The sequence below is a fragment of the uncultured Lutibacter sp. genome, from assembly GCF_937891065.1.
Lineage (GTDB): Bacteria > Bacteroidota > Bacteroidia > Flavobacteriales > Flavobacteriaceae > Lutibacter.
Window position 1 is genome coordinate 1 of the sequence record NZ_CALAEQ010000099.1, and the last position, 57,671, is coordinate 57,671.

At 29.7% G+C, this 57,671-nt stretch carries 33 protein-coding genes and 1 tRNA gene (1 of these 34 running past the window's edge); 9 read left to right on the forward strand and 25 right to left on the reverse strand.

Features of this window, described 5'->3' with window-relative positions:
* From Q0352_RS05520 to Q0352_RS05535, 4 genes are all read right to left on the reverse strand, one after another.
* The coding region (locus tag Q0352_RS05520) for a LamG-like jellyroll fold domain-containing protein (RefSeq protein WP_299524845.1) at positions 1-4,570 on the reverse strand (4,570 nt) is incomplete at its 3' end.
* 266 nt (positions 4,571-4,836) lie between these two features.
* Complete coding sequence (locus tag Q0352_RS05525) at positions 4,837-7,290, reverse strand: TonB-dependent receptor (protein ID WP_299524847.1); 2,454 nt, start codon at positions 7,288-7,290, stop codon at positions 4,837-4,839.
* 2 nt (positions 7,291-7,292) lie between these two features.
* Positions 7,293-8,009, reverse strand: a complete 717-nt coding sequence (gene recO / locus Q0352_RS05530; protein WP_299524850.1) for a DNA repair protein RecO — start codon at positions 8,007-8,009, stop codon at positions 7,293-7,295.
* A gap of 2 nt (positions 8,010-8,011) precedes the next feature.
* Positions 8,012-10,315, reverse strand: a complete 2,304-nt coding sequence (locus Q0352_RS05535; protein ID WP_299524853.1) for a two-component regulator propeller domain-containing protein — start codon at positions 10,313-10,315, stop codon at positions 8,012-8,014.
* A gap of 717 nt (positions 10,316-11,032) precedes the next feature.
* Between Q0352_RS05535 and Q0352_RS05540 the strand changes: the two genes are divergently transcribed.
* Entirely contained in the window at positions 11,033-13,222 is a 2,190-nt protein-coding gene (locus tag Q0352_RS05540) for a S9 family peptidase (protein WP_299524856.1), read from the forward strand.
* A gap of 212 nt (positions 13,223-13,434) precedes the next feature.
* Here Q0352_RS05540 and Q0352_RS05545 read toward each other — a convergent pair whose 3' ends face one another.
* Both Q0352_RS05545 and Q0352_RS05550 read right to left on the reverse strand, forming a co-directional pair.
* Entirely contained in the window at positions 13,435-15,288 is a 1,854-nt protein-coding gene (locus Q0352_RS05545; protein ID WP_299524859.1) for a tetratricopeptide repeat protein, read from the reverse strand.
* Positions 15,289-15,291: 3 nt separating this feature from the next.
* Positions 15,292-16,803 carry a carboxypeptidase-like regulatory domain-containing protein gene (locus tag Q0352_RS05550; RefSeq protein ID WP_299524862.1) on the reverse strand — a complete coding sequence of 504 codons (1,512 nt, stop codon included), beginning with the start codon at positions 16,801-16,803 and terminating at the stop codon, positions 15,292-15,294.
* A gap of 1,266 nt (positions 16,804-18,069) precedes the next feature.
* Here Q0352_RS05550 and Q0352_RS05555 point away from each other — a divergent pair.
* Complete coding sequence (locus tag Q0352_RS05555; RefSeq protein WP_299524865.1) at positions 18,070-19,383, forward strand: carbohydrate-binding protein; 1,314 nt, start codon at positions 18,070-18,072, stop codon at positions 19,381-19,383.
* Between the two features lie 663 nt (positions 19,384-20,046).
* Here Q0352_RS05555 and Q0352_RS05560 read toward each other — a convergent pair.
* The 14 genes from Q0352_RS05560 to Q0352_RS05625 all read right to left on the reverse strand — a co-directional run bounded on the left by Q0352_RS05560 (position 20,047) and on the right by Q0352_RS05625 (position 40,525).
* Positions 20,047-20,172 (reverse strand): hypothetical protein, encoded by a 126-nt coding sequence (locus Q0352_RS05560; protein ID WP_299524868.1) that lies wholly within the window; start codon positions 20,170-20,172, stop codon positions 20,047-20,049.
* A 161-nt stretch (positions 20,173-20,333) separates the two neighbouring features.
* On the reverse strand, positions 20,334-20,783 hold the full coding sequence (locus tag Q0352_RS05565) for a hypothetical protein (RefSeq protein WP_299524871.1): 450 nt from the start codon (positions 20,781-20,783) through the stop codon (positions 20,334-20,336).
* A gap of 153 nt (positions 20,784-20,936) precedes the next feature.
* On the reverse strand, positions 20,937-21,218 hold the full coding sequence (locus Q0352_RS05570) for a hypothetical protein (RefSeq protein ID WP_299524874.1): 282 nt from the start codon (positions 21,216-21,218) through the stop codon (positions 20,937-20,939).
* Positions 21,219-21,280: 62 nt separating this feature from the next.
* Complete coding sequence (locus Q0352_RS05575; RefSeq protein WP_299524877.1) at positions 21,281-22,003, reverse strand: hypothetical protein; 723 nt, start codon at positions 22,001-22,003, stop codon at positions 21,281-21,283.
* Between the two features lie 430 nt (positions 22,004-22,433).
* Positions 22,434-23,885 (reverse strand): sugar porter family MFS transporter, encoded by a 1,452-nt coding sequence (locus Q0352_RS05580; protein WP_299524880.1) that lies wholly within the window; start codon positions 23,883-23,885, stop codon positions 22,434-22,436.
* A 5-nt stretch (positions 23,886-23,890) separates the two neighbouring features.
* Positions 23,891-26,545: a hypothetical protein gene (locus Q0352_RS05585; RefSeq protein ID WP_299524883.1), complete on the reverse strand. Its 2,655-nt coding sequence runs from the start codon at positions 26,543-26,545 to the stop codon at positions 23,891-23,893.
* Between the two features lie 2 nt (positions 26,546-26,547).
* A complete protein-coding gene (locus tag Q0352_RS05590; RefSeq protein WP_299524887.1) occupies positions 26,548-29,052 on the reverse strand; it encodes a glycoside hydrolase family 31 protein in 2,505 nt (834 codons plus the stop codon).
* Positions 29,053-29,107: 55 nt separating this feature from the next.
* Positions 29,108-30,874, reverse strand: coding sequence for a glycoside hydrolase family 66 protein (locus tag Q0352_RS05595; RefSeq protein ID WP_299524890.1), 1,767 nt, complete (start codon positions 30,872-30,874; stop codon positions 29,108-29,110).
* 121 nt (positions 30,875-30,995) lie between these two features.
* Entirely contained in the window at positions 30,996-32,477 is a 1,482-nt protein-coding gene (locus Q0352_RS05600; protein WP_299524893.1) for a SusF/SusE family outer membrane protein, read from the reverse strand.
* Positions 32,478-32,490: 13 nt separating this feature from the next.
* Positions 32,491-33,969 (reverse strand): RagB/SusD family nutrient uptake outer membrane protein, encoded by a 1,479-nt coding sequence (locus Q0352_RS05605; RefSeq protein ID WP_299524896.1) that lies wholly within the window; start codon positions 33,967-33,969, stop codon positions 32,491-32,493.
* Between the two features lie 11 nt (positions 33,970-33,980).
* Positions 33,981-36,950, reverse strand: a complete 2,970-nt coding sequence (locus Q0352_RS05610; RefSeq protein ID WP_299524899.1) for a TonB-dependent receptor — start codon at positions 36,948-36,950, stop codon at positions 33,981-33,983.
* A gap of 307 nt (positions 36,951-37,257) precedes the next feature.
* Positions 37,258-38,940 carry a DUF6377 domain-containing protein gene (locus Q0352_RS05615; protein ID WP_299524902.1) on the reverse strand — a complete coding sequence of 561 codons (1,683 nt, stop codon included), beginning with the start codon at positions 38,938-38,940 and terminating at the stop codon, positions 37,258-37,260.
* Positions 38,941-39,035: 95 nt separating this feature from the next.
* Entirely contained in the window at positions 39,036-40,232 is a 1,197-nt protein-coding gene (locus Q0352_RS05620) for a site-specific integrase (RefSeq protein WP_299524905.1), read from the reverse strand.
* Positions 40,233-40,451: 219 nt separating this feature from the next.
* Positions 40,452-40,525: transfer RNA gene (locus tag Q0352_RS05625), tRNA-Asn, on the reverse strand.
* A 332-nt stretch (positions 40,526-40,857) separates the two neighbouring features.
* On the opposite strand from Q0352_RS05625, the gene Q0352_RS05630 reads away from it, so the two are divergent.
* From Q0352_RS05630 to Q0352_RS05645, 4 genes are all read left to right on the forward strand, one after another.
* Positions 40,858-43,620, forward strand: a complete 2,763-nt coding sequence (locus tag Q0352_RS05630; protein ID WP_299524909.1) for a 2-oxoglutarate dehydrogenase E1 component — start codon at positions 40,858-40,860, stop codon at positions 43,618-43,620.
* A gap of 45 nt (positions 43,621-43,665) precedes the next feature.
* Positions 43,666-44,883: a 2-oxoglutarate dehydrogenase complex dihydrolipoyllysine-residue succinyltransferase gene (odhB, locus tag Q0352_RS05635; RefSeq protein WP_299524912.1), complete on the forward strand. Its 1,218-nt coding sequence runs from the start codon at positions 43,666-43,668 to the stop codon at positions 44,881-44,883.
* Between the two features lie 303 nt (positions 44,884-45,186).
* A complete protein-coding gene (locus tag Q0352_RS05640; RefSeq protein ID WP_299524915.1) occupies positions 45,187-45,492 on the forward strand; it encodes a hypothetical protein in 306 nt (101 codons plus the stop codon).
* Between the two features lie 37 nt (positions 45,493-45,529).
* Positions 45,530-47,905 (forward strand): TonB-dependent receptor, encoded by a 2,376-nt coding sequence (locus tag Q0352_RS05645; protein ID WP_299524918.1) that lies wholly within the window; start codon positions 45,530-45,532, stop codon positions 47,903-47,905.
* 445 nt (positions 47,906-48,350) lie between these two features.
* Here the strand turns inward: Q0352_RS05645 and Q0352_RS05650 are convergent, their stop codons facing one another.
* From Q0352_RS05650 to Q0352_RS05660, 3 genes are all read right to left on the reverse strand, one after another.
* Positions 48,351-51,026 (reverse strand): CHAT domain-containing protein, encoded by a 2,676-nt coding sequence (locus tag Q0352_RS05650; protein WP_299524921.1) that lies wholly within the window; start codon positions 51,024-51,026, stop codon positions 48,351-48,353.
* Positions 51,027-51,032: 6 nt separating this feature from the next.
* Complete coding sequence (locus Q0352_RS05655) at positions 51,033-53,027, reverse strand: PKD domain-containing protein (RefSeq protein WP_299524924.1); 1,995 nt, start codon at positions 53,025-53,027, stop codon at positions 51,033-51,035.
* A 170-nt stretch (positions 53,028-53,197) separates the two neighbouring features.
* On the reverse strand, positions 53,198-54,226 hold the full coding sequence (locus tag Q0352_RS05660) for a hypothetical protein (RefSeq protein WP_299524926.1): 1,029 nt from the start codon (positions 54,224-54,226) through the stop codon (positions 53,198-53,200).
* 118 nt (positions 54,227-54,344) lie between these two features.
* On the opposite strand from Q0352_RS05660, the gene Q0352_RS05665 reads away from it, so the two are divergent.
* The 3 genes from Q0352_RS05665 to Q0352_RS05675 all read left to right on the forward strand — a co-directional run bounded on the left by Q0352_RS05665 (position 54,345) and on the right by Q0352_RS05675 (position 56,981).
* Positions 54,345-54,926 (forward strand): sigma-70 family RNA polymerase sigma factor, encoded by a 582-nt coding sequence (locus tag Q0352_RS05665; RefSeq protein WP_299524928.1) that lies wholly within the window; start codon positions 54,345-54,347, stop codon positions 54,924-54,926.
* A 1-nt stretch (position 54,927) separates the two neighbouring features.
* On the forward strand, positions 54,928-55,668 hold the full coding sequence (locus Q0352_RS05670; RefSeq protein WP_299524930.1) for a hypothetical protein: 741 nt from the start codon (positions 54,928-54,930) through the stop codon (positions 55,666-55,668).
* A 425-nt stretch (positions 55,669-56,093) separates the two neighbouring features.
* Positions 56,094-56,981 carry an outer membrane beta-barrel protein gene (locus Q0352_RS05675; RefSeq protein ID WP_299524933.1) on the forward strand — a complete coding sequence of 296 codons (888 nt, stop codon included), beginning with the start codon at positions 56,094-56,096 and terminating at the stop codon, positions 56,979-56,981.
* Between the two features lie 78 nt (positions 56,982-57,059).
* Here the strand turns inward: Q0352_RS05675 and Q0352_RS05680 are convergent, their stop codons facing one another.
* Together Q0352_RS05680 and Q0352_RS05685 are read right to left on the reverse strand one after the other, a co-directional pair.
* Entirely contained in the window at positions 57,060-57,533 is a 474-nt protein-coding gene (locus tag Q0352_RS05680; protein ID WP_299524936.1) for a DUF4252 domain-containing protein, read from the reverse strand.
* A gap of 55 nt (positions 57,534-57,588) precedes the next feature.
* Positions 57,589-57,671, reverse strand: the 3' portion of a protein-coding gene (locus Q0352_RS05685; protein WP_299524939.1) for a DUF4254 domain-containing protein. Its footprint extends 520 nt past the window's final position; only the last 83 of its 603 coding nucleotides appear in the window; its start codon lies off the right edge, out of view — the gene reads right to left on this strand; it ends in the stop codon at positions 57,589-57,591.

Genomic DNA, 57,671 nt, shown 5'->3' on the forward strand with positions numbered 1-57,671 from the left:
CTGTCGTTATATGAAGAATATATACTCCTGCAGATTTCTTAATAGGAATAGAAAATTTTCTTTCATTAAAATTACCACCCCAACTTTCAACTTGTTGACCTAAAAAATTAAACAATTTTATGTTAATGATCTCTGTATCAACAATTCTGTTAATTTGTAATTCAGAAGTATGGTTATTCATAGTTATAAATATTCCATCAACTAAATATATTTCTTTTAATGTTTTTAAACGTGGTTGAAATGCTAATTCAAATCTATTTAAATATTCTCCTGGTTCCATGTTAATTTCGAAGTCCTTTTCACTTAGATTGTAGGTTTCACAAGTTAAATTGTCTTTAATATAAATAGGAGTGTTTTCATCCATATTTTGTAAGTTTTCAATTTTAATGGTTATCAAACCTTGTTCTTTAATTTTTAAACCTAATGGAAATTGTTGATCTACATTAAAATTAGGAACTCCTTGAATTACAAATTTTGAGTCGTCTACCATCCAAAATATATCTTCATTAGCAATATCAGCAATTGGAGCATCATACCCCATATCAAAATGATTGGATGTGTTTTTATCTGCACCAATTAACAATTGACGATGATAGCCATTTGCAGAATCAAAAACCAATCTGATTTTTGATCTTGAATCTTTTTCTTTTTCAGGTATATTCGCTTTACTTTTTGAATTTGTTTTAAAAAATACCGAACCATTTCCACTATTTAAAACTTCTCTTTGAAAAAACCGCTGACTATTTTTAAAAATAATAGTACCACCGTCAACCGTTGCTGTTGTACCTGCTAAACTTGAAGGTAGATACGCATGTACAAAAAATCCTTGATTTAAAGGGATGTATCTTTCTGGCACTTTTCCACCGATACTAAGGTTATTATTAATACGGCTGTCATTAGATATCGCTTCAGCACCTCCTATTAACGTGTATGTTGCATAACCTCCAACATATTCTTTTAAAATATGTGAATTTTCTTGACCAAAATGATGCCAAAAATACAAGGCTCCATTAAATACATTAGCTGTATTTCTTCCAACTTTACTGTTGATCGTTTCTTTTATATTATCCTTAATAAACTCATCTGCATCAATTGCTGAAGGGTAAGGATTTCCAATAAGTCGATCATTTCCAGCTAAAATTGATAAGGTAATATCTCCATTGTTTGGTTTTCCTTTAAATACATAATTCTGGTTGGTTGCTACAGCTATTGGGCCAGAAGTTCCTTTCATTGTATATCCTTCTCCAGGTTTTAAAGGTGTGTATTGATTGATGGTATTCCAAGCATCATAATCATCGCTTGTACCATTAAATGTATATAACCAGAAAGAACTAATTGTTCTTGGAGATGAAGGTCCTGAATCTGCTGATGCATAAGAGGCGTTAAAATTTATATTTTGTGGTGTTGCCGACACAGATCCATCTAATAATGCACCTGCAACAGTATTATTGCTATTTACACTAGCTATTCCAGTTCCTCTTGTACCCGCATTACCACTTATAGGCCCAACTGAAGACGACCAATAGTTATAATTAAAACTGTTGGCGGTTCCTTGCTGGTCTCGTTCAATATAACCACCACTATCTATATCTAAGATAGATCCATCAGTTTGTATTAATTGTGATTCACCTATCAAATCTATAACTCCATCAATTTCTAAATAGTGAGTTACTGTTAATCCTTGTCCGTTATTAGTTTCATCTAAAGCGCCTGTGCCAGCAATGGTAACTTTTCCTGCATTATTTTTTAACCCTAAAACAGTTATATCTTTATCTCCTGATGTAATATCATGCGTTGTTTGCACAATATTCCAATCTACTGTTGTGCCATTTAAAGTGGTGTTTGGTAAATATTGAACTGTGTTATTCAGCCATGTTGCCGGGGTATTCCAATTTCCATTTGTAGAAGATTCATATGGTAATGGTGCCGTTTGAACCTCCACTACTTGTTTGTCTTTAGCTAGATACTTTATTCGTGCCCAATTTTTGTTATTTGAATTATCTTCAACAGTTGTCCCATAAAATGAATTCATATCATAATAGGCTTGTAAAGTATTCCAAGATCTAGAACTTATATCATTTTTAGTAATGTTATGGGGTAGTATTTCTCCATCTACATTTGTGCCAAACTCTACTATTTCCTGATTCATTATATAACGAATCTCGGTTATAGTTAAAGGTGAATTCCAAAATCTAACTTCGTCTACGGCACCATCAAATGAATTAATTGTAGTTTTATTAGTATATAAAGCTCCAATAGCAAACTTCTGAGCGCTACTTATTGGGTTTGCTAACGAGTTTACTGTTGTATCTAAAATTCCGTCAATATATAAGGTTGCTGCTCCTCCACTAAATGTAATTGCTATATGATGCCAGTTTGAATCAACTGTATTTGTTGATGTTATTTTTGTACTTCCATTCCAATCTATTTCTATATTTTTACTTCCATTAATTTTAAAATTATAGCCTGTTCCTTTTGAAATAAAACTTCCGCCATTTGTGTTATTTTTTACCCAAGCTGAAACTGTGAAATTTGTAGTTAATTCCAAATTTGTATCTCCTAACAAAAACTCACCTGTTGTAAAATCTATTCTACGTTTTTCTTCAACTCGTGTTGCTTTAGCAATGGTAAAATATTTAGTCCCCTCAAAATCGTACCAAGCTTCTGAATTAGCTCCATTTGTAGTTAATGGTACAACATCAATTATATTTGTGCTTCCAAAACTAGCATCATCAGCTACAACTAGCATATATTCTTCATTTGCAACTAGCGGAATATTACTTGTTAAATCTGAAGTTACTATAGAAATTACTACTTCTGAAACATCGTTTTGAGTTTCTAAAATTTTCCATTTTCTAGAAACAGGTGTAAAAGTTGTTATTGAACTACTTAAATTTACATTTTTAGCTACTTCAGAAGTTGTATTAAAATTACCATTATTACTACCCCAAACTAAAAAATCTAAATTTGACGCAAAACTATTTGCATTAGCATTGTTCGTAGTAGCCACTTCACTTAATCCTATTGCTATTATACTTCCTGCATTTACACTTTTAGATTGTTTTTGAATTAATTCTGAATCATCGTCTTGACCAATCCCTGCTATATCATAATTATAACCAGTATTTGCTGATTGATCCCAAATAACATTACCTGCAGAATCTACATAATCTTGACTAATACCATTAATACCTAGTGTTATTCCATATTTTATAGCTAAATACGATTGAATTTTATTACGTTCAGTGGTTAAACTTGCATCATTTTTTCTAGCGGAATAAGTAATTATTTCAGCAACTCTACCATCTAAAGATGCTTTCCAACCTTCACTACGTCCAATCAAATAACTAGCATCATTAACATTTGCATGTTTTGGAGTATCATTTTGAGTTGTTTCAATATTAGTTGCATTATAGTACAATTCTTGTTGCGAATTTAAACTATTATTTCTAGTATTAATTATTCCAATATTAGCATACGTGTTGCCTGTACCAACTTCCGCAACGGCATATCCATCTCCTGCAATATTCTTATTATAAGTACTATAGGCATAGGTAATAATTTCATTATCAATTCTTCCTGTATATTTTCCAAATCCTATTCCTGTTGCATCTTCTGTTTGTGTTGAAGTGTCAGAATCTGCACAGAAAGTATCCATACTGGGTGAAGCAGAACTCACTGTAACGTCAGGTATTACCACCACAAAAATATCTTCAGAATAAAACCCATTTGCTCCTTCTAAAAATTGCCTAGATGTATCATTATAAGCATAATCAATAGGTACATTATTATAATCGTTATCAAAATCTACTACAGGGTTAAAATTTACGTTATATGCAGCAGCATCTCTATAGGTTGGTTCTTGACCAGTTGTGTGTACTGTTGCATCAGAGCCTCTACCTTGATCCGCCCAAAGGGATACACCTTGCCCATTAGTATAACCTAAACCACTTGTTGATTTTAACCATAGTTGCAAATCTGTAGTAATTCCTCCAGGTCCAATGATAGGGTTAGCTTTATCTATAAGTGTTATATTATCTATGGCCATATCACTTGCATAATAAGACCCCGTTAGACCCCTTATTCTTATTTTTACTGTTAAACCTATATATGCACTTAAATTAATACTAACCGGAATCCAAATAGAATTATTTGCTTTCTGTACTTCACCTGTATTACTCCATAAATTAGTAGAGTAAGTAGCACCTCCATCGGTACTTATATCAATATATAATGATCCCATGTCAGAGCCATACATATGATAATAAAAGATAAATTTTGGATTTACAGTACCTAATAAATTAAAACTTGGGCTATCAAAATTTGCAATCTTTCCATAATTAGAACTAGCTTCAGTATACATATAATAATTTCCACTTGCCCCTGTTGAAGGGCCTGTATTTCCTGATGGTGTACCTCCAGAATCTCTTGTCCAATCAAAATCATCGCCTGAAACTTGAGTCCAGCCATCTAACCCTCCTTCAAAATCAGCTGAATGTATAACTGTTTGAGAAAAAACACTAGTACAAACCGAAAAAAACAGTATGAATAAAGTAATTATTATTTTCATAAACATAAGGGGTTATATGTAATTTGAAAAACTTAAATAAAATGCTTTTTAAAGAAATTTTACTTTCAATATTTAATTTACTAATATATTATAGGTTCTTTTTTTAAAACCCATAAAATAGTTTAAGAGCATATTTTAGGCAGTAGTTTATATCTAACACAAATGTTGTTTGATATAAGAATTATTTTATCTTTTCATGAGCTTGGGGTTTTGGACTGACTAAAGTAATAAAATAAAATGTAACTTCCTAGTTTATAGGGAGGGAATTAGATATTCAACAAAAAAGAAAGTGATAAATTACGTCCTGGCGAGCTAATTGCAGATGCAAATTCCTTGTAATGAACATCAAAAATATTCTCAACATTCATAAATACAGTAATACTGTTATTAATTTTATAATTAGAATTAAAGCTAAAAGTATTCCAACTAGGGTTTCCGTAGTAAAAATCTGTTAAACTAATATATGGCGTTTGCTCTTCATTATCTATTCCTTCAACTAAATTATAATCATTTATGCTTTTTTTAGCATTGAATTTCCAGTTCAAACCAGCTTGTAAATTTTTGTAGTTGTAACTAATTTCTATATCTCCAAATATTGGAGGAATAGAGGATAATGGTAAATTTGTATCGTAAGCTTTACCTTTTGTATATGTTAATGAGCCTTTAGTACTCCAATTAGCATTTATATTTCCTTTAAAGCTAAAAGTACTTCCTATAATATAGGCATTATTTTTATTAACATTTGCCATTATTTTACCTTCCTCTCCATTGTAGAAAATTGTAGATGAGTTATTTAATTCGATATAATCACGTGTAATATAATTATCTAGAAGCGTGTAATATAAATTTAAACCAATATGAGATTTTCGATTATTAAAATACTTTAAAGCACTTGTTTCAAAACTATAGGCATATTCAGGTTTCAAGTAAATATTTGGCACCGTAACATCTCCGTTTTTCTCTCTAACTTTACCTACGTCATCAATATTTGGCGATCTAAATCCTGATGCTATTATACTGTTTAATTGCCAGTTTATTGTTGGTTTATATACATAACCAATTGTTGCCGTAATTGCTGAATTATTTAACGAAATATCAGCATCTGGTAAGGTTATAAATGTGTCATCATTCCATTTTGCTGTTAACAATGTATTAGTAAGACGAATTCCTGTATTTAATGTTGATTTCGCACTAATATCTTGTCTGTAATTTACATAAGAAGCTACACTTGTATAGGTGCTTCCTCCATCTGGATAACGTGATTGTTCAACAAATTTATCACCTAAACCAATAATTGTATTCTCAACTACTTCTAAAGCTCTTCCAAATGCTTCTGAATCAACTTCATTATGAGTTACTTCAAAACCATATGACAAAATTCTATCATTAGAGTTTGTTAGTGGAACAAAAAAATCTCCATTTAAACTTAAAACATCTAAATTTTCATAACCATAATACCGATTTAAACTTGAAAATTTTCTATCAACTCTAGATTCTTTAATATTCTGATAAGCAGCTGTTATAGTTCCGTTTTGAAGCCATTTTTTATTAGGTTCAATTTTTAATTGTGAGGATACTAACAATCTATTTTGAGGTCCATAATACCATTCTGCAAATTTCAATTCATCACCTGAATATGTTGCTAAATTATCAAACCTATTAATATTTGATGATGTTGAATATTGAAAATTCACCATTAAATCAGTTTTTTCTGAAAGCGGTATTGCAATTTTCTGAAGAATATCGGTTTGATTGTATCCTGTATTTTTTTGAATATTCTCATCAGGGTTAACAACCGAGTTTAAGCTATAAAATGTATTTGTATTTGTTGAATAATCAAAAACTTTTCCCCAATCATTGAAACCATGAGTGCGGTTTTTACCCATTTTTAAATCCCCAAATTCACTATGTGAAATACTTGTATATGAAGCCCACTTTTTATTTCTAAGTTCAATATTTCCTTCCGTTGTAAACTCATTATTAACCGAACTATAACGTGAATAAATTGAGGTGTTAATCTCATTTATATTGCTAATTTTTGGAGCTTTTGTATAATAATGAATTACTCCACCCAATGCGTCCGATCCGTAAATTACTGATGAAGGTCCAAAAATAACTTCGGTTCTATCAATAATATTTGGAGAAACTGTAATTGAGTTTTGTAAATGTCCTGTTCTGTAAATTGCATTGTTCATTCTAACTCCGTCAACCACTAATAAAACACGATTCGCTTCCATTCCTCTTAAAACGGGGCTTCCACCACCAGATTGCGTTTTTTGAACTTTAATACCTGGTAAATTTGCTAATAAATCTGCAGAGGTTTGCGGAGCGATTCTTTTAATTTCTTCTTTTGAAATAATGTCTATTTGTTCTGCAATTCTGCTTCTACTTTCTTTTCCTTTTGAAGCTGATAAAACTATTTCGTTTAACTGTTCAGCATTTTTACTTAAATACACCACAAACTCAATGATACCAAGTTCTTTTTTTAAAATTTCATATTCAATGTACCCTAAATGATTGAATGAAATTATATCTGAATTTAAAAATGCTGTTAAATCTGCAATTCCTTTTTTATTAGTGTAAACTATCTTATTATTTGCATCATTGTAGATGGTCACATTTTCAATTGGGAAATTAGAATCTCTATCTACTACTTTTACTTGCTGAGAGGTTACAGAAATTGTTATAAAAAAAAGAAAAATAATATATAATATTCTCATAATTAACTAAATACAGACTTTAATATTTCTAAAGATTTTGGTTTTTTAAAGCCGTCCAAATGTAATTCAAAATATTGAACTAAAATAGACAATACTGCTTGTCTGTTCTCAGCATTAAAATTAACCTGATGTATTACATCAAAATTTATGCCTAACAGCTTTTTAAACTGTACTAAATTATCTCCCGAAACGGTATTGTAATTATGATGTTTAATAAATTTTCCTTCTAACAAATCAAAATACGAATTTCCTATATTTCCAGTTTCGGGATAAAACCCCAAATACTTCGTTAAATTTAATAAAAACAATAAATGAAAATTAGAAATATTATCATGCGCATCTAGCCATAAAAATGAGCTTTCTAAGTATTGAAACAGATTACTGTTTTGTTCTTCTTCACGTATTGAATGATATAATATTTCAGCCAAAAATAAAGCGATAGTTTGTTTTTTTATATCAGTATATATAGCGTTGTAAAAATTTGAAACCTCTAAATCTCTAATGGAGTTTAAATTCCCCTTATTATTGTGATTTGCCGTTAAATTAAGTTGCATTAAAGGTTGAAAATAAGCAGGTTTAATTTTTGCTTTTTTTGCTTTTAAAACACCTCTAAGCATATATGTTTTCACTCCGCTTTTTTGAGTGTAACATGTAGTTATTAAACTCGTATCACCATATTTAATGGTGTTTAAAACAATTGCCTTAGTAGTTTCAATCATTATTAATTGATAATAGCAATTTTAGCTATTGTAGTTTCTAAATGGTCTTTGGTAATTAGTAACACTATATAAATACCTGAAGCTACTTTGTTACCTGATAAATTTGTTTTATTCCAAACTACTTTTCCTCCAAATATTTCTTGACCTTCTTTGGTGTTAGTTTCATAAACTAAATTTCCTGCAGCATCTAAAATTTTAACATTCGTACCATTTGGTATATGTGAACCATTTCTTCCATCAATAGTAATAAATTCGTTATTTTTTGTTGAAGGATTTGGATACGCATAAACTTCTGGTAAAGTATCACCATATAAAGACACATTGCTATTGAAAGCTACAATACCTTTATCTGTAGCAAAATATACTTTTCCTGAATTTGTATCAACCCCAATTTTTAAAATATTATTGGAAGGTAATGGTGAATTATCTGTATTAAAGTTTTTTAAAGTAGTTGTACCACTTGGATTTGTTTGTAATACACCGCCAGTTTCAGTTCCAAACCACTTATTATCAGCTCCATCAATAGCAATAGAATTAACAGGTTGTTCTCCTAATAATTTTTTTGCAATTCCATCGTCTAAAATTATAATTGGCTCAGCATCATTAATCGTTGAATTAAAAACATTCGCTGCATTATAAAAAACAACCAACCCTTTTTTTGTGCCAATCCATATTCTATTATTACTATCTGCTTTAACAGTTCTAACGTTTAAATCAGGTAATGAACCTCTCATTAATTCAGTTGTTAGAGATTTTTTATTCGCACCATTTTCATTAAAAACCAGAACGCCATTTCTTCTAGAACCAATCCAAATATTATTTGTTTTATCAATAATAAGTTCGTTTAAGCCAAAAGCTGGATTTGTAATTACTGAACTCATATCAAAACTAGACCAAGTTCCGTCAGCACTGTATTTTTTTATTCTATCATCAACCCAAGCATTAGAAATCCATAAATTACCTTGAGTGTCAAAAGCTGAACCGTTTATTCTTATACTAACATAATTTGGGTTTGGTTGGTAATCTAATTTTTCTAATCCGCTATTTAAATGATTCCAGTATGTTGTTAATACATCGTCTTCAACAATTAACATTCCACTGCCCCAAGAACTTAAATAAACTATATTATTATTGTTTGGGTCAAAAGTAATATTCACTAAATCTTTTACCCCAAACTCAGAATTATAAGGTGTATTTATCCAATTTGTTCCATTGAAATGGCTATACCCAAATCTTTTTCCTTGCGGAGTATAAGCTGAATCATACCCACCATATACTACCCATAAATTATTGTTATTTACTCCAATTGAAAAAGGTAAATTAGAAACAGGTCCTTCTGGATGAATCTCTTCAAAAGTAGAAATATTTTCAATATTACTTTTTAATATTCCAAATTCTTTAGTTCCTAAGTATAGCTTATTATCTTCATAATAAGCGGTATTCAAATCAAAATAATAAGTATCTGTTAAACTTGTTGTATAATTGAGAATTTCAAAATTAGCAGCATCATTCACGTAAACACTTCTTTGTGTACTTATAATTAAATTTTCTTCTGAAGATTTTAAATTTCTTATGGCTGTTGGATAATTTTTTTGCAGTAAAAGGGTATTGTTTTCAATGGTATAAAGAGCTCTATTATTTGAAGCAAACACGTTGTTATTAAATACTTCTAATGCTGAAAAATTCCCAGAAAAATGTTGTGTCCAATTGTTGAAATCTATTAAATTTCGATTAGTAACATCTGCTGTGAAAATTCCATCTTCAGTAGCTGCATATATAATATTCTGATTAATTTTAATTTGATTTATTACTATTTCTGAAGATTGATTCCCAATAAAATAAGTATCTCCAAATTGTAAATTATCAATATCATATACAATTACAGCAAAAGATGTTGAAAGGTAAAGTTTATTATTGTACTCAGTAATATTATTAATTTGTTTATTTCCTGAGTAATTAAAATTTACAATATCTTTTGCAATTGTAATATTATTATTACTATCAATTATTTCTAGCAATCCTGTTTCATACCCAATAATAACTTTATCAAACGTTTTACTATAAAATAAACTAGTAGTTGTTTCACCTGAAAGACCATTTACTGAAGATATTTTAGTTATTTCACTTGTATTAACATTAAAAGTAAAAATAGCATTATCTACTATGGCGTATATTTCATTATCTACTTTTATAAAGTTTTTTACATTATTATAGGAATAAAAATCTTCCCAATTATTAGAATAATCAACTTGTGAGAAAGTTATGTTTATAAAAAGGACAATAAATATTTGAGTAAATTTCTTCATAAATTATTCAAATATATTTATTAAAAATGAGTTAAAGAAAGGAATATTTATAATTAAACTTTATTACAAAAAAAAAACCTTGAACATTGTAATTCGAATATACAATGTTCAAGGAATAAATAAATCAACCCCAAAGACTTATTTAATGTTTTATGAAATATGTCAAAACCCCTTTTGACATAAACACAATTCAAATATACATAAGAAAAGGATTGCTTTTTTGGCAAATAAACAAATGATTTAGAAAAGTATATGAATGGTATGAAATGAAGTCTAAACCATTAAAAATTGATAATTTGAACAACCCATATTTAACGTAAATAAAACAAAAAAGCTAATACTGACAAAAGCAATAACTATTATTACATAATTAACTACTCAATTACAAGAAAATTAAGGCATTTTCTTTTAAATATTTGTTTTTATCTAGTAGATAAAAAAGAATTCTGTGAATCTATTTAAATTTAAACAATTAAAGAAATCCTGTTACCATTATTAAACAACTGCAAGAAGTTATCTAAATCATTTCACTTTTGATTAATATTTTCAAAGAACAATTTGTTAATTAAAACACCTAATTTGCATCTAATATTTAATTAACTATATTCGTAATAAAAATCGTTTAAGTTCAATCAAACATATATTTTTTAAAAAAGTATTGAAAAGAAAAACGTACAAAAAAACATATACTTCAAAAACAAATTAAAATCCTTAACCATGAATATAAATACCTTTAGAATTCTCCTATTTTTTTGTTTTTTATTTTTTAATTTTAATGTAGAAGCTCAAATAAATTGGACAAATGATGGCGATTCTTATTTTAAATTAGAAAAAAATCAATTAGTGACCTATACCCTACCTAACCATGGCGTAAAAACAGTCATTTCAAAAGAGCAACTTACCCCAGTAGGGAAATCGGAACCTATTAAGATCGCCCATTTTTCATTCTCTTCAGACCAACAAAAAGTGCTATTGTTTACAAATACTAAAAAAGTTTGGAGACTAAATACCAAAGGAGACTATTGGGTTTTTGACTTTAAAACAAATACGCTCACTCAAATAGGGAAGACCTTACCAACTTCATCTCTGATGTTTGCAAAATTTTCTCCAGATGGGAAAACTATAGCTTATGTTTCCGAAAACAATTTATATAGTGAAGATTATGCAAGTGGCAACATCCAACCATTAACTAAGGATGGAACGGTTACCTTAATAAATGGAACTTTTGATTGGGCTTATGAGGAAGAGTTTGCTTGTAGAGATGGATTTCGTTGGAGTCCAGACAGTAAATCTATTGCCTATTGGCAAATTGATGCAAGTGCTATCAAGAAATTTTATATGATAAACAATACAGATGCTATCTATTCACAATTAGTACCTTTAGAATATCCTAAAGTTGGCGAAAGCCCTTCTGCCTGTAAAGTTGGGGTTGTAAAACTTTCCGATTCTAAAACAACTTGGATTAATATTCCAGGAGATGCCTCACAGAACTATTTAGTAAGAATGGAATTTATTCCATCAACCAACAATTTATTAATCCAACAATTAAACAGAAAACAAAATAACAGCAAATTATATATTATAGATGCTTTAAATGGAAGTACAAAAGTTATTCAAGAAGAATCTGATGAAGCTTGGGTAGATCTATTTCAATTAGGAAATCCATATCAAATTGATTATACAAATAATTTTAGTTTTTTGAAAGATACCAATAGCATTCTTTGGGCATCAGAAAAAGATGGATGGAGGCATTTATATCAAGTTTCTTTAGAAGGAAAGCCTGAAGTTCTTATCACAAATGGAGAATACGATGTTATCGATTTAAAGCACGTCAATGTACAAGAAGGATATGTTTATTATTTAGCTTCACCAGATAATGCCACTCAAAAGTATTTATATAAATCTAAATTAAACGGAAAAGGAAAAAGCAAATTATTAAGCCCTGAAAGTTTAAAGGGAACTCACGATTATTCTTTTTCTACTAATGGTAAATATGCTGAACATAGTTTCTCAAACCACTACACCCCAAGTACTAAAGAATTTATTACTGTTGCCAATCAGAAAGCTTTAAGTGAAGAAAAAAGCATCATTAATAACGTAAAAAAAATAGAAGAAAAAGCAACCACAGAGTTTTTTACTATTACCACTGCAGATAACGTTGAAATGGACGGATGGATGGTGAAACCAACTAATTTCGATCCAAGTAAAAAATATCCTGTGGTGTTTTATGTTTATTCTGAGCCCGCTAGTACTACCGTAAACGACAACTATTATGCCGGAAGAAATTGGTTTTATAAAGGAAATATGGCCGATGATGGATATATATACATTTCTCTAGATAACAGAGGTACTCCAGCTCCAAAAGGACGCGAATGGAGAAAGTCTATTTACAAAAAAATTGGTGTAATTAATATAAACGATCAAGCTATGGCAGCCAAAGAGATTTTGAAATGGGACTTTGTTGATGCTGAACGCTTAGCAGTTTGGGGGCATAGTGGTGGCGGATCTGCCACATTAAATTTGATGTTTCGATATCCTGAGATTTACAAAACGGGAATTTCACTTGCTGCAGTTGCAAATCAATTAACTTATGATAACATTTATCAAGAACGTTATATGGGTTTACCTCAAGAAAACATGGATGATTTTATTGAAGGTTCACCTATTACATATGCCAAAAATTTAGAAGGAAATCTACTTTATATACATGGAACTGGAGATGACAATGTCCATTATCAAAATGCTGAACTTTTATTAAATGAATTGATAAAATACAACAAGCAATTTCAATTTATGCCATATCCAAACAGATCTCATGGATTTAGAGAAGGAGAAGGTACTTGGGAACATTTGTCAACTTTATATACAAATTACTTAAAACTACACTGTCCTCCAGGAGGAAGGTAAATTTTAGTAAAAATACATCCTCATTAATTAAGAAAAATAAAGAAAGAACAACATTGGTGATCGTTGGTAAGTCTTTAAAAATAGATGAAACACTTCAAAAACCCCTTTCTTATGGGGTTTTTGCTTTTAATAATATTATTGTTATTTCAAGCTTAAATAACACTTTTTAAAAAATGACAGGAATTTTAACCAAAACCTTAGTAAATACTATTTTACTTTTTTTCAGCCATAAATAAATTTTCTAAAGATTCAAATCCTTCCATATATTTCAATTTTGTTTGGTTTGAATTGTCGTAAATTTCCAATGCTTTTTTACCTTGATTTATTAATTCAATGCCTTCTTTTTTAACCGTAGGATCAAACTTCTTTTTGAGTTGCCATATTTTCAGGATTGAAAAATTATAACATACTTTTCCTATTAATATATTATAAAAAATAGGGTTATCTAAACTAAGTTTATTGTATATAATTAATGCTTCTTTATATTTTTCCGGGGCCAATTCAGAGTCTTTTTGCTCACCTTGATATATAAGTCCTAATTCAGTTGCTAAACTAGCAACTCCTGAAGAGAATAAAGGATTATCTAGTGCTTGTTCTCTTAATATTAATAATGCTTCTTCATATTTTTCAATCGCAAGTTTAATTTCATTATTACCTTGATATATTAATCCTAAATTCATTAAAGAAGTTGAGATAACCGCCAATTGTGTACGATCATTAATTACGAGTTCTTTTCTTATTTTTAAAGCCGTTTCAATATAATTTAATGCTAATGAATATTGCTGAATACTAATATATAAACTTCCTATATTATTTAATGTATTTGCTAAATCTGGCAAATACATTTTGGGATTTCCTTGTACCTTATATTTACATATTTGTAATGCTTCGGCATATAAATTTAATGCTTTATTAGATTCTCCTATTTTTGAATAAAGATCTCCCAAACCATTTAGTGAGTTTATCAAATCCAGTGAATATCTATTTGAATTTTCTTGCGTAAGTTTTCTTTGTATGATTATTGCTTCACTGTATTTGTCAATTGCTTTGGAAAATTGATTTTGTTCACTTAAGATTGTTCCTAAATTGTTTAATACTTGTGCCTTTAGCCCATTACTTTCTTTGTGATTATTTAATATACTCAATGCTTCTTTATAATTTAATATTGCCATTTCATTAAAATTTTGCATATGACGTAACAGGCCTACTTTATGCAAGTTTTTGACTAACAGTATCGGGTTATATATTTTTTTTCTTAACAATAAACTTAAAGTGTCATACTTTTGAATGGCTTCTTTAAATCTGTATAAATTTTCAAGGCTTTTAGCATCTCTTTCAATTTCCTCAAGACCTGCTTGCATTTTATGCTCACTTTCTACTATTTCTTTAAATGCTTTTTTAGTATTTAATACTTTTCTAGCCTCTTCAATTTGAATGCCTGCATCCAAAGCATCTAAAAAGTCAATAACTCGTTGGTTTGCATCATCTCTATTGATACTCGCTATTTCTAAAGCTTCTTTATAAATCTTTAAAGAATCATTGGTTTGTGTCTTTAAATGCGCGATTTCATCTTGTAAGTTTATTACTAAGTTATGTGAAGCTCCTAATTTTTCTTTTATAGCTATCAATTCTCTATTTTTTTTATCGATGATGCTTTTTTCTTCTGTTCGGATAATATTATAATATTTCTTTGCTGCTTCATCCCTGAATCCCTTAGGGCAGACTATAATTTTTAAGGGTGCTCTGCTGGCATCTGAAGGTATATTTACTGCTTCCAACTTATCAGCATTAACCAATTCAATTTTCTTAATTTTAGTACCATTTAAAACTATTTCATTACCTATTTCTGGATATACCGTAGTTCCTGCTTTATTGTGAGGGAAATTTAAAATATAATCGCCTTCAGACTTTGAATAATCTCCACTACTACCTTTTGCTTTAATCTCTACCCCAACAGCAGGGGTTTTTCCGCTATTCAAATAAACAACAGAACCTATTATTTTGCTTTGCGAAATAGCATTCCAACTTAAAACAAATAGCATCAAGATTGTAATATTTACTTTCATGTTTTAATTTTTTGAAATTAAGATTTCAATCGCATCACCAGCAACATATGATTTTTCTTTAGAGATATAACCTTCTTTTTCTACTCTAATTACATAATATATTCTTCTAAGATTTATAGGAACTTTTATATAGAATTCTCCTAACTCATTCGTATATGTTATTATATTATCAACTATTATTTTAGCATTATTAATCAGAGTTTGACCATCTCTAGAAATGACTTTCCCTTTTATTTCTGATAAAACTTCATTTGGTTTAATTAATAATAAAGCTGCTTTATTATCTAAAACCATGCTATCATTAACAAACTCCCAATAATTATCAACGAGTTCAATTTCACATGCCAATTTCTTTAAATTACTTGATAGTTCTGAAAGTATAATTTCATTAGAAAAAGTAATTTCTTTTTCTTTTGTTTCTGAAGGAAAATAAAAAAGAACGCGCGCTTCTTCTGATAGTTTAGGGTACTCAGAGTGAATTTCCAATGAGTTATCTAACATTATTCCAACATTCATTTGAAAAGGAGCTGTTTTAATTTTATAAACAAGACCAATTATACACAGTGAAATAATAGCGAAAAGAGCTATAATTATTACTTTGTTTTTTGCTATCCAATTTTGCTTTAATTCTTTGCTGAAACCTTTCGTAATTCCTTTTATTTTATCTATTTCATCTCTAATTTCACCTGTTATATCAACTAGTAATTGCGTATCTTTTTTAATACCATCTATTTGATTGTTGATACTTGCTTCAAATTCTGGAGTAATTTGATCAAAAGAAGTTTCAATTATTTTTTTACTTACTTGATTCCATTTACTATTGCTTTTTTGTATGGTTTCTTTTTCTTTATTATCATCTAACTTTTGAAGTATCAGTTCATTTTGAGCAATTACTTTATTAATTGTCTGGTCTAAATTCTGATAAACTTCTCTTTGATATGCAATGAGCGCTGGTCTATTTTTTTCATTTTTAAGTAATTCACCAAAACAAAGTTTAAGGTTAGGTTCAAATTGTTTTATGAAGAAATTTTTATACGAATTATTTTCATTAATTGTAGGAAATCCTTCAATATTTAAATCAAAAGTTTTTAAAAGGTTATTTTCATTTGTTGGGTTCTCAATTATTTTATAAACGCCATCTCCCTTTTCATTTAATGTATTTTTTAGGAGTTTAACTTCCTCCAATAGTGATTTGGTAAATAATTTTAACTCTTTTATTTGGGTTGGATCTGAAAGTTCTTTTTTGTAAAGAATCTGGATATTTAAAATAGCCCATTCAACTGCCTTAACCATAATTTTCTGCAAATCGTGGTTAAGGTCTGATGGATCTGTTTCTTGTAGAAGTTTACCAATTTTGTTAAATTCTATTTTATCAAAAAAATTATTTGAAATTCCACCTACTATTCCACTTAAAGCACCAATAATCAAATTTGAACTTCCTTGAGTAGTTATTGAAAGCCCTGTAGTAATTGCGAAGCCAGCAATATTCTTTATAATAGCTAATTTTTCATTCATAACTTTAGCTTTATTTATTTAATTCTTATTTTTATGTTTTTCCCAAAAAACACTACCACCTATACTTAAATAATTTTCTATAATAGCATAGGCTTTTAATCTTAAAAATCTATATGAATTCTTCTACTTTTCAACTCTGAACTACCAAGTTTTTTCTTTCTGTATTGAAAGCTTATTCTATTGTATTCCTTTTGAAAATAATTTACAATTAGTTAATAAATTCAAAAAAAATTATGTCTTTGCCATTTTTATTACCACTTTATTTTATTATTAATAACTTAATGATGTATCCTATAAACAAAGAAATTATTATGATTGAAAAGTATTTTTCATAAATTATTGTCCTACTAATAGAAACTGAAATGGTGCTTTTTGGGGAATTACAGAAGAAAATAACAAAGCGAAATGTAGTCGAAAAAGCGGCTATGTTAATTGATAAAGGTGTTAATATTTTAGATTGAACATTCTTCACACAATAAATTTACAAAAAAAACTTAATAATAACGAATCCAGCAACTTAGAATATTAATCATGTGAGTTTCTCTATAATTGAGCATTTAAAAAGATGCAAAAAAACATGATTTACGCCTTGAAGAATTCCTAATGACAACACTTATTTTAACCTGATAAACTAAAAAAGTAGTTCCCACTATTACTCGGAGTTGCAACCAACATCTCGTAAATTTACTCTTAAAGGAAGTTTCTAAACGACAGAACCATTTATTCTCCCTATTCTATTAAGAATAATAGCTAAAGATTATTATAATGATGAAAGCTTTTGCAGAGATAATAAAGGAAATCTTAATCTATGGAACAAGTAAAATCTATCCACTCAAGCAAACAAGAGTAGCTACATTAATACTTTCATAGAAAGGAAAGGAATGTAAATTAAGGTATAGCTAAAGCACTCAACGGAAATAATAAATACCATTGGTTTTTAAGTTGAGTGAGGCCTAATATCTTTTAATTAGAAGTTTATCTTAATTATTTCAAGTGATTATCCCAAAATATATTCACTATTTGTTTATCTTTATACTGAAACTTCATAGAATGAGTTTGTTTTTCTCCTCAAAACAAATAACATACGTACGATTGTTTGAAATATTTAAAAACTAAAAAGTATACAATAACATGGCTTGGTTTGTATGCGACTGAATATGGGTGAATATGGGTGAGCCTTTCAGGTTTCGCCATTGATCATGTATTACAAAAACAGGCAACCCAATTTAAGTAAAATAAATTATAAACACTATAAAACAGCGCATCATGAAAAAGTGGATAATACTATTTGTAGGAATTCTAGCATGTAAGTTTATGGCATTTGGCCAAATATCGAACGGTAAAGTACAAGCCAAAAGTTATACGCAATCTACAGGAAGAGTACATGCAACAGATGAACCTGCGGCCGAAGGAGGTACGTGTCTTGGATGGATTTCAAATGGTACTTACGCTGCTTACAGACACGATTTTGGATCGGGTGCAAATCTTTTCCGTATAAGTGCTTCTAGTGGAACTTCAGGCGGAAGCATACAAATACGAACCGGAAGTTCTTCGGGAACTTTGCTCGGTACCGTTCAGTTTTCAAATACTGGGTCGTTTACTAAATACCAGACAAAAGAAACTACCATTAATTCCATATCTGGGGTACAAGACCTATATCTCGTATTTATTGGAGGAGCAGGTTGGCTCTTTAACATTGCTTGGTTCGAAACACTGTCAACAAGTAATAGTAGTGGAATGGTCCTAACACCAGCACCTGTTTCTTCTGGGGGGCAAATATCCAATGGTAAGGTACAAGCCAAAAGTTATACGCAATCTACAGGAAGAGTACATGCAACAGATGAACCTGCGGCCGAAGGAGGTACGTGTCTTGGATGGATTTCAAATGGTACTTACGCTGCTTACAGACACGATTTTGGATCGGGTGCAAATCTTTTCCGTATAAGTGCTTCTAGTGGAACTTCAGGCGGAAGCATACAAATACGAACCGGAAGTTCTTCGGGAACTTTGCTCGGTACCGTTCAGTTTTCAAATACTGGGTCGTTTACTAAATACCAGACAAAAGAAACTACCATTAATTCCATATCTGGGGTACAAGACCTATATCTCGTATTTATTGGAGGAGCAGGTTGGCTCTTTAACATTGCATGGTTCGAAACACTGTCAACAAATAATAGTAGCGGAATGGTCCCAACACCTGTTTCTTCTCAACCAGTGTTGGGTAGTATAATATTCCAAAACGGGAACACGTCTGGGGTCTTTAACGGAGTCAAAAGCAACACGGATTTTTATGTTAGGCAAACCACTATTATTTCGAGTATTTTGAACTACCACTGGAACAATGGTAACGGGTCGCAGCCCGGTCAGATAGGATTACGTGATGCCCGCGGGACAATACTGGGAACATGGCAATCAGAAGGAAGTGATGGAATGAGGGGAGTCAAAAACGCAAATTGGACAGTTCACCCCAATATTACCTTACAACCAGGTATTTACATGATTACAGATAGCGAACCTTCTACTTGGTCACAAAACAGCGGTTCGTTTGGTGCGGGATTCTCCATTGTAAATGCGAAATAAACACATGTAAATAGACCCCGATAATTTCGAATCAAGATCAATGTTAGCGTTGCAGAGCAGTCATACAATTTAGCAAGAACCTAATGAAGACAGCTTGATTAAATTAATTGACGTGTAAATTGTCAATAATAGGCACCCTGCTTTTGGGAATTTTATATAGAGTGTTTCAAAATCTTTAAATTTGAATCATTGAACTAAAGCAGGAATTTATTAATTCAATACATAATTATTAGAATATTAAGGGATTTAACCTTAATATTTCTTGAAATACTTTAGTATTAATGCCACTAAAAGAGGGAGGAACTTTTTTATATCAAAAAAATTGGCGAGTCTCAGTTGAAGTAAGATGTAATTATTTTGGAAGTGGAAATGAGGCAATAAAAAAGGACCACTATAATTAGAAATCCTTTTTTAGAGTTTGATTTATTTCTTACTAAAAATTTAACTCTTGCCTAAAACCAAAATTAGTTAAAATATAACTTGTTAATTTTCAGACATTAAGATGTTGTTAACAACTTTATGCACAAAATTATTAAGAGTTTCCAATTAAAGCCTGCTCTTATGATTTAGAATTATTCTAATTAGATTTTGCATTTCATGAAGTAAAATAAGGCAGCAAATAATCAATTCGTACACCAAAACCTTACGTATAAAAAAAAGCCTCTACATTTCTGTAAAGGCTTTCAGCACTTGAGCTCCCCCAGCCAAATCTTGACTATCTTTTCCTGTATTAATTGCTATTGAACCAACAATCAACACGATAATTCCAATTATTACAAACCAAACCATAATTTTTATTTTAAATTAATCACTTCATTTTAATTCCTTTTTAAAGAAATCTAGAAAATGGTTATAAACAATCTGATAGCATTCCTTTATTATTTCATTAATTTGAATCATCAGACAACTTAAATCCATTGTTGTTTAAGTCTTAATTTATGTTACATTGGTCAATTAAGGTTATTCTCAGAACCTTTCATTGCATAAACAACACTATCAAATACTCCATGGACTGAACTAAAAATTTGATATTCTATATTGTTTCTGTTATATATAAAATATCCATCTCCAATTTTCAGAGAAACATTTTTATTTACAAATACACTATTACCCATTCCTCCATAATAAAAGTCAAAAAGAATTTTATCTGTTTTTATATCATTGTGCTTATATGTATTTTGGTGTTTAAACAATAGTCGCTCTGCACCTAAATATGTATTTTCATCCGAGAATAAACTTGTTTCATAACAAACTAGTTGTCCAGCTTTAATAAGGTAAATCGTAATTCCTCCTGAATTTCCCATAGCGCCACTTCCTGCAACTTCCGCATAAATAATTTCATCAGCTAAAACTGTATCAAGTACATCTATTGATAATTTTGTCATTATTGGTTCAATCATAGCTATTTCTTTTTAATATTATTAATTTGTACAGACAAACTCTTTTGTATATAGCTTAATCACACTGACATAGTAATAATTAAGTATGAGAAACTTACTGCATTGAAACCTTAATGAACCTTACTTAAGCTTAGTTTTTGTTTGATGAGATTTTTAAAAATAATAACGTTTATTATTTGGGTTTTTAACGTATTTCCTGCTATTATCCCATTTCACATAAGTTGTATACCAATATCCCTGATACTCTATTTCTATATCCGAAATATCCCCATAAGCATCTATAGTATACCTAATTGGAGAACTTGTTCCATCACTATGATAACCTGTTGTGTAATTCCAAGAAGTTGAATATTCAGTTTTAAAACTTTTTGATTCTACGTTTCCATATGAAATACTGCTGAATGCTAAAAACAATGTAAATAATAATATTCTCATAATTAATTAATTTTAAACACCTACTCTAATTAAAGGTTTTCAGTTTCCCCTTGTAAAAATCACTATTCATCAAAAAAGAAATCGTGAATTTTAATAATCTCACTTCTTCCTATTTGCACTAAATCTCTAGTTTCTTTAAGAAAAATTCCTAGTGATCGTTCATTATAAATAAATTTCATTTCATCTGAGTAATCTGTAACCACATACATATCACCTCCTAATTTATAAAATGGAATATCTAAATCTCCTTTTCCCTTTACTCCTTTATTTACAATTTTACCAGCAATCAAAGCTTCTTTTATATGACTTTCATTCACTTGACCTGAAGCAACTTTCACATATGAAGTCATCATTTTCAGCCATTCTGGGCTATCTATAAGCATCCAATTAACTTTAGAGAAATCTATACCTTGATCATTTATCCAACCACGACTAGTAAATCCAAATAACACTTGTTTTTTACCATCAAGTTCTGGTTTATCCATTGGTTTAAACTCCTGAATATTAAACAGTATAACAGATACTGAAGACATATCTTTTAACTTTTTTCCTTCAAAATCCAGTGTTTTTAATGAAAAGCTAGTCATTGCAGGTTGATTTGCTAATACCCACTGTGTTGCAGTAAGTTCAGCTTGTTCCTGCATTTGTTTAACAGCGGCTATCCCTGCACCTATAGCAAGTAATCCTCCTGCAACAGCTGCAATTGCGGCTCCATCTTTTTGGGCTGTAGCTTGTTTAGGAATTAAAATTGATACAATAACAAGTAATAAAATAATTCTTTTCATTTCTTTTTTTTAATTTTCTACTCTTATGGATTTTCAAATTCCTCCCCGTTTATTAAAGTGGTTTCTGGACTCCACTATTATATATAACCCAACAGAAATTATCAAAGAGATTTACTCTTTATGTTTTAACAAAAAAGAAAAGGAATTGTAGCAATTTTTTCATAGGGTTTCATAACAACTTTAAAACTAAGTAGTTTAAGTGTAAAATATGATGATAATTATCACACACTCAAATTTAGCCTGAATTAATAATTATACTTTACGGAAATCCGTAATGTTTTAATAAAATTTAGGAAGATTTTAATAAAAAACCCACTTCTTCGAGAGGTGGGTAAATTGCTATGAAAAAGATGTAGGAAAAATAACCTACGTTTTATAAATTTCAATTAGCTTAAAGTAATTATTAAATCTTAATTCGGTGTTTTTGATATTACTTTTTAGCAAAAACTGATTCCATTTCTTCCAAAGTTTTCCCTTTGGTTTCTGGAATGAATTTCCATACAAATACAATGATTAGAATGATAAATCCTGAAAATATAAAATATGGTAGTGCATTGTTCCAAACTCCACCTTTAATCTGTAATTTATTTACATCGCTTTCTACAATTATAGGGAAAGTTTGGGAAACAAAATAGTTAGCCATCCATTGTCCCGCAACAGCTATAGATAAAGCAACACTGCGTATTTTATTTGGGAAAATCTCTGATAAAATTACCCAAACCACAGGTCCCATTGACATAGCAAATGATGCAATAAAAATTAAAATACCAACTAAACTAATAATTCCTTCTGAAGAAGATATTGTAGGCATTCCTGCTGAATTTAATTGAGAATAATCACTAAAATATAAGGTGAATCCCATCATTAAAAAACCAATTAACATCCCAAAACCACCTATCATAAGTAATGGTTTTCTTCCAAATTTATCAACAGTAAACATTGCTATAAATGTAAATACTAAATTAACTGTTGCTAATAATATTTGCTGTAATAATATATCTTCCTTACCAAACCCTAATGCTTGTTCAAAAATATCGGCGCCATAATATAACACAGCGTTTATTCCTGTGAATTGTTGTAATACTGAAAGTATTGTACCAATAATTATAATTGGAAGAAAAGATTTAGAGAATATTGAAACTTTTACTGTTTTACCTTCACTTTGAATAGACTCTTTAATTTCAATAAATTCTTGATTTCCAATTTCTTCTCCATGAATTTTGGTTAACACATCTTTAGCTTCATTCTCTTTTCCTTTCATCATTAACCAACGTGGACTTTTAGGGACAAAAAATAACAGTGATAGAAATAAGAACGCTGGTATTAATTCAGACCAAAACATGTATCTCCAACCCATAGAAATATTTTCACTCTCAGTCATACCATTTCCAATAAAATAAGTAGCTAAAAACACCGCAAAAAATCCAATTACTATGGCTAACTGATAAAAAGTAACTAGGGTCCCTCTCTTGTTTGCAGGGGCAATTTCAGCAATATACATTGGTGCATTCATAGATGCCATACCAATAGCAATACCTCCCAATATTCTAAAAAACACCATTAGTGAAATTGATTCTGGTAATATACTTGGTAAACCCGATCCCCAAGCTGAAATAGCAAACAAAATCGCTGCTATAATTAATGATTTTTTACGACCAATAGATTTGCTCAATATACCAGAGCATGCTGCTCCAGCTAAAGCCCCAATCAAAGCACTACTAACAATAAATCCTTTTAATGCACCTGTTAACTCAAAATATTTTGAAAAATAAAACTGAGTTCCGTTTATTACTCCTGTGTCATAACCAAATAATAAACCTCCTAAGGTTATAACTATAGTAATAAAGTAAATGTTTATTCTTTTGTTTGATGAATTGTTCATTATACTTATATTTTTATCAATCTTAAATAATCAATCATTGCCTTGTTTATAGCTACATTCATATTGATATTCCAATCTTCAAATGTTATGTTTATTGTATTATCTCCCTTTTTAAAATTAATTTTATATGAATTAGAATACCCCCAATCTGACCATTCATCCAATCCTCTTTGAGGTAAAACTATAGCACCTAAATAATTATCATTAACATACAGTGATCTGCTGGTGCATTTATTGTCTGTATTCCATGGGCCACTCCCATTTGAATATTTAAAATCCAGATAATAATCTCCTGATTGTTCCATAGGGATATTTATTGTAAAGTTTTTATTTTTAGTATTTGAAAACTCAACAAATCCATTTCCACTAAAATTGATATAATTCAACGCTGATTTTTCAACAAAATCTTCAATTTCAAATAGTACAGGCTTATTTTTATTTATCAAAATAGGTTCGCTAACAAATGATTCTAAACCAAATTTATCGACTGAACTAACAGCGTATTCTGCTATATCTTGCAGATCAATACTATATGATTCTAAGTCTATATTATTTATTAATTTTCCGTTTTTATAAATATTGTACGATTTTGCTCCCTCAATTGAATTCCAAATCAAATTGTGGTTATTTAATGATACTTTGGGGGCTGCAGGTGAAAATTTATTATCTACTAAATTTATACCATCCTTTGAAAAATCATTATTCATCATTTCAATTTTCAATTCATGTGTACCTCTAGTTACCCCAAGAATTATTGCTTTCTCTACTTTTTCATTATCCAAATAAACCGAAGCTATTTTATTTCCAAACCCTTCTACAGTAATATTTAAAATAGCATCTCGGTACTTGAAATTATTCAATGTTCTTTTGCCTCCATAATTTCTAGGTATTACAGGATTAAACTCAAGATGATCTTCTTCAAATTGCATCCCTAAAAAGACTCTGTAAACCATGGCTAAATTTCCAGCCATACTCCATAACATTCTATGTGAATTTATCTCCGTCCCTTTAAAATCACCATTATCTGCTACCATATTTTCATAATTTGTCAAATACAACCCTGCTGCTCTATAAATAGAGGCCAGACCATGATTTAAAACCTTTTCATTTCCAGCTTTGGCAGCTGCTAAATTCCAATAAGACTGTACAAATGGCCATATACCATTGTTGTGATAAGGGGGAATTGATGGAATTTGAGGATAAATACAAGTCGCACCAAATTCAGTTAGTGGTGAGTTTTGAATAATTGATTTTGCTCTTTGATTGTCTGCAACGCCAAAGATTACTGCAAGTGACTCTCCTAAAGCCTCATATCTTTTTGAAGGTATTAAAAAATTTCTACCATAAAGATATTGTGCATAATAGCCTTCTTCTTTTATCCATAAATAGGTGTTTATTCCTTCTTTTATTTCTGAAGCAATTTTTTCATATTTAAATGAATCTTCACCAAGTATCTTAGCCATTTTTGATAAAATGATATGAGTTTGATAATGCACCACGTTTGTACCAAGATTTTGGGATACATATATATCTTTATTTGACATCCACTTTGGGTATGTTTGTTCTCTCCAATCTAAAAATGAAGATTCACCAGAATACATTCCAGTCTCTTTAGATCTAATTATTTTATAATCATCATCGACGGTGTTTTTGATAATCACATAGACTTTTCTTAACCAGTTTATATCTCCAGTAGTTTTATAGATTTCCCAGGCTGCTAATGCCCATGTTGTCCTATCAGATGAAATAGGCCATGCACCACCAGAACCTGTATCCTGAATTATCCTATCTCTTTTTACTTTTTTTAATAAACTAATTTTTGCTACCTCAGGTTCCAAATAAGCAAATGCTAAAAGTATGCTATAACTGATATCTCTAGTCCAAACACCACTCCATTTAGCTCCTGTTCTAAAAGTACTATCTGGTTCAATTGCCAACTTAGACTCTTCTAATGACATGTTGTACAATGCATCAACTATAGGCTGATCTGAAGAATATTTTGCTGAGTTAGATAAATTCTCAGTAAGTTTCCATTCCTTTTCTTCATTTTTTAGTAGAGGGTTTAATATCAACGTAATTTCATAAATATTATCCTTATCCAAATCACTCATTTTTAACTTTCTTTCATCGAGATTTACAAAGTCCCACGTAAGAGGTAAAGCTCCTCCAGCTATATAGACTCCTTTAAAATCAGATTTTGCAATTTTAGAACCATCTGCGCATTGATAATATCCTTTTTCTTTAAATTGGCTAAAAACAGGAGACATATCAAGTTTAAAAGTAAAATTATAATCAACAGGTAAAATACTTTCTTCATTATTCATTTCTTCAATAAGAGGCTCCCCAAAAGAATATATTGCTGATTCTTTTTGATTTTTAATTAAAATCTGTCTATCAACTCCTTGAGCTAAATCATTATCTTTTTCGTTAATACTAAATTTGAATGAAATAAGATTTGAATATGTTTGATTTTCTTGGCTTTTATAATTTGATTTTATATGATTTGATGAAATAACTTTCGCTATATTATCTCCCTGAACAATTGAACTTTCATTCAACGTAAATTTCTTGGACTGATATAGCTTGTTATCTTTATTTATACAACTAGCAAAAAAAATAACCCCTAATAAATAGGCAAAGCTTGATTTTGAATACTTCATTTCTAATTATTTATTATAATTACTTGCTTCATTTTGTTATCAGGTAATTTTATATATAGAATTCCTTTTTTGGAATCGAAATTATACCCTGATACTTTAAAATCAAAATTTCTATTTTCAAAAAGCTTATTCCATTTATTTTTTTTGATTTTTTTATCATTTAAAACTACAGATTTTGGCCTTTTACTTGTATGTATTTGTACCCAATAATTTCTATCTTCAGTATTAAAAAGCTCACTTATAGCTGGCTCATGAATGATTAATTTTTCAAAATCTTTACTATCTTGATATTCTATTTTTGTTTTTGAAAATACATTCTTTTTATAATTATTCGTTTCTCCATCATCTTCATAAATTATAAATGAAGTGTTATTGTTTTGTTTAGGATAAATATCCAAGATCAATGGATAATTTTTTTGAGCTCCTATAAATTGCATAACTGGCATCATAGGTATTATAGAACCTTCCTTAATGAACATTGGAATGATGTCGATAGGTGTTTTATAAGAAATATAGGAAGAGCCTTCATATACTTTACTTGGATTATTGAAATCAATCCAATTGCCTTTGGGTAGATATATATTTTTATTGATCTCACCTTCTTTAACAACCGGAGCAATGAGCAACTCTTTTCCTAATAAAAATTGATCATCAATTTCAAAAGTTCTAGTATCTGAAGGGTATTCTAAAAATAATGCTCTCATTATAGGCAAGCCTGTATCATATGCTTCACGAGCATATGTATAGATATAAGGGTGTAATTTATACTTTAATTCAATTGCTTTTTTAGCAATAATTGTTTCTTTATCACCAAATAACCATGGCTCAACTGCATTGTTTCCTTCATGATGAGCACGGCTTAATGGATTAAAAACACCAAATTGTAACCATCTAACATATAATTCAGAAAATTCTTCATAATCTGTTATATCTCCACAATACCCAGATATATCTGTTGTCCAAAAAGGAACTAAACCTAAACCTGCTGAAAGACCTAAAGGAATTTGATTTTCTAAATTAATCCAACCATTTAAAACATTACTTCCATTTCCGCTATCTCCTGACCATCCAAAAGTATATCGTTGCATCCCAGCATATGCTGCTCTAGTCATTTGAAAAACACGTTGATTAGGATTGCGTTTCTCAAATTGTTCTGTTACAACCTTGTCCCATGTCAACCCATAAACATTATGTATCTCATCATGATTTCCTAAATAATGCTTCATATTTAATCTATCTGTACTTTCTTCATTACTCCATGCAGGTTCACCCATATCTGTCCAAAAACCTTTTATTCCATCATCAATGGGTTTTTGTTGAAGTTCTCCCCACCAATCAGACACTTTTGGATTTGTAAAATCTACAACCCCAGCATTTCCTCCCCAAGGCCAAGGCATATCATAGCTTTTGTTTGTTCTTATATCAGCAACAAAATAATTATTTGCATTTGCATAATCCCATTGATCTGTATTTGATTGTGATACTATTGGATCTTGAGAAACAATTACTTTAAATCCTTCAGTCAATAAATCAGATAACATCTTTTTTGGGTTGCTATATTTATCTTTGTGCCAATCAAAATTTTGCAGAGCATCAACCCATCCAATATCCTGATAAATAATATCACAAGGAATATTTCTCTCCCTATATTCTTTTGCAATTTCTCTAGTAAGTTTTTCTGTAGTTAGTAATCCTCGGCTTTGAGAAAATCCAAAAGCCCATTTTGGAGGAAGAATTGGTTGACCTGTTAATTGAATATAAGATTTAAATATTTCCTTATAATTTTTACCATACATAAAATAATAAATAAAAGGTCCTCCTGGTGTTGAGAAAGAATAATATTCGTTTGATTCCTCTCCAAAATCAAATTTGGTTTTATACGTATTATCAAAAAATATTCCGTAGTTATAGTTGCTTACAAAAAATGGGATGCTTTTATAAAGAGGATCTTCTATTTCTGAATAACACGGTTTATCACTATTCCACATTACATAAGATTTCCCTCTTCTATCCAAAGATCCAGTTTTCTCTCCTAATCCAAAAAAGTGTTCGTCCTGTCTCAAAACTTTTTTAGTAATTATATTGGAATCTTCATAGGAAAAACCCCCTTTAACTAAATCTCCTAAAATCAACTTTTGATATTTATCAAATATTTGGATATTAAACGGATTTTTTGACACACGAACTCTCAAATCACCTGTAAATATCTCAAATGCAGAACTAGAATCTTGAACTGATATTGTAATTGAATTGTCAAAATCTTCATTAATAACAGCAAATGATTCATTATTTCTTTCAAAATCTCCGTTTGGTGAAAACCAACATTTAATATTTTTAGAATCCAAGAATTTAAGAGCTATTTTTGCTCCATCATTGCATTTAAAAATGACGTTGTTGTCTATTTTTTCATAACTTTTACAAGATAAAACCTGTTTGTTTTGAGAATAAATCTGTATTCCAATTAATAGAAATATGAAAATGCTATACGATTTTTTAAATTTAATCATTTGATTGTGTTTACTTTAATACTATTTGCGATACTCCTCAAGAATAATAAATTAGTTAATTGTATTCTACTACTATCATCCCCCAATATTGAAGTGAAGGAATTTTAAAAACTAAATTGTTTCCATTTTGAGTAAATTCCAATTCTCTTGAACTTCCTTTATTTAAATCTGGTGAAGCATACCAAACCTTGGTTACAATTTTATTGCTTGTGAGATTTAGCATGAAATCTTTTCTAATTTGAGGTGTATTTTGATCTCCATGTGTATCTCTCCATGTTAATATATTACTATCTGAAAAATTTATTAAATGAATGATTTGTTTATCTGAAAACTCCTTACCAATAACAGATACTTTTGAAAAAACAGGAGGCCAATTTCTTAAACTTATTTTGCCGTCTCCAGAAACCAATTCTGGATTATTAAAAGTACCTCCATCTCTCAATAAGTTTTGATAGGCAACTAAAAAATTATAGTATGATCTAAGGTTCTTTTTTAATTCCGAACTTATATTTAAATTATTGTTTGGAAAATATTCTTTACCTAACATATGTTCCCCTAATTCCAAATGAGAACCTCCAAAAGCGAATATTACAGCATCTGCCAATAAAACACTAGGAGTATTAAAAACCCCAGAGTTATTAGCCAAATCATAATTCAAATATGCAGCTAATACGGTATTTAGAGAATTATTTGATAATGTATTATTATTTTGAATAATGGAAGCTAAATCATCAAACCCTTCATTACCATCCCAAACTTCTGTATAAGCAAAATCTACAGATTCATTTAATATTTGTGATTGCCCATATTGATTTACAGCATTTAGAACCATTTTTTTGTTTGGAAATGTATTTTTTAAATTTGATAAGAAAGGACCAAAAGAATCTTCTATGTTTACAACATCTCCATTGTAATTATATACTTTACCCCGATTTCCAAGTTGATCTAAATGCCAACCATCAAAATCTAGATTATTGTAGATGTTTCGTGTTTTTTGAAAAATATAATCTTGCCATAAAGTATTAGCAGGGTTTAAAACTAGAATATCACTTAAAGCCCAATTATCATCCAAATCATGTTTGTTAATATTTTGATGATTTGAATCATTAAAAAGCATCCATTCAATTGAAACCTCATCAGTTGCAAAATCCTCCCAAGCTCCATATAATAGGTTATAACTCATAGATGCAATATTCATCTCTTTAGATTTTTGTATATAATTTTCTACAGTTCTAAAGTAAGTATCTCGTTTTGCTATATCTAGCCAATTTGATGCTGGAGAATCACCATCCATTTTTAGAGGTAAATGATGTTTATTATGCCAATCATAATATTGCAGTCCATTAATATGATAATCTTTTAAATTATCAATAACTTGATTCATTTGATTATCTGAAATATCTCCAAATTTTGAAAGAAAACCATATCTAGGAAATTTTGTCCAATCTGAAGATACATCTACAGCTACTGATCCAACTGCAATTTCATCTTCATCCACAGACCGATATAACTCTATCATATAGCCTTTAAAATCATCTGAAGGCGGATACCATTCCCAAGAGGTTCCTGATAAGGATTCCTGTGATAAAACCTTATTAAGGTATTTATATTTTATAGTAATATTACTATAAGCATTATCAGATGAAAAAACGATTTTTTCTCCTGGAGCATAAACTGCTTTATCTGTTTTTATATTGATTTCAACTATTTCTACTATTTCCTCTGGAATATAGTTTATATCTTCATTATTGTTTTTACTACAATTACTTAAGAATATTAGTACTAATAGACAACATAATATCTTAATAAGATATTTCTTCATGGCTTAGAATTTATAAAAAATTTAAACTTTGAGAAAAGACTCAATTAAAGGGGAATAATGAATTTAACACACCCCCCCTTTTTTCGCTGTTTTCACAACTTCATTCTTAACTCAATAATTATTATATTTTTGTAATAGTCATTATATTTTGTTCCAAATCAATCATAATTTCATAGCTTCCTGCTTCTCCATCCTTTAATTGCCATTTATTATCTGGTCCATCACATCCGTGAGTAAGAATAAAGTTAGAATCATAAATAGATTGTGATTCAGTAGCTGGATTTATCCAATCTCCATCACACCAATTTCCTTTAAATTTTGAAATTTTAAATTCACCAATTGGATTACTAGCTCCTAATTCACCATTAAAAATATATACTCCATTTTCATAAGTAAAAGGTGCAGGGTTAGCGATATCCCAACCTGCTGGACCTCCATCACCAACAACGTAAAGGTTTACTTTTTCAATTTTTATGGTATTACTGAAAGTGTCTAGTGTAATTTTATATCTTCCTTGATCTTCAGATGTGATAGTCCATTTATTATCTACTTCACACCCTGAATTTTGTTCAACTTCTGTCAAGCTCAGATCTTGACCATTGACTAAAGGTCTGTACCATTGTCCACACCAATCTCCAAGTGCCCCCGCGAAAATTTTAAAGTCTCCCGGAACAAGACTGGCTTCATATGTAAATACAAAAGGGTTACTTGTTCTAGTGAATTCTTGTGGAGAATCAACATTCCAACCACTTGGGCTAGCATCTCCTACAATCCAAATTTGTGAAAATAGGGGCTCCTCACTTTCTTCAATATTAAACGTAAGTTCTAATAAATCAATTTCTATTTTATATTTTCCACCTTCTAAAATTTCCCATTGAATATCATCTCCACTACCAGCAATATTATGAATAATACGTGTTGGATCTGTAGGATCTTGTGTGTAAAAATCTTGGCACCAGCATCCTTCTCTATTTACAGGAAACTTAAAATTCCCTGGAGATAATAAACCTTCATAAGTGAATAAACCAGATTTAGTCGTTGAAGGAACCAATTCTATTGCATTTGAAATATCCCAACCTATTGGTGTTGCATCCCCAACAATAAATAATTGACTTGTTACTGGCAAATATGGGGTAACCACAAAGCTGGTTGAAGCTGTTTGAGATGAAACACTACTATCTGCAAATATCGCAGTAACTCGAGCTTCAAGTTCTTGAGTTGTATTTGGTTCAACATTAAAAGTATTCAACAAAATTTGATTTAACGTTTTATAATTAATTGGGAATCCAAACTGATTTTTTCCCATGTCATATTCCAGAGGCATTGAAAAATCACTTCCTGCTTTATCAATTTCTAGAAAATAAGAAATTGACGAGTTAGTACCTTTATTGCTGCCCGTTGTCCAATTAATTGTTACTGTACTTTCAGTAAAACGCTCATCCAAAACAACTTCTGAGTCCGATACATTTACAGTAAGAACGTCATCAACATCAAATGAGTTATCTTCTAATTGTTCGTCACATGAAATTAATAATGAAGAAAATATTAAAAAGGTTAGAGTGAACAATAGTTTTGAGCAATATTTTATATTTATTTTTTTCATAATCTTAGTTTTATTAGTATCCTGGATTTTGAGTTAGATTAGGATTTCTATCTCTTTCTATTTGAGGTACAGGGAATAGTAAATGTTTTTCCGATGCATTTGTCTTACCAATTGAATGAAGAAAATCAAGACCATATTGCCCATTATTTATTCTAATAAGATCAAACCATCGCTGACCTTCAAAAGCAAGTTCCATTCTACGTTCATGTAATATCGCTTCCTTTAAAGAAATTTGATCCATTCCCGATGAAATATCTAGTAAACCTGCCCTATTTCTCACTATATTTAAAGACGTTTCAGCTTGTGAACTTTGCCCTAATTCATTCAATGCTTCTGCTTTCATTAATAATACATCTGCAAAACGTAAAACAGGGAAATTTAACGGACTATTATCATAGGATGATGATACATCCAGAGGAACTAAATATTTTCTAACATTATAACCTGTTAGTGAATATGCAGCATCATAAGACTTTTCATCAAAATCAGGACCACCTTCAAATAAAATAGTTGCTCCCTTCCTTAAATCATTAGGTTCATATTCATTAACAAATTCTTGTGTTGGTTGATTCCACCCCCATGCACCAGCAACAAAATCAGAACCTCTTGGGCCCATAAATGTACTTAACCATGATGATTGATTTTCATTACCCCAAAAACTAAACCCACCATTACTTGCGTATTGAACCTCAAAAATAGATTCAGCTGAATTTTCAGTATATGGATTAAAATTATCTGAGTAATTATCATTTAGACGATAACCTAACCCTTCAAGCTCAGTTGTTAGTGTAACAACTTTATCCCAATTTCCTAATGTGAGATAAACCTTTGCTAAGATACCTAGAGCAGCTCCTTTACTTGCCCTTCCTAAATCTGTTCCTGAATAACTATCTTTTGTTGGCAGCAATTCTATTGCATTTTCAAGATCACTTATAATTTGGTCATAAACATCATTTTTAGAAACCCTTTCAGGGTATAAACTATCATCTGAAGACTGAGGCTCGGTAATTAAGGGAACATCCCCAAAATATCTTGTTAAAATAAAATAATAATGAGCTCTAAGAAAATACGCTTCTCCAATGGATCTATTTTTTATGGCTTCGTCAATTTCTAGGCTTGGAGCAACATCTAATACAATATTTGACATTAAGATTCCTGGCCAAGGGCCTCTCCAAAGGTCTAAAACTCCAGCATTATCAGTATTTGTGACAAAATTAGTCATATCTTGAGTTTCTATACCATCAGATCCTCCACCAGCTCCAACAATACTATTCCCTGCCATGATATCAGATGTCCACATTCTTAAATTGTATAGCTTAGGCCATTGCAGAGGTTGATACACTCCATTTACAACAGTAATCAATTCTTCTGCAGTAGCTGGATAATTTTCCGTATTTATTGTATCTAAGGGTGTTTTATCTAAAAAATCCTCAGAACAATTAATCATTGAAATAACTACTATTAGTAGTAATATAATTTTAATTTTTTTCATTTTTATATAATTTAAAATCCAATGTTTAATCCAACAGAAATAGTTTTAGTTGTAGGATAAAGATTATTATCTATCCCTCCAATTGAAACTTCTGGATCTAGTCCATTATAACTTGTTAGTGTTAATAAGTTTTTACCAGAAATATATATTCTAGAATAATCAAATAATTTTGTCAAGAAAAACTCTTTTGGAATATTGTATGTTAGCGTTATATTTTTAACTCGTAAATAAGATCCATCTTCTATATATCTGCTTGAGGCTCGACTGTTATTATTTGGATCCCCAAATACCGCACGTGGAATAGAATTACTTGTACCAGGTCCTGTCCATCTGTCTAAAACTGAATTTAATTGATTAGTAGTTATAGACATTCCTTCGGTATATATTCTATTAGCATTAAATATTTCATTACCATAAACTCCTTGTAAAAAAATATTTAATTTAAAATCACCCAAAGTAAATGTATTGTTTAAAGAAAACGTCAAATCAGGATTAGGGTCACCTAAAAAAGTTCTGTCTTCATCAGTAATTAAACCATCATTATTGAGGTCTTTATAACGAATATCCCCAGGAGAAGTACTATTACTAATAGAAGTTCCGGGCACTTGTACTGCGTGATTATCAACTTCTGTTTGAGTTTGAAAAATACCGTCATGTACAAACCCATAAAAAACATCAACTGGATAACCACTTTGGATTCTAGAAAGGTTATAATTTAATCCTATACCTCCTCTAATTAATGGAGTATCACTGTTTATATCAATAACCTCGTTTTTATTAAACGAAAAAACAATATCTGAATCCCATGAGAAATTTTCTTTATCAATATTTCTAGAATTAACAATAACCTCAATCCCTTTGTTTTTAATCTCACCTGCATTAATATAGGGAACATAAATGTCAGAATAACCTGAAGTTACTGGTACAGATTGAGGAACAAGCATGTCTTTCGTATTTTTAATATAAGCATCAATTATTAACTTGATTCTATTATCAAACAAACTAGCATCTAATCCAATATTAAGTTGTTCTTGAGACTCCCACTTGACATTTGAATTTGGTAATACTGTTGGTACAGCTGCACTTACTAAATTACCATTAAAATTATATAAATTAGTGCTATAAGATGATGCGAAAGAATAATTACCTATTTCTTGATTTCCAGTAATTCCAAAACCTGCTCTCAGTTTTATATTATTAATAAATTTTGATTTAAAAAAATCCTCGCTTGAAACTCTCCAGGCTAACGATCCAGACGGAAAGGTACCATATTTATTATCCTTACCAAATCTAGAAGAACCATCACGTCTAATAGTAGCCGTCAAATAGTATTTGCTTTTATAATCAAAATTTGTTCTTGCAAAATAAGAGAATAAAGCCCACTCTGAACCTGTTCCATTTAAAGTTACTTGATCTACCCCATTGTTTAATGTTTGCGATAGTTCACTTGGGAAATTTTGAATAGATCCATTTATAAATTCAAAATTATTCTCTTGCGCACTTGTACCAAGAAGTGCTGTAAGGTTTAATCCATTTTCAAAATTCTTCTTGTATGTTAAGGTATTATCCCAAAGCCAGGTTATGCTCTGGTTAGAAGATTCACTTAAATATGCATTCTGTTGAACATCTGAATCCCATTCATATGAGGGAACCCACGTTCTATTTTTCCAGAAATTTGCTTCTATTCCTAAAACCGTTTTGAAGGTGAAATTATTTAATAAAGATAATTCTCCAAATACAGTTCCTTGAATATTATACCCTTTAGTTACATTGTCTACAATATTTGCTTTCCCTATTGGATTATCAACATCTCCTGAATAAATAGGTTGTCCTATAGGTCCTGAATAATTTCCATTCTCTCTATATATTGGTTGTGTTGGTAAAGATAGAATCGTATTTCTAATATTATAATCTCCCTGAGATTTAATATCATGATTTAATTTAAAATTATTACCAAACTTCAATTTATCTGAAATTTTTGTTTCAGTGTTGAATTGTAAAATATATCTATTATAATCAGTATTAAGAATAATCCCTTCCTGATTAAAAATATTCATAGAAGTATATACTGTAGTCTTTTCATTACCATTTGAATAGGATAATGTATAATTATTTGACATTGCATTATTAAAAAAAGGTGCCAACCAATCCGTCCCTTTTCCTAACTGTTCTGGATTTGCAAAATCTATATTTGGAGTCATTCCTCCATTAATCAACATTTCATTACTTAGTGTTGCAAATTCAGAGGCATTCAAAACAGATAACATATTTGTAGCTTCGCTAAATCCAGTAAACGTATCGAAAGATACAGTGGCTTCACCTTTTTTACCTTTCTTAGTTGTAATTATAACAACACCATTAGCCCCTCTAGACCCATAGATAGCCGTAGATGATGCATCTTTAAGGATATGTAAAGACGCAATATCATTCATGTTCACCTGATTCAAACCTCCATTTAATGGCATCCCATCAACTACAATTAAAGGTTCATTGTTTCCTATTGTACCTGTTCCTCTAATTCTGAAAGATGGATTATCACCTGGCTTACCTGAAGTTACTACTTGAACACCTGAAGCGCGCCCTTGGATTGCATCTCCAACATTTGCAACTGGCTGTCCAACTATCTCTTCTATATCAACTGATGATACTGCACCTGTTAAATCTTTGGATTTTACTGAACCATATCCGACTACTACAACTTCATCTAAAGAATTAAGATCTGGCAATAATTTTACAAAAATAGATGGAGTTTTGACAGCAATTCTTTGTGTCTTATATCCAACATAACTAATTACTAATATGGAATTAGCTTTCTTTACAAATATTTCAAAATTACCATCAAAATCAGTAGTTGCACCATTATCTGAACCTTCCTCAATAATAGAAGCTCCTGGTAAGGGTGTTTCGTTTTCATCTACAATTTTTCCTACAACTTTAAAATTTGTATTACTTTCTTGTGCTGACAATATCGTGGTCGACATTATTAGGATTAAAAGAGTAACAAGAAATTTTACCCTTTTATAAAAAGAACAATTTAGTTTAATATTCATAAATTTTGATTTGTTAATTACTTGTTCAGTTAAATATCAAAACATACAATAATGAAATACTGCACACTTATTTAACAAATTTCCAAAATTTAACAGCTTAAATTACTTGTAAAAATATTTGTATAGATAAATATTAATAAATACATAGTGTCATAAAACTTAAAAAACTATTAATCAGACATGTAAAAAACAAAAGAGTAAAATAAATATATAGAAAAAAAGATGTAAAAAAATTATTTTAGAGCTTTAAAGTAGTAATTTCTAGTAAATTTTGATCAAAATCATTCTTATCTACTATAGCTCTATTACGTATTTTAGTTTTATAAGCATAAATAGAATTTACAGAATACCCTAAAATTTGAGCGATAATCTCATTGTGTTTTACACCCAATCTTATCAAAGCAAAAATTCGTAATTCATTTGAAAGGTGTCGTTCATTTTTTAGTTTAACTTTATACTCATCCTTCATCAAAGAATTAAATTCATTTATAAAGTTAGGAAATAGCTTCATAAAGGCATCATCAAAATTTAGTAAGACTTTTTCTTTTTCTTTCTTTATATTATAATTTGCCACATGGCGCTTTGCCTTTTCAAAATTTTCTTCAAGAATACATTTCTCTATTCTATGTCTAAAATATTTCAGCTTTTCAAATATATCATCGTACTGCGTGAAAAAGAATCCTAGATATTCTTCCTTAATTTTATTAGATTCTAATAGATTCTCATTAATTACTTTTATCCTTAAGTTATGCTCCTTGATTTGTTTATTAACATTCGTTAATTCAATGTTGATTTTTTCAAGATTAGTATGCGCTTCTGATATTTCTTTTTTAGCCTTTTTTAGCTTTCTATATTGCATATAGATTATAAAGAAAAAACAAAGAACAAATAACAGAAATAAACTAATAATGATATTTTGCCAATACAATCTCTCTTTTTCTTTTTCTACATTTAGCACCATTTCTTGCTCTATTAATGGTAAAATCGCACCTACTTGAATTTTTCTCTGTTGAGCTCCATAAAACAAAGCATCTTCATTAGCTTTGTGAATTAAAACAGATGCATTTTTAATATCACCTTTTTTAAAAAGAATTTCAGACAATTTAATAATTGCTAAAGATTCCTTTGCTGAAGTCTTAATATCTGAAATAACTGCTTTTGCAAAATAGTTTATTGCCTGTTCACTTTTATCTAGTTGTAAATATAAATCTCCAACCATATAATTCACTAGTGCCTTATCTCTAATTCCAATACTATCTTGAAGTAAATATTTGAATTCATCAAGTGCCTCCTCAGTTTGATTGTTCTTTGATTTGTTAAATATCCTTAAAAAGGAATTGAAAAATGTATTTTCATCTGTATTTTCTAATGCTTTTTCTCTATAATAATTGGCTTGCTTTTTGTAATCTAAATAAAAATTTGGAATATTATTATATTCAGCCATATCTCCATAGCAACGTCCCATTAAACCATAATAAAGTGAACGATAGTTTTTTGGCATATCAACCGGATTTATTGATTCTAAAAAGCTAAAAGCTTCTTTGTACATTCCAGCTGAAACACTTATATCTGCTAAATTTATATTTGCAGTATTTACTATTAAATTATCATTAATCTTAAGTGCTATTTTTTTTGCTCGTAACGCATAGTGAAAGGCAGAATCCCTTTTAAAAACTTTATATTCTTGAAATAATTGCTCATTTAAATAATAGAGAGTTATTAAATCCTTTTTATTCGTACTTAGTAGTGTTTTTTTTATGCTGTTAATATTGAGTATCTTTTCCTTATCATACCCTAAAGAAGATTTGATAACTTTATTTAGATTTACTAGAGTATTATTTTCTTGACCATTAATATTTTGAGGTATAAAAAAATAAATACATACTGATAATAAAAAACCTCTCAATAGATATGTTTTCACAATTAATATTTAGAATTCTTAAAAATATAAAGGTAATTTATTTATACAAATATTAAAATAATGGTAAATAAGTATTTATAACTTACTTACCATACCTACCCCTTTAATTTCAACTTATTTATTTCTTCACTAACTTTCCTTTTTATTACTTTCCCATAACTATCTTCAGTTGTTATTATACTGCTATGTCCAAGAAGCTGTGATACAATCTCCATAGGCACATCATTATATAACAGTACAGTAGATGCAAATGTTTTCCTTGCAGTATGAGTTGTCAATCTTTTAGTTATTCCTAGGATATTTGCTATTTCCTTTAAGTAAGAATTATAACGTTGGTTACTACATATTTCAAAAACTACCTCAGAATTATCATCCTCATACTTTTTAATCAGCTGTTTAGCTTTAGGTAACAATGGAACACTAATATTCTTTTGTGTTTTCTCCCTTTTCATTTCAATCCACAATTCACCATCAAAACCTATAACAATATGTTGTTTTTTAAGATTTTTGATTTCATTATATGCCAATCCTGTATAACAACTAAATACAAACCAATCTTTAACTTGTTGTAATCTTGGTTGAACAAATTGATGGTTTTCTAAATTCTCTAATTCATCTACAGATAAAAACACAATTTCCTTCTTGATATGCTTAGCTCTGTACAATAAAAATGGGTCTTTATCTAAATACCCTTCAGCTACTGCAACCTTAACAGATTTTCTGAAACGTTGTATATTCTTATTCACAGTAATTTGTTTATGGTTCTTCTCTGTTTTCAGATAATAATCAAAGTCAAATAAAAACTGAAGTCTTAGCTTATTTAACGGTAGATCATTGGTTTTATATTTCCATTTAATAAAAGATTTTACATTGTTTTTTACATAGTAGGATTTGTTCCAAGTTATCTGCTTAATGTCTATTCCTATAAGCTTTTTTAGCTTATCTAAGAACGCTTCAAAGTATTCAATTACATTGTGTTCTTTAGCTATTTTCACGCCTTTATACAGCATGTAAATATCATCTACAGAAAAGTTTTCTTCCTGAATTTGAAGGAATAAAAAAGCCCTATTAATTTTACTTTTAATAAGGCTTAGTTGTGTGTTGATGTTGTCATTTTCATCATTAGGAGGTTTAGCATTTTGGTGCTTACTATCCCAGAATGATGGATTTATAAATAATCCTGTAGAGAATTCTTTTCTATTTTTATTGTAGGTGGTTCTGCATTTTATAACAGATTTATCTTTTTTATTCGTTTTTGATTTATCTATATAAAACCTTATTGTAATTTTCATAATTGTATGTTTTTGAAGATGATTAAAAATGGGGCACCTTTTAAAAATAGTGGGGCACCTAATAGGGCACCTTTTTTACTCAAAAAAGTTGACAAGTTGGCAAATTGTAGGTAAATGCAATGAATGCATATAATGCAATAATATTAGGAAGTATGTAGTGTTCAACCTGTATAAAATAAAAAAGCCTCTACATTTCTGTAAAGGCTTTCAGCACTTGAGCTCCCCCTCTTGGACTCGAACCAAGGACCCTCTGATTAACAGTCAGATGCTCTAACCAACTGAGCTAAGGAGGAATTTATTCTCTTTTGCGAGTGCAAATATACAAGGTTTTATACTTTTTGCAAGATTTTTTTAGAAAAAAAATAAGATTTTATCATTTTTTTTTTACTATTCAAGTAACTACCTGAAAATTAAACTTTAAAAGTGAAAATAAATTAATGATTATTTTATTAAGTTTTCATTATTTAGTGCTAATTAAACATAGAAAATATTGCATATTTACTATAACTCACCTATTTGTATTAAAAATATAATAATTACAATTAAGCTTTTAATAAATCGATGGTTTTGTTAAAAATTGTATTTTAGCCGTTACTAAACAAATCATTGACTATTAACAATAAATATGGATAAGTTTTCATTTTTAAATACCGTGCATACAGGATATATTTCCGATTTATACGACCAGTATTTAATAAATCCCGATACCTTAGAACCCAGTTGGAAAAGTTTTTTTCAAGGCTACGATTTTGCCAATGAAGAGTATTCATTAACTGATGAAAAATCTGATTTTGAAGTTCCTGAAAATGTTTTGAAGGAATTTAAAGTGCTCGACTTAATTAATGGGTACAGAACAAGAGGGCACTTATTTACCAAAACAAATCCAGTTCGTGAACGAAGAAAATATACACCTACACTTGCTATTGAAAACTTTGGATTGTCTGAAAAAGATTTAGACACCGTTTTTGATGCTGGTAATATTATTGGAACAGGTAAAGCCAATTTACGCACAATAATTAAACATTTAGAAACTGTTTATTGCGATTCAATTGGTGTTGAATATATGTATATTCGAAATCCTGAAGAAATAAAGTGGTTTCAAAAACAACTGAACAAAAACTCAAACCACCCCGATTATACGCCAGAAACAAAAAAATATGTACTGCAAAAGTTAAATCAGGCAGTCACTTTTGAAAACTTTCTGCAAACAAAATATGTAGGCCAAAAGCGTTTTTCATTAGAAGGAGGTGAAACTTTAATTCCAGCAATGGGCGCTGTTATCCGATTGGCTGCAGAAAATTACAATGTTAAAGAGTTTGTTTTTGGGATGGCTCATAGAGGTCGTTTAAATACATTGATAAATATTTTCAGAAAACCTATCCGAGATTTATTTAACGAATTTGAAGGGAAAGATTTTGAAGAAAAAGATTTTGATGGCGATGTAAAATATCATTTAGGATTAACCATTACAAAAACTTTAAAAAACAATACTGAACTGAAGATGAATTTAGTTCCAAATCCTTCTCACTTAGAAACTGTTGGACCTATTGTTGAAGGAATTGCACGTGCTAAAATAGATAAAACTTATAACGGAGATAATTCAAAAATACTTCCAATAATTGTTCATGGTGATGCTGCCATTGCAGGTCAAGGATTGGTGTATGAAGTTACTCAAATGAGTCAATTAAAAGGTTATTCAACGGGCGGAACCATTCATATTGTAGTAAATAATCAAATTGGCTTTACCACCAATTATTTAGATGCACGCTCAAGTACATACTGTACAGATGTTGCAAAAGTAACTTTATCGCCTGTTTTACACGTAAATGCTGACGATGTGGAAGCCGTTACACATGCTGTAGAAATTGCACTTAATTTTAGAATGCAATTCAAAAGAGATATTTTTATTGATTTATTGGGTTATAGAAAATACGGTCATAATGAAGGTGATGAACCTCGTTTTACACAACCTAAATTATACAAAGCAATTTCAAAGCATTCAAACCCAAGAGATATTTATGCTGAAAAATTAATAGCTGAAGGTGTAATTGACACTTCTTATTTAAATAAATCTATTGAAGAATTCAAAAATTTATTAGAAGAGGAATATAACGAATCAAAAAAAATTGATAGTTCTAAAGTACGTGAATTTATGCAAGATACTTGGGAAGGTTTTACTAGAAAAGACCTTGATTCTATGCTAATTTCAGAAAATACAACGTATCCAAAATCCAAATTAGAAACTATTGCGAAAATTGTTTCAACGGTACCCCAAGGTGTTAAGTTTTTACGTAAAGCAGAGAAAATTTTACGAGACAGAAACAACATGGTTTTTGAAACCAATAAAATTGATTGGGGAATGGGTGAAACCTTAGCCTACGGAAGTTTATTGCAAGAAGGTTTTGATGTTCGTATTTCTGGTCAGGATGTTGAACGTGGTACATTTAGCCATCGTCACGCAATTTTACGTGATGAAATTTCAGAAGAACGTATCAACTTATTAAATACAATTAGTGACAAACAAGGTAAAATGGAAATTTACAATTCCTTATTATCTGAATATGGTGTGCTTGGTTTTGACTACGGTTATGCAATGGCAAACCCAAATTCGTTAACCATTTGGGAAGCCCAATTTGGAGATTTTAGTAACGGTGCACAAATTATTTTCGACCAATATATGTCGGCTGCTGAAGATAAATGGAAACTACAAAATGGTATTGTAGTATTGCTTCCTCACGGTTATGAAGGTCAAGGATCTGAACATTCATCAGCTCGTATGGAACGTTTTTTACAATTATGCGCTATAGACAATATGAATATCGCAGATTGTTCAACTCCCGCAAATTTTTATCATTTGTTACGCCGACAAATGAAACGAGATTTCAGAAAACCATTAATTGTATTTACACCCAAAAGTTTATTGCGTCACCCTTTAGCAACTTCAACATTAGAAGAGTTTTCCGAAGGAAGTTTTCAAGAAGTAATTGATGATATCATAGAACCTGAAAATGTAATTAAATTAGTATTTTGCACTGGTAAATTCTATTACGATTTATTAGCCGAACGTACCAATTTAGATAGAAATGATATTGCTTTAGTGAGAATTGAACAATTATTCCCTTTACATTTAGAAAAATTAAAAGAAGTTATTAATAGATATCCAAACGTAAAAAATTATGTTTGGGCACAAGAAGAACCTGAAAATATGGGCGCATGGAGTTTTATGCTGCAACGTTTTAGATTGGTACATTTAGAGGTTGCATCACAACCTTTTTATGCAGTTCCAGCAGCAGGTTCAGCAGCAAGATTTAAAAGAAGACACCAACGTGTTATTGATAATGTATTTGAAACGAGCAAAACAAATTTTGACTCAAATGAAAATATTTAATACTAACTAATAAAAATTCGTCTATAAAGACAAAAAACTAATAAGATGATTTTAGAAATGAAAGTTCCCTCTCCGGGAGAATCTATTACAGAAGTAGAAATTGCAACTTGGCTGGTTCAAGATGGAGATTACGTTGAAAAAGATCAACCAATTGCTGAAGTTGATTCAGACAAAGCAACTTTAGAATTACCGGCTGAAGAAAGTGGAATTATAACTTTAAAAGCTGAAGAAGGTGATGCTGTAGCTGTTGGTGCTGTAGTTTGTTTAATTGATTTAGACGGGAAAAAACCTATAGGAACAGCTACTAAAGAAGTGAAAACAGAATCGCCGAAAGCAGTTGAAAAGAAAGATGAATTAGTCACTTCGAGCGCAGTCGAGAAAACGTATGCTACTGGAACTACTTCACCAGCTTCAAAGAAAATTTTAGATGAAAAAGGAATTACTCCTTCCGATGTAAAAGGAACAGGGCGAGATGGAAGAATTACTAAAGATGACGCTATAAATGCGACACCAAGTATGGGAACTCCTGTTGGTGGATCACGTAATTCTGAACGTTCAAAAATGTCTATGCTTCGTAGAAAAGTAGCACAACGATTGGTTGCTGTGAAAAATGAAACTGCTATGCTTACTACTTTTAATGAAGTAGATATGAAACCAATTTTTGATTTAAGAAAAGAATATAAAGACGATTTTAAAGCAAAACATGGTGTTAGCCTTGGGTTTATGAGTTTCTTCACATTAGCAGTTGTTAGAGCTTTAGAATTGTACCCAGATGTAAATTCAATGTTAGATGGCGATTATAAAATTTTACACGACTTTAAGGATATTTCAATTGCAGTTTCTGGACCAAAAGGTTTAATGGTTCCTGTAATTAGAAATGCTGAAAATTTAACATTTAGAGGTGTTGAAAGTGAAGTAAAACGCTTAGCTATAAGAGCTCGTGACGGTCAAATTACAGTTGATGAAATGACAGGTGGAACTTTTACAATTACTAACGGTGGTGTATTTGGCTCTATGCTATCTACACCAATTATAAACCCTCCACAAAGTGGAATTTTGGGAATGCATAATATTATTGAAAGACCAGTTGCTATTAATGGAGAGGTGGTTATTAGACCAATAATGTATGTTGCCTTATCTTACGACCATAGAGTTATTGACGGAAGAGAATCTGTTGGATTTTTAGTGGCTGTAAAAGAAGCTTTAGAAAATCCAGTTGAAATATTATTAAATAATGATATTAAAAAAGGGTTAGAATTATAGAAAATAATACTCTTTAAAAATATTTAAAAAGCCAGGCAAAATTGTCTGGCTTTTTTTTATACTTGTATGACAAAAACCCTAAAAAAACATTGGAATTATAATTCCAAATATATTTAAATCCGAACAGTCCGTTCGGGTTTTTTTATGATAAATGTCATCTTTATTTAAAATGATTCTAAATAATCTTGCGTGTTATTTAGAATCATTCTAAATTTGTATTTCGATTTAAGAAACAGAATGAAATTCTTTAGAAATAGCCTTGTCATAAAATTCTTAAGCTTATTAAGTTTAAGTATTCTACTATTGAGTATTATTAACCGAAGTGTTTATTTACATTCTCATCAACTTGGAAGTGGTGAAATAGTAATTCACGCACATCCATTTAATCAGCAAGAAGATAATGCCCCTTTAAAATCTCATAAGCATACCTCCCTAGAGTATTTAGTATTTAAAACTTTTAATATTTTTACAACCATTATCCTTTTATTTATATTAGCTACTTTTATAGCGGCAGCTTCTGTTAAAAGATTTGTTTTAAAAACTTTAATCAGGCAGTTTTATTTTCATTATAAACAAAACAAATCTCCACCTATTTTAAATAGTATTTAGTACATCAAAGAGTAATAACAACTATTTAAAATATATAATGAAAAGAATTACATTAATTCTAATAAACATAATGTTTATTAGTCAATCAATTATTGCACAAGACAGTAATAAAAATGCTAGCATTACAGGAAAAACAACAAGCAATGGTATTGGAATTCCGTATGTTTCAATCTTTTTAAAAGGGACAACAATTGGAACTTCAACAAATGAAAAAGCCGAATTCAATCTTTCAAATTTAATCCCTGGCTTGTATACCATTCAAATACAAGCTGTTGGATTTAAACCTTTTGAACAAAATATTGAGCTACAAAACAATGAAAATAAACATATAAACATTGAACTTGAAACAGACGTTTTAGGCTTAGAAGAAGTTGTGGTGACAGGTAATAGAGCTAGAATTATGCGTAAAAAAGCGTCTTCAATTGTAAACGTAATAAACAGTAACATTTTCAGTTCAACTCAATCAGTAACCTTAAGTGAAGGTTTGAATTTTTGCTCTGGATTAAGAATGGAAAACGATTGTCAGAACTGTGGGTTTAGTCAAGTTAGAATGAACGGATTAGAAGGCCCTTATTCTCAAATACTAATTAATAGTAGACCCATTTTTAGCGGTTTAGCAGGTGTGTATGGTTTAGAGCTAATTCCATCAAATATGATTGAAAAAGTTGAAATCATTCGCGGTGGTGGTTCTGCTTTGTATGGCGGAAATGCAATAGCTGGAACCATAAACATATTGCTAAAAGATCCTATTCAAAATTCTTTTGAAATTGGAGTAAACAACTCTTTTATTGGAGTTGGTCTAGATGATTCGAATGCTACAGCAACAGATTACTCATTAAACTTTAACGCAACTGTTGTTGGAAAAAATGAACAAAGTGGTGTTGCCATTTATGGTTTTAATAGAGAACGAAAACCTTTTGATGCTAATGGAGATTCCTATTCAGAAATTGCCCTGCTAAAAAATATTACGTTAGGTTCAAGAATGTTTCATAAGTTAGGCACAAAAGCAAAAGTTTCGTTAGATTTTTTCCATATAAATGAAGAAAGGAGAGGTGGAAATAAATTTAACCTGCCAAATCATGAAGCTGATATTTCTGAAGCTTTAGAACATAATTTAACAACTGCTGCATTTACATTTGAGCAATATTATAGAAACAATGATTTATTTTCAGTTTTTGGTGCTGTTCAAAAAATTAATCGTGATTCTTATTATGGTGCCGAAAAATCTTTAAGCGATTATGGAAACACAAAGGATGTAATGATTAACACAGGAATTCAATACAATGCAAAATTCAACTCTTCTGATTTAGTTGTAGGAATTGAAGATACACATTCAATATTAAAGGACATAAAACTTGGGTATTTAGATCTTAACAATGCACTAATTGTTGATAATAAAATTGTTTCAATTCCACATACTAACAGTACAACTATTTCAAATCAGAAAATGAATTCGCTTGGGTTGTTTTCTCAATACGATATAAGAATAAATAAACTAAAACTATCTTTAGGAGCTCGTATAGATAATTATACTATTGAAGATAAAGAAAGTAATGCTGCTAAAAAAACAGGCAATGTATTTAGTCCTCGTATTAATTTTTTATATGACATTCGCGCAGATTTCCAAGCAAGGTTCAGTTATTCAGGAGGATATAGAGCGCCTCAAATTTTTGATGAAGATTTACATATTGAATCATCAGGATCGAGAAAAGTTATACATGTAAACGATGCTGATTTAAAACAAGAAACTAGCGATAGCTTTATGGCTTCATTAGATTATAATACAACATTTGGATCAACAAGTTTTGGATTTTTAGTTGAAGGGTTTTATACAAAATTAAACAATCCGTTTACCAATGAATATTCAGCACCAAATGAAGATGGCATAGTAATTTACAATAGAATAAATGCTTCTGAAGGTGCATTTGTTCAGGGAATTAATTTGGAGTTGAACTACGTTCCGATTGCTGTATTAAAATTTAAAGGAGGGTTTACTTCCCAAAAAAGCAAGTACGTAAAAGCACAAGAATTTGATGAAAAAAACTTTTTTAGAACTCCTGAAAATTACGGGTTTTTCACCATAGACTGGGAGCCATCAGATAGCTGGTGTATTATTGGAACTGGAACATATACAGGAAAAATGTTAATCCCATATTTTGGGACTACAATTCCCAATCCTAAAGAAGGAATACTTAAAAACTCTGGAACTTTTTTTGATGCAGGTTTAAAAATAACCAAAATATTAAAGTTAGCACATAATAATCTAGAAATATCAAGCGGAATTAAAAATATATTCAATTCGTATCAAGAAGATTTTGATATAGGAATTGACAGAGATCCAGCCTATGTATACGGACCAATGACACCTAGAACTATATATTTTGGATTAAAATTTGGAAATATTTTAAACTAAACTCTTTATTTAGATAATAGCTAATTTATAATAAAGAAGTCGAACCTAGCGATTCGGCTTCTTTATTATGAATTTGTTTACTTATTTAATGGGTCTTCGTAAATCTTAAATTTAGGGCTTTCATAACAGCTGATTATCAGCGTTATGAGATTTACAAATAAATTCAAAGTGATCAACTTTACAATTTTTAAGATAGCCTCTTTTTTTTAACTTAAAAATTAGCTTTTTTAAGTACACACATTTATTTTTATAATCTATTTTTACTTTACCCTTTTCAAGAATATCAGCCCCAATAATTCCATCAACAGCTTTAGCTTTATACTCTATTAACGCAGTATTTATGTAGGTTAAATCCAACAATACTAAACTGAACTTTTCATAATTCCAATCTTTAAATTTAAAAAGAATGCTATTTAATCTGATGTAGTAGTTATTTCGATTAAATTCAACGTTTTTTAAAAAGAAAATAGCCAGCAATTAAAAACAAACCAACAATTAAAAACCACATAAAATTAAAGTTTTTATTTTGATGTGAACTAACTTCGCCAATGTATATAAAACTAGCCCAATAATATGGTGATTTTTTACTGACTGAAATAGATTCATTATTTAAATAAGATAATTTGGCCGTATGCAAAGCTTCAGATTTATTTCCTGTTTTCTTATAATTTTTATAAAATTCAGACATTAATTCCTCGGTAGATTTATCATTTACTTTCCATAAAGAAACTAGTAAATTTTTTACGCCGGCGTAAGAAAAACCACGAGCTAAACTCATTGCGCCTTCACCCTTTCTTAAAGTGCCTAAACCAGTTTCACAGGCACTTAAAACTAATAAATCTGTTTTGAAATTATACCCATAAATTTCAGGTAAATATAATGTTTCATTATAAAATTCAATAGCAGGTGGTGTATAATAATTTCCTGAAGTTGCATGAGTTGATAAATGAATAATAGAATAATTTTTAGCTAGTTGATTAAATGCTTTTTTTGTTGCTTTTTGCTTTAATAAAAATGCTCCATCAATACTATTTTCAATACTATTTGCTTCTTGCAATGTGTAATTAAGTTCTGATAAATCACGATAATTTTTTTCGAAAACAGGGAAAAAGCCTATAAAATTTTCTTTTCCCTTTCCTACAACTTTAGAATCCTGTATTAAAATTGATGCTGAATAAGCATAACTTATATTGCTTTTTTTGAGTAAATATGGTAAATTTTCAAAGTTAGTGATTGCCGTTTTTTCAGTAATTAAAGCATCAAAAGGAAGAAATGAAAATAAACCGTCAGGAACTATAATTGTGTTTTTACTTAGCTCTTTTGAGAATAAATTTTTATACAATTGAAATCCTAATGAAGTATATTTAGTAACATTATTTTGTAAATCACTTCCTCTACTATTAGCAAACAAATTTAAAAACTCTGAAATTTGAGTATTAAATTCATCTTCTTTTACAATCTTATCTAATTTAGGTGCTATTCCTTTTGAAATTGAAAAGACATAAACATTTTCTTTTCCATCAAAAAATTCAATTAATTGTTCGTTTTTTCTTAATAGTTTTTCTTCAATGGTTTTGAATGAAATTAAACTATCATTTTTCACAGTTAAGGTTGGATATTTTGCATTAATTTCCTGTTTTAACAATTGCAACTCATTAAAAACAATTGCACGTTTATTTGTTAAATCTGCTAATAAATGTATCGATGCTTTTTCTCCTTTTAATTCTTCAATAGTAATCCTTTTATTAAGTTGTGATTTATTAAACAGCAACTGATTTTCAATCACAAATAAACTATCATTTTTAATTTTAGACTTTTGAAAAGCAGTTTCTTTTGCTTCTAATAACACAACCGATTTGGATTGTTCAGCAAACTGAAATGCCTTTTCAATCCAATTTATATTATTAGTTTGTTGATATAATTCGTAACACAAATCAATACAATTTTCACTTCTATTTCTATTTTCTTGTTGTTGAATTAATTTCGAATTCTGACTTAAAAAAGAGGCTCTTAACTCATCTTCAACTTTAAAAGCTAATTCGAAATTTTTTAGTGCATTTTCAAAATCATTTTGTTGAATAAACAATAATGCTCTCCCGTCCAAAGCTTCTTTTAATGTGTTTTCAGGATAAAAATTAGTAGTCTCAGGATTTTCAAAAACTGATTTAGGATGGTACTTTGGAAGCAATACACTTAACGATTTCTGATAATAAATTAATCCATTTTCATATTGATTTATTTTACCATAAACTTCAGCAGTTTGATTGTAAATTTTAGCAACTTCTCTATCGTGTTCTCCAAATGCTTTTTGAGCATTTTTTAAAGCATTCTCAAATTGAACAATAGCGTTATCAAATTCTTGTATTTGAACAAGGCAATTTGCTAAAGTGACCTGGTTTTTAGTTAAAATTGAACTCTCATTATCAATATTAAATTTATTTGAAAGCTGTACGTTTTCTTTGGCTTTTTCAATATCATTTAAATACAAAAAATTGATAGCCAAATCTGAATGAATTCTAGATTTTATTTCTTTTTCCTCATTTAAATTTAATGCTAAATTCAAATAATGTATCGCCTTTAAATATTCGCCTTTGGTTCTAAAAACAACTGCTAAATTTGAATAACCTGCAATTATTTGAGTGGTATTATTTTCTTTTTGAGCTTTTTCAATCGTAATTTTTAAAATATCTTCAGCTCTATCTATATCGCCCAAACGTGTGTAATTATTAGCTAGTGGTTTTAAACAAAATTCAATAATATCAAATTGAATATCTCCTTTTTTATAAAATGAAAATGCGTTTTCATATTGAAATATAGACTGGTTTATAAACCCAAATTGCTTTAAATAAAAAGCGTAATTAATATGTAAATAAAGTTGTGCAGTTTTTTCTTTATTATTTGTTGGAGTTCGCCATAAATTAGTTGAAATCTCTTCAAATAATTTTAAATTTTTAATAGATGGATTTTTCGCATACTCATCAAGTTGGGCATAAATAAATTCAGAAAAATTATCTTGCTGTTTTAATGAATCTAACCTTACTTTAAGATGAGAGTCTGTTTTTTGTGCAACTGATATAACACTAAAAAATACTAAAAATAGAATGATAACATTTTTCAGCATTGCATCTTATATTTTCCAAATAGCATAAAAATGAAATTGAGAATGTGGTTCGTTAAAATTATAAAGATAACGCACACCAACACTCGGCCCAATTCTAGATGCTCCAATAGTAATATCTCCAAAAACACCATATTTTATATCACTTAACGATGAATTACTTTCAGTTGTTACTGTTTCATTAAGTGCCTCAATTGGGTCTCCTATAGTTTCCTTTGAGTATACAAAATAACTAGAACTTGTTGTATTATTCACTTTATTTGAGATATCAAAAGAAAGTTGTGGACCAACTCCCAAACCTATAACTCCATTTAAATTATATCGAAATGACACCGGAACTACATCAATATTTAACTTTGTAATTTCCGAATTTGTTTCATCAAATCGTATGGCGCTGTCAATTATAACACCTTGATCTAATTCAATTGGTCCAAGTTGTTGACTAGCACTTTTAAAATCACCAAATTCATGTGTAGAAATCATCAATTCAGCTTGCAAATATTTTTTATATGATTTGTAAGGTGAAATGGTTGCTCCAACAAAATAACTTTTAGAATCTTTTACATCTAGATAACTATTATACCCAGATTTTACTCCAATTGAAATACCTGGAGAAAATCGTGATGTAGAAGTATTTGTAATTATTGGTTCGTTTTTATCAAAAATAATAGCGGTTTTACTTTTAGACTTTACCTTGTGAAAATCTTTCCCAAATTTCATTGAATATTTTACAAACCCTTTAGTAGAATCTTTATCATGAACTCCTTTTTGAGCTGTTCCGGGTAAATAAATATTTTTAAACTGAAATGAAATTTGATCTTTTGTAATAATAGTATCTAAACAACTATAATTAATTTCTTCTTCCGGGCAAATTGGGCATTCAGGATACATGTCTAAAACTTCTAATGAAGATTTATCTAACATTTCAGGAATATCAACATTTAGTTTTATCAATCTAGCTGGTCCTTCTCCATCATTTTGAAAGCGAACTTTATATTTTAAACGTTTAAAACGAACTAATCTATAATTTAATCTTGTATCGTAAACAGCCATTTTATTTGGGTCATGCGAGGTTACAATTTCCATTTCTTTAGTTAGCACTTTATGAGAATCGTTACCACGTTCAGGCACGTAAATACTTCTAATTGAAATTACGGCGCTTGTATCTTTTAGCATTTCTGGGGTAGTTTTAAAGCTAAAAAACATATTTCGCTCTTCGTTGGCTTCTAAATTATCAATTGTATACATTTTCACATCATGATAATAGGCTTTCGCTTCCTCTAAGGTTAATGGTAAGTTTTGCTTTAATGTATCGGCTACAATTAACTGCTCGTCAATAAATGTAGAAACTCCTGTAGTTTTTATAAATTCATTTTTAGAAATATACCGGTTATTATCAGCTATAATTTCATTTGAAATTTCTTTTTCATTGTGATGTAATCTAACGTCAACAAGCTCGAAATTTTTAGCTTTGTATTTCTTTTCATTGAAAAAAACATAAATTTCCCCATTCGTTGGAAACTCTTTTGTATTTCCATAACTCAATACCAATTGCATTTCTTCATTTGGTACTGGATCTCTATTTGTTTGTATTCTAAAACCATTGTGAGCAGCCACTAAATAATGATTTTCGTTTTCAGAAACATCAAAGTTGGCTTCATGTATAGCAACTTCTTTAGGCCGTGTTGCTGGCGGTTTTCCATCATCATAATTATTAGTTACGGAAAGTTGAGTATTGTAATTTCCCTTCTTTTTATAAGTATGCTTTGGGTCTTTTTCAAAACTATAATTACCATCACCAAACTCCCAATAAAACGTGTAAAATGATTTTGGAGCTCCCGCAATTTGACTTAATTGGGGTGTTTCAGGATTAAATGAAATTTTATTCCCGTTTACAGTATATTCAATGGTAGCTGTTCTTGTAATTGTATCATTTTCTATGCTTTGCGCATAAAAAAAAGTTTGAAACAATATTAAAAACATTGTTAAAATGTGATTTTTCATAATTAGTAGTTTAAACAAATATAAAAAAAGCATTCTATATTATATTTTTTGTTGCAAGAGATCGATCTAGTTTTTAATAAAAAATAAACAAAACCAAAAAAAAGCTGTCTTGTTAGACAGCTTTCCCACTTGCAATTGACCTATTTCAACCGTTCAATAATTGCAATGTTTTATGGTAAATCGTTAATTAATGTTTCTAAAGCAGCTTGGGTAATTGGACTTAAGCTTGATATCACTTCAATATGATCTTCAACAATTGTTGTTCCTTGTATTGCGTAATTTAATTGTCCATCTATTTCAGCAACCATTATAATATGTACTTCTAATCCTACAGGAATTAATCCGTAATGCTCAGTAAACATTTCTAAAGTTGTATTGTAAACATCCATTCTTGCTAAAGTTGATGCTTCACCATCATATGATAAATACACTGCACAATTGTCTTGGTTAAATTCAGCTGGTACATCAATAAAAATTTCAGTTTTTGCTCCGGCATAGTTATACCATTTGTCTAAGTTTGTCCATCCAAAATCTCCTATATCATAATTATATGTTGCAAATGCACCATCTGCACCTTGTCCATCTCTAATTTGAGCATCATCTTTTTCTCCATTACCATCTTCATCAGCTTCAACCCAATCTCCATTTGTATCATCATCTCCTCTAAAAATTTGCATTCCACCTTCTAAATCAGCAAAATCAACTGGTCGACTTTGAACTCCTGCCATTTCTAACAATTCCATTTGCACATCACTTTGTAAAGCAGAAATATGAAACTCTCCTGCCGATTTTAGTGCTTCTTTATCTCCATTAGCTCTCATTCCTAACGTAGATTTATCTTTTAAAAGCATTGAAGCTTTATCGTAAATCTCAATTAATTTAACTGTTACATTTCCTGTTACTGGAGTTCCATTTAATCCGAAAGAATTTGGTTGAAAAGTTACTTGTGTTCCTTGTGTTCCTATAATTACACCACCTGCGGCAGCGTCTAAAATAAATTCTTGTGTAGCATCTGCTCTGTTATCTTCAAAACGAGCTGCTAAGGCTACACCATCTGGTTGAGGAACTAAAACCTCATCTTTGTCATTAATACAACTTGCTAAACTTGCAAGTACCATTACTCCTAATACATTTTTTAAAATTCTGTTTACAACTTTACTATTCTTTAAGTTTGTAAAATTTTGTTTTTGCGTTTTCATAATTATTAAATTTTAATTGTTTATAAATTTGTTTTACACTTACATATCAACAGGTTTTATTTTTTGTTACCCTTTTTTATGAAAAAAAAATTAAATTAGCTATCTCTAACTATTGCACATGATTCAAAAACCACACGAAGACCACATATATATAGAGGCTTTGTTAAAAAATGACAGCAGAGTACTTTCTAAGATTTATGAAAAATTTTCACATAAGATTGTTTCATATGTAAGAAATAACAATGGAAATTCTGATGATGCCCAAGATATTATTCAGGAAACACTCGTTACAATTTACCACCAGGCAAAAGAGAAAAATTTTGTACTTACTTGTCCGTTTGATGCTTATTTCTATTTATTATGTAAAAGACGTTGGTTAAATGAACTTAAAAAAAGAGGAAATAAAAGGGTAACAATTTTAGACGATACTACATCTATTACTGAAGAGCAAGAACAACAAGTTGAAGAAACTGAAATTTTTGAAAAACAAAGTCAGCTTTTTGAATCAAAATTTAAAGAATTAGGTGCAAAATGTCAAGAATTATTAAAAACCACCTTTAAAATTAAATCGATGGAGAAAGTTGCCGAAATTTTAGGTGTTACTTATGGTTATGCTCGTAAGAAGAAATCGCAATGTATGGGTAAATTAACTCAGCTTGTGAAAAATTCGAATGAATTTCATCAACTAAAAGCCTACTAAAATGAGTGAAGATAACTACATAACGTTTGATAAGTATCTAAATAATGAATTATCGGATTTAGAGTTAACATCTTTTAAAGAACAACTAAAATCCGATATAGATTTTAAGCAAGAATTTGAAATTTATAAAGCGCTAGAAGCTTCATTAAGTTCAAAATTCGAAAATGAAGAAGAAGAAAAAGCTTTGAAAACTACACTTTCAAAATTAGGTTCAAAATACCTAAAACCTGAAAACACCATTAAAAAGAAAGGTAAATTAATTTCATTATTCAGCAATAAACAATTCATGGTTGCAGCAAGTATTGCACTGTTAATTGGTTTTTTCATATTTAATAATGGTGAACCTGTTTATAGCGATTTTTCGAGCCATAATTCATTAGAATTAGTTGTGAGAAGTGATAATAGCGAAACTATTATCAAAGCTCAGGAAGCGTTTAATTCTAAAAATTATGAAGTTGCTTTAGAACAATTAACGGTTTTATCTGAAACAAATAAAAACGATGCTGAAATTGAATTGTATAAAGGAATTTGCTTTTTGGAGTTAAATAATTATGTGGAGGCCGATCAAATTTTTGATGCCATAAGCAGCGGAAAATCAACTTTTGTACATACTGCATCTTGGTATAAAGCTTTAAGTATGTTAAAACAAGAACAGTTTGAAGCTTGTAAATACGTTTTACAAACAATTCCTGAAAGTGCTGATGAATATAAACAAGCAAAAAAGTTATTAAAAAAGTTATAGTATTTTTAAAATAAATTACAATAAAATGCCATACTTATATTTGTAAATATGGCATTCTATTGTAAGTATTGATTCCTATTAAAATTGATTCCTGTCTTCTCAAAAATAACATGATTTTTTAGTAGAAAGGCAAAAAAATTAAAACAAACTGGCTTAAAAAGTCGGAATCTGATTAAAAAAAACTCTCAAAAATTAATTTTAGATGATTATACCTTTTTAAGATAGCCTGTAATTATTACTATTAATGAGATAAATGTACGAAATACAAAAAAAATTGTTGTTATTTTTAAATAAACTTCAATAATTAAGCGCATTTTATACATTAACAAGATAAGTGTTGTCATTCCCTCAGAATGTAACATTTGTCATACAATATATATTTTATTAAAAGTATATTCATCGCTTACTAAACAATTAGATTAATTATGAGAAAAAATTTATTATTATTAGTTGCTCTTGTTATGGCGACTAGTGCAAGCGCACAATTTTACGTAAGTGCAAGTGGTGGATTATCTATGGGTAGTGCAGGTATACTTATGGGTACCTCATTAAACGATACTAAAACTGAAGCTGAAAATCATTATGGTAGTTATGGTGAAGGATTAAACGCTCAATTAATGGGAGGTTACTTTTTTAATGACATGTTTGGGCTTGAATTAGGTGTAGGTTATTTACATGGTTCAGACCAAACCATTGATACATACAAAGTTAATGATGCAGGTTCTATTGCTGAATATACAGAAGGTATTGCACACGGAAGAGCTTATGGTTTAAATTTATCATTAGTTTATAAATTTAATGAAAAAATATACGGGAAAATTGGTGCTATTACTAAATTAGGTGGTAAAACCGAAGCTATATTTACAAAAACGACTTCTACTCCTTTAGGACCAATTATTGCAGAAGGAGTAACAGATTACCACGGTAGAATTCCACTAGGATTTACAGCTACTATTGGACATAAGTTTAAATTAAATGATAATTTAAATTTATTTGCTGAGCTAGAATACTTAGGAATAAATGTAACTAGAGATAATTCTGAATATCAAGAATTATTAGTTACTACTCCTGCAATCCCTGCTGGTGTAGTTGGTGCTTCTGCTGTACCATCAATGACATGGACTTTAGGTGAAGCTCCTTTAGCTCATCCAGTTTTTGGAACTATCGCTGCTCCGTCAAAAATTACTTATGTAGATAATTTAAGTACAACTAATACAGATCCTTCAAAGGCATTGTCATCTGTTGTACCTTACTCTTCATTTGGTATTAACTTTGGTATTACTTATAATTTTGGAAATAAAGAAAAGAACTAAGTTTTTTATTTAACACCAATACATAAAAAAGCCGTTTAAAATTTAATTTTAAACGGCTTTTTTATTTTAGTATATTATTTAGTTGCTAGTTAACTTAACAGCTGAATCATCAATTATTTTATTAAAATCACTTTCTAATATATTTGTTTTTAAACCTAGTAGCACATAATCGTTATCGCTTTTAACTTTCAAGACTATTTCTTTAATTGTATTTTTATGCTTCAAAAAGTACAACTGAACTTTATCTCCGTTTTGATTTATCCTAAAAATTGAAGTGTATTTTTTTTGTTTAATAAACCTCTCAAACTTTCTATCTAAAGAAGTTGAAGCATCTGAAAAAATCATTACTTTATAATGCTTTACTTTTTTAAATAAATCTTCATATTCTTTAACATCATCTTTTGGAATAAACATATTTGCAATAAAAGCAGGTGAGCTTATTGAAAATTCACAAGTCTCTTTATTTTCAACATAAAAAGAGTTAAAAGATGATTTTGTTGCGCAAGAAGTTAATATAATTGCGGCTACTAAAATTAGAAAACTATTTTTCATAATAAAGGTGTTTAATCTATGACGATTAAACACCCTTATTGTAACTTTACATTACTTATTTTTTTGCATATAACATCGGATTTGTATCCTCGTCATTATACATTTTCATTTGTTTATATACTTTTACAAACTTCTCTC

What these genes read in the sequence shown, in the direction of transcription:
- Q0352_RS05645 (WP_299524918.1), top strand. Translation starts at nt 45,530, where the DNA reads ATGAAAAGAATTACATTAATTCTAATAAACATAATGTTTATTAGTCAA.
- Q0352_RS05600 (WP_299524893.1), bottom strand. Translation starts at nt 32,477, where the DNA reads ATGAAAAAAATAAATATAAAATATTGCTCAAAACTATTGTTCACTCTA.
- Q0352_RS05610 (WP_299524899.1), bottom strand. Translation starts at nt 36,950, where the DNA reads ATGTCGACCACGATATTGTCAGCACAAGAAAGTAATACAAATTTTAAA.
- Q0352_RS05670 (WP_299524930.1), top strand. Translation starts at nt 54,928, where the DNA reads ATGAGTGAAGATAACTACATAACGTTTGATAAGTATCTAAATAATGAA.
- Q0352_RS05650 (WP_299524921.1), bottom strand. Translation starts at nt 51,026, where the DNA reads ATGCTGAAAAATGTTATCATTCTATTTTTAGTATTTTTTAGTGTTATA.
- Q0352_RS05560 (WP_299524868.1), bottom strand. Translation starts at nt 20,172, where the DNA reads ATGGTTTGGTTTGTAATAATTGGAATTATCGTGTTGATTGTTGGTTCA.
- Q0352_RS05590 (WP_299524887.1), bottom strand. Translation starts at nt 29,052, where the DNA reads ATGATTAAATTTAAAAAATCGTATAGCATTTTCATATTTCTATTAATT.
- Q0352_RS05620 (WP_299524905.1), bottom strand. Translation starts at nt 40,232, where the DNA reads ATGAAAATTACAATAAGGTTTTATATAGATAAATCAAAAACGAATAAA.
- Q0352_RS05580 (WP_299524880.1), bottom strand. Translation starts at nt 23,885, where the DNA reads ATGAACAATTCATCAAACAAAAGAATAAACATTTACTTTATTACTATA.
- Q0352_RS05680 (WP_299524936.1), bottom strand. Translation starts at nt 57,533, where the DNA reads ATGAAAAATAGTTTTCTAATTTTAGTAGCCGCAATTATATTAACTTCT.
- Q0352_RS05675 (WP_299524933.1), top strand. Translation starts at nt 56,094, where the DNA reads ATGAGAAAAAATTTATTATTATTAGTTGCTCTTGTTATGGCGACTAGT.
- Q0352_RS05595 (WP_299524890.1), bottom strand. Translation starts at nt 30,874, where the DNA reads ATGAAGAAATATCTTATTAAGATATTATGTTGTCTATTAGTACTAATA.
- Q0352_RS05525 (WP_299524847.1), bottom strand. Translation starts at nt 7,290, where the DNA reads ATGAGAATATTATATATTATTTTTCTTTTTTTTATAACAATTTCTGTA.
- Q0352_RS05585 (WP_299524883.1), bottom strand. Translation starts at nt 26,545, where the DNA reads ATGAAGTATTCAAAATCAAGCTTTGCCTATTTATTAGGGGTTATTTTT.
- Q0352_RS05605 (WP_299524896.1), bottom strand. Translation starts at nt 33,969, where the DNA reads ATGAAAAAAATTAAAATTATATTACTACTAATAGTAGTTATTTCAATG.
- Q0352_RS05655 (WP_299524924.1), bottom strand. Translation starts at nt 53,027, where the DNA reads ATGAAAAATCACATTTTAACAATGTTTTTAATATTGTTTCAAACTTTT.
- Q0352_RS05540 (WP_299524856.1), top strand. Translation starts at nt 11,033, where the DNA reads ATGAATATAAATACCTTTAGAATTCTCCTATTTTTTTGTTTTTTATTT.
- Q0352_RS05555 (WP_299524865.1), top strand. Translation starts at nt 18,070, where the DNA reads ATGAAAAAGTGGATAATACTATTTGTAGGAATTCTAGCATGTAAGTTT.
- Q0352_RS05565 (WP_299524871.1), bottom strand. Translation starts at nt 20,783, where the DNA reads ATGATTGAACCAATAATGACAAAATTATCAATAGATGTACTTGATACA.
- Q0352_RS05535 (WP_299524853.1), bottom strand. Translation starts at nt 10,315, where the DNA reads ATGAAGAAATTTACTCAAATATTTATTGTCCTTTTTATAAACATAACT.
- Q0352_RS05550 (WP_299524862.1), bottom strand. Translation starts at nt 16,803, where the DNA reads ATGAATGAAAAATTAGCTATTATAAAGAATATTGCTGGCTTCGCAATT.
- Q0352_RS05665 (WP_299524928.1), top strand. Translation starts at nt 54,345, where the DNA reads ATGATTCAAAAACCACACGAAGACCACATATATATAGAGGCTTTGTTA.
- Q0352_RS05545 (WP_299524859.1), bottom strand. Translation starts at nt 15,288, where the DNA reads ATGAAAGTAAATATTACAATCTTGATGCTATTTGTTTTAAGTTGGAAT.
- recO (WP_299524850.1), bottom strand. Translation starts at nt 8,009, where the DNA reads ATGATTGAAACTACTAAGGCAATTGTTTTAAACACCATTAAATATGGT.
- odhB (WP_299524912.1), top strand. Translation starts at nt 43,666, where the DNA reads ATGATTTTAGAAATGAAAGTTCCCTCTCCGGGAGAATCTATTACAGAA.
- Q0352_RS05630 (WP_299524909.1), top strand. Translation starts at nt 40,858, where the DNA reads ATGGATAAGTTTTCATTTTTAAATACCGTGCATACAGGATATATTTCC.
- Q0352_RS05575 (WP_299524877.1), bottom strand. Translation starts at nt 22,003, where the DNA reads ATGAAAAGAATTATTTTATTACTTGTTATTGTATCAATTTTAATTCCT.
- Q0352_RS05570 (WP_299524874.1), bottom strand. Translation starts at nt 21,218, where the DNA reads ATGAGAATATTATTATTTACATTGTTTTTAGCATTCAGCAGTATTTCA.
- Q0352_RS05660 (WP_299524926.1), bottom strand. Translation starts at nt 54,226, where the DNA reads ATGAAAACGCAAAAACAAAATTTTACAAACTTAAAGAATAGTAAAGTT.